The sequence below is a fragment of the Hydrogenophaga sp. genome, from assembly GCF_048549895.1.
GTDB lineage: Bacteria > Pseudomonadota > Gammaproteobacteria > Burkholderiales > Burkholderiaceae_C > Hydrogenophaga.
The window spans coordinates 1-44837 of sequence record NZ_JBLYYB010000152.1 but is presented as its reverse complement, the minus strand read 5'-3'; the positions used below and the strand labels follow the sequence as shown (position 1 = coordinate 44837).

The window sequence follows — 44837 nt, the reverse complement described above, 5'->3', positions numbered from 1 at the left end:
CGCGCTGGCGCTGGCGGCGTTGCAGCAGCATCAGGCCGGCGGCCAGCACGCTGCTGAGCACCACCCCGGCCAGGACCGTGCGGGCCGGTGAGGCCAGCCCGGCTGCGGCGCCCATGGCGGGCAGGGCCTGGGCGCGCATCACCCACTGGCGGCCCTGCACATCCAGCGATCGGGTGATCACGGTGTCCGATTGCAGGCCTGGCTGCGATTCAAAAAACGGTTGCGGATCGGTGCCGTCGTTGAGCGACACCCCCACTTCGCGCAGCCGGGGGCCGAGATCGGCCAGCACCTCGTTGGCCAGCAGCGGCATGTAGGTCCATCCCAGCGCGGCGGCCTCGCGCACCGGGGGCGACGGGTGCAGGCGGTTGTCGGGGTACACCGGCAGCAGCAACAGAAAGCCCCGGCTGGCCGGTTGGCTGGCCTGCACCAGATTGACCGGGGCGCTCAGGTGGGCCCGGCCCTCGCGGGCCGCTGACAGTGCCGCGTCCCGGCGGCGGGCCTCGGAGGCGATGTCCAGGCCGACCGCGCCATCGTTGGGGTCTTCCGGGTAGACGTGCTGGATGACGAGGCGGTCTTGCGTGTGCGGTGCGATTTCGCGGATGTTGAACCCGGCCGGGTCCTGCGCGCGCGCCTCGGCCAGAAAGCGGGCCTCGTCGCTGCGGGCCACGCGGCGTATGAAACCCAGGCCGCGTGCACCGGCGAATTCCTGCATCGCGTCGCGGCTGCTCACATAGGCCATGAACTGCGCGCGGGTGACCGCCGAGCCCCCGCTGACGGCCACCGCGCCGCGCGCCCCCCGCAGGGCGTGTTCGTAGAGCTTGAAGCGCTCCTCGATGTGGCGGATCAGCTCGTCGGCAGCCGCCTGGGTGCGCTCCTGCAGCAGGCGCTGGTTGGTCTGCTGCACCTGCCAGCCGGCCAGCGCGCTCAGGAGCACGCCAGCGCACCACAGCGCCAGCGCCAGCCGGCCGCTGCGCCGGACGGCAGTCATGGTGAACGGACCAGCCGTGTCAACCCTGCTGCGGTGTCTTTGTCCAGCGGCTTGCTCACGAAACCCAGCACGCTGGGGTGGCGGGCGGCGCGGCTGCGGTCCAGCGGATCGGAAGACGAGGACAGCATCACCACCACCGCGTGGCCGCGCTGCGCGGCCGGCAGCGCCTCGAACGCCTGCAGGAACGCGAACCCGTCCATGACGGGCATGTTGATGTCGAGCAGGATCAGGTCGGTGCCGTGCGTGGGGTCGTTGGCCAGCATGGCGAGCGCTTCGCGCGCCCGCTCGAAAGCGCGGATCTCGCAGTCGACGCCACAGCGCTGCAAGGCGATGCGGGTGAACAGCAGGTCGTTTTCGTTGTCATCGATCGTCAGCACGCGGCAGCTCATCGGGGCTCCAGAAAGCACGTTTTTTTGTTCAACCCTGACGTTGCTGCCCGGATGGCCAGACACCCGTTGTTCGCAGCAGGCATGTGAGCCCGGGCGACACAACTGTGCGCATGCCAGCGGCAACAGGCACTATTGGATCGCAGCCGCCCGACGCTGTCACTCCCCCGGTGCAGGGCAACAACGGGGTTCGGGTAAATATCGGCACAAACCGCGCATTTCTTGATGCGGCAGCCCGGCTGGTGAGCTCAGGCGGCTGGTTGCGACAGTGCGTCGGCGGCGCGCAACGCCTCGGCTTCGGTGCGGTAGAGGTGCAGCCGCGGGCCTGCGTCGAGGTGGCCCGCCCGCTGCAGCACCGCCTCCACCGGCAGCTTGATGCCCACCAGGTGCAGGTCGATGCGCAGGTCGTCCAGGTGCTCGCGCAGGCGCCCGAAGGCCTCGGCACCGGTGGCGTCGATCCAGTTGATCGGGTGCGCGATCCACATCACATGGCGCGTGCCGGGATGGGCGGCGATGTGCTCGGCGATGGCGCGCTCGAAGCCGTTGGCGGTGGCGAAGTCGAGCGCGGCGTCCATGCGCAGCGCGTACAGATCGGGCGCCAGCGGTGGCAGCAGCCAGAGGTGGCGGTCGCGCAGGCTGCCGTCGGGGTGCAGGCCCACCTCGATGATGCGCGGGTGCAGCCGCAGGTAAAGAAAGTGCGAGAGCGCCATCAAGACACCCGCCAGCACGCCCCAGTACAGCCGGGGCGCGGCCAGCAGCGTGATCGCGAAGGTCATGCCGGCAATGCCCGCTTCCACCCGCGACACCGACCACAGGTGCACGAAGGCGCGCGGCTTGATCAGGCCCAGGATGGCCACCATCACGATGGACGCCAGCACCGCCATGGGCACATGGCGCAGCAGCGGCGTGAGCACCAGCAACGCCACCAGCACCACCCCCACCGAGAACACCGTGGCCCAGCCGGTGCGCGCGCCGGCGTAGAGGTTGAGCGCGGAGCGCGAGAACGACGAGCTGGTGGGAAAGGCACCGCAAAAACCCGAGGCCAGTTTGGCCAGGCCCTGGCCGATCAGGTCCTGGTCCTGGTCCCAGCGCTGGCCGCGCTGCCCGCTCTCCACCTTGGCACTGGACGCCGTCTCCAGAAAACTCACCAGCGTGATCACCAGCGTGGGCAGCAGCAACTGGCCCAGCATGTTCCAGCCCGGCCAGGTGGGCAGGTAGGCCGAGGGCAGGCCCTGCGGCAAGTCGCCGACCACCTCGCCACCCACCGCTTCAAAGCCCACCGCGCGGCTGATGACCGCACTGGCCACCACCACCGCCAGCACCGTGGGAAAACCCGGGCGCCAGCGGCGCGCGAGCACCAGCGCGGCCAGGCTGCCCAGGCCGAAGCCCAGCGAGGGCAGGTGCGCCTGGGCCGGCCAGGCCAGGCCGTCCCAGCCGCCCAGACCGAGCAGGGCGGGCAGCTGCGACGCGATGATGAGCACCGCAGCGGCCTGGGTGAAGGCCATGAGCACCGGCGAGTTCACCAAATTGAGCAACCAGCCAAAGCGCGCAAAACCCAGCACGATCTGCAACAGCCCGCTGAGCAGCGCGAGCCACACGGCCAGCGCGATCCACTGCGCGCTGCCGGGCGCGGCCAGGCCGCTGAGCGAGGCGCTGATCAGCAGGCAGGTGAGCGCGGTGGGCCCCACCGACAGGCGCACCGACGAACTGAACAGCACCGCGATCAGCGCGGGCAGGAGCGAGGCGTAGATGCCGGTGATCAGCGGCATGCCGGCCAGCGCAGCGTAGGCCACGCCTTGCGGCACCACCATCAGCCCCACCGTGAGACCGGCCAGGGCCTCGCCGCGCAGCAGGGCCGCATCGGGGCGCGGCCAGGTCAGGAAAGGCAGCAGGCGTTTCAGGCGGGACATGCACCGATCGTAGCGGGCCGCCCCGTGCGCCCGTTCACGCCGCCTGCGCGAACTTGAAGGTCGACACCGTCTGCACCAGTTCACCGGCCTGGCTCTTGAGGCCGCTGGCGGCCGAGGCGATCTGCTCGACCATGGCGGCGTTCTGCTGTGTGCTCTGGTCCATTTGTGTCACGGCCTCGCCCACCTGGGCCACCGCGCTGCTCTGCTCGGAGCTGGCCGAGCTGATCTCGCCCACGATGTCGGTCACGCGGCGGATGCTCTGCACCACCTCGTTCATGGTGTTGCGCGCCTGGTCCACCAGGGCCGAGCCCTGCTCGACGCGGTCCACGCTGTCGGAGATCAGACCCTTGATTTCCTTGGCGGCCTCGGCGCTGCGCCCGGCCAGCAGACGCACTTCGCCCGCCACCACGGCAAAGCCGCGACCTTGTTCGCCCGCGCGTGCTGCCTCCACCGCGGCGTTGAGCGCCAGGATGTTGGTCTGGAACGCGATGCTGTCGATCACGGCAATGATGTCGGCTATTCTGCGGCTGGACTCGTTGATGGCCTTCATCTTGTCGACCATCTGCCCCACCACCTCACCGCCCTGCACGGCCACCGACGAGGCGCTTTGCGCCAGCGTGTTGGCCTGGCGGGCGTTGTCGGCGTTCTGGCGCACGGTCGAGCCGAGTTCCTCCATGCTGGCGGCGGTTTGTTCGAGTGCGCTGGCCTGGCTTTCGGTGCGCGCGCTCAGGTCGTGGTTGCCCTGGGCAATTTCGGTGCTGGCCAGCGCCACCGATTCGCTGCCCTGGCGCACGCGGCTCACGATGCCGGCCATGTTGTCGCGCATGGCGCGCAGGCTGTGCAGCAGGCTGTTGTGGTCGCCGGGTTTGAGGTCGATCGTCACGCCCAGGTTGCCCTGCGCCATGGCTTCGGTGATCGAGGTGGCCTGGGCGGGTTCACCGCCGAGCTGTTGGAGGATGCTGCGTGCGATTGCCCAGCCCACGCCCAGCAACACCACAGCCAGCGCCAGCGCGCACAGGCTCATCATGATCGTGCGTTCCCAGATGGTGGCGCTCACGTTGTCCACGTACACGCCGGAGCCGATCACCCAGCCCCAGGGTGCGAAGCCCTGCACGTAAGACACCTTCTGCACCGGCGCTTCGCTGCCGGGCTTGGGCCACATGTAGGACACATAACCCGCACCCGATGCCTTGACCGTGTTGACGAACTCGACGAACAGGTGTTTGCCGGTGGGGTCCTTGTTTTGTGAGAGGTCCTTGCCTTCCAGGTCCGGCTTGATCGGGTGCATCACCATCGTTGGCTGCATGTCGTTGATCCAGAAATACTCGGAGCCGCTGTAGCGCAGCGACCGGATGGCGGCCAGCGCAGCGGCTTTGGCCTGTTCTTCGCTCAGCTTGCCTTGCGCCACTTGCGCGTGGAAATGCACCGCAAGGCCGTGAGCGGTCTCCACCGTCTGGCGCACGCCGTTCTGGCGCTCGTCGAGCACCAGGGCTTTTTCAGAGGTGAGGAAGATGGCGAGCAGCACGGCCAGGCCAGCCACGGCGCTGGCCACGAGGATCGCCAGCCTTTTCGAGACGCCGAGCGAGGACAGTTGAAACATGGGGACTCCATTGAAAGTATTCGGGGGTTCTGCCTGTATCGGCGCCTTGGCCACCCGGCTGTAATGGAAAAAGCACCGGATTGACCCTGCATTTGCGCAGCGCCTGCGGTTGGGCCCCTCGGGCTCGGCGGCATTGGACCCAGGCTTTGGTGCTGCTTGGGGGACAATGCATGCCCTCATCGACGGCCTGTCCGGTGCACCTGGCTGCGCTGGAGGTGCCGGCCCTTGCTGGCAGCCCCGCAGCGAAGCGACCCCCGTGGTCGCTTCCCGAGTGCCCGTGTTCAACGGGCGCCTGGCGGGCGTCCCTGCCACATCGGGTCACCGCCGCCGTCGCCGCATTCACCGACCCATCCTGGCGCTGCGCCACCGTCCCGGCCCCCGTGCGCCGGGTTCAACCGACCGTTTCCGAAACGGCAACGGTCGCGCGCGCCTTTTCAACTGGAAGCTTGTTCCCATGCAACTCATCGTCTCGGCCGGGCTCATCCTGGCCATCGTCCTGTGGGGTGTCATCGCCCCCGACTCTCTCGGTGGGGTGTTCGACACCCTGCTGGCCGTGATCACACGCGACTTCGGTTGGCTCTACCTGTGGGTGGTGCTGGGCCTGGTGGTGCTGGCGATGGTGCTGGCCTTCAGCCGCTATGGCGACTTGAAGCTCGGCGCCGAGGACGATGAGCCCGAGTTTTCGGTGGGCTCGTGGTTCGCCATGCTGTTTGCCGCCGGCATGGGCATCGGCCTGGTGTTCTGGGGCGTGGCCGAGCCGATCTCGCATTACGGTGCGCCACCGCCCGGCATCGCCCCCAACACGCCCGAGGCGGCCAACGCCGCCATGCGCTACAGCTTCTTCCACTGGGGCCTGCACCCGTGGGCGGTCTACAGCATCGTGGCGCTGGCCATTGCGTTCTTCCAGTTCCGCAAGGGTGGCTCGGCGCTGGTGAGCACGGCGGTCGAATCGCTCCCCTGGGCGCCGCTCAAGAAGCTCGGGCCGGTGGTCAACGTGCTGGCCGTGATTGCCACGGCGTTTGGCGTGGCGGCTTCGCTGGGCATGGGCGCGCTGCAGATCAACAGCGGCCTGAATTCGCTCATGGGCCTGCCGGTGGGTGACGCTTCGCAGGTCGGCATCATTGTGGTGACCACGGTGCTGTTCCTGGCGTCTGCCGTCACGGGTGTCACCAAGGGCATCAAGTGGCTCTCCAACATCAACCTCATGCTGGCCGCGCTGCTCACGCTGGCCATCTTCGTGATGGGGCCCACCGTGGCCATCATCGACACCTTCACCAGCACGCTGGGCAGCTACGTGAGCGAGTTCGTCCGCATGAGCCTGCGCATGACGCCGTTCCGCGACAGCGGCTGGGTCAGCGGCTGGACCATCTTCTACTGGGCCTGGTGGGTGAGTTGGTCGCCGTTTGTGGGCCTGTTCATCGCGCGTGTGTCGCGCGGGCGCACCATCCGCGAATTCATCCTGGGCACGGTGCTGGCGCCCACGCTGGCCGCTTTTGTGTGGTTCTCGGTGTTTGGCGGCACCGCGCTCAACCAAGAAATCATGCAGGGCCTGCCGATGGCCGAGGCGGTGAGCGCCGACGTGTCCACCGCGCTGTTTGCCCTCTTTGAATCCATGCCGCTGGGCGGCCTGCTCAGCGGTGTGGCCACGGTGCTGGTGCTGCTGTTCTTCGTGACCTCGGGCGATTCGGCCACCCTGGTGCTGGGCATGATGAGCACGGGCGGCCAGGCCAACCCGAGCGCGCGTGTGAAGATCGTCTGGGGCCTGCTGGTCTCGGGCATCGCCATCAGCCTGCTGCTGGCCGGCGGGGTGAAGGCGGTGCAGACCGCCACCATCGTGTTTGCCCTGCCGTTCACCCTGGTGATCGTGCTCATGGCCGTGGCCCTGTGGCGCGGCGTGCGCGACGACTGGGACGACGAGCAGCGGCGCGACAAGGCCTTGCGCCGGCGCATGAAGAGCCTGGTTGACCAGCCCTCGTCACCACCACAGCCGCCCGCGGCATGACCTCCGAACTGCTGCTGGCGGTGGGCAAGAGTTTCCTGTTCGTGTTCGCCGCCATCCTGCCCATCTTGAACCCGGCGGCCACCGCGCCGATCTTCCTGGGGCTGACCGAGGGCGCCTCGCCCAGCACCCGCGCGCTGCTGGCGCGGCGCATCGCGCGCAACATGTTTGCGCTCATGGTGGGCTCGATGCTGGTGGGCTCATACGTGCTGGAGTTCTTCGGCATCTCGCTGCCCATCGTGCGGGTGGGGGGCGGGCTCATCGTGGCCGCTGCGGCGTGGCGGCTGCTCAATGCCAACCACGCCAGCGACGACCGCCGCACCGTGCTGGCCGAATCGTTCACGCCCGAGCAGGCGCGCCGCCAGGCGTTCTACCCGCTCACCTTCCCCATCAGTTGCGGTCCCGGCTCGATTGCCGCGGCCATCACCGTGGGGGTGGCGCTGAACGACACGCGCCTGTCGCTATCGCTGGCCCGCATGGGCGGTGGTGTGCTCGCGCTGCTGGCCATCGGCGTGCTGCTCTACCTGGCGTTCCGCTACGCCCAGCAATTGCTCAAGCCGCTGGGCGAGGCCGGCAGCGTGATCTTCCTGCGCCTCTCGGCCTTCATCCTGCTGTGCCTGGGCGTGCAGATCGTGTGGGACGGACTCAGCGAGTTGTTGCGCGGCTTGTTGCACTAGGGCCGGTTCACACCAGAACCGGGAGCGCCGGGCGCGTCCGCCGTGCCGTGCTATCTCCCCGGGGTATATTTTCAAACCATTGGAGCCCGCCAATGGTTTGAGCCACTTCCCATGCCCCTCAGCGTTTTCCGCGCCGTGTCGAACCGCTCAGCGTCCGGGCCAGCAGCGTGAGCACCCGCGCCCGCCTCATGCCTGCCCTGGTGGCGCTGTTCACGGTGTTGGGGGCCGTGTTTCTGTGGTGGCAGTCGGAGCGGTCCCGGGCGCTCCTGCAGGAGCAGGTGTTTCTGCAGGCCGAGAAGCGCAGCATGCACCTGGCCGACGCCATGGGTGGCCAGGTCGGCGGTTTGATCACCACGCTCGATCTGCAGGTGCGCGAACTGCGCCGCGAATGGTTGCGCGATCGGACCGGGTTTGATGCGATCGCGCAGGAGGTGCTGAAGTCCCTGCCAGCCGGTCTCGTGACACACGCCTCGGTGTCCAACGCCGAGGGCTATGTGGTCTTCGACAGCCTGGACACCCCGCTGGCCACCTACACCGGCGACCGGCCGCACTAACAGACCCAGCGGGAGAAGGCCGCTGAAGACAGGCTCCTGATCAGCGAGCCGGTGGAGTCGCGTCTCAACGAAGGATGGGCGATCGTGATCAATCGCCCGATCGTGCGCGAAGGGCGGTTTGACGGCACGGTGCAACTGGTGGTGTCCACCGCCTTCATCGCGCGCCAGCTCGGGGCCTTGCAGCTTTCCGGGCGGGATGTGGTGGCCTTGATCGCACCCAGCGGGCGCTTCCTCGCACGCAGCCTGGACCACCAGGATGCCATGGGCACCGCCGTGCCGGCGGACCGGCCTTATCTGACCCATCGAACAGCGCGCGGCGGCAGTTTTCGCACCCCGGGTGTGGACGGCATGCCCCGGACATACGGCTGGCGCCGACTGCAGGCATCGGGTCTGGTGGTGGTCATCGGTATCGCCGACCAGGACGTGCTGGCGCCGCTGAAACCCGCCCTGCAAAGCAGCCGCCAGGTGGCTGCTGCGCTCACCGCGCTGCTGCTGGCGAGTGGCGGTCTGATCATCGCGCTGCTGCTGCACCTGCAGCGCAAGGCATCGGCGCTGGATGCCAGCGAGGTGCTGCGCCTGCGGCAGTTCGAGAGCTCGCCGCTGGCCATGCTGGTGATGGACCTCAGCACCTTTCGCTTCATCGACTGCAACGCAGCCGCCCTGCGCGTCTATGGCTACCCCACGCGCGAGGCCTTGCTGGACGCAACGCCGATGGACCTGTCGGTCAAGACCCAGGAGGATGGCGAGTCGTCGGTGAAGAAGGGCTATGCGTACGTCGAGCAGGCGCGGCGCTCCGGCGCCCTGGTGTTCGAGTGGCGCCACAAGCGCCCCGATGGCACGCTGTGGGACGGCGAAGGCCACCTGATGGCGTTCGAGCTGGACGGGCGTTCGCTGATGCAGTTCACCATGCAGGACATCACCCAGCGCAAACGCTCGGAGGCCGTGTTGCAGCAGAGCGAGGCCCGGCTGAAAGAAGCGCAGCGCCTGGCGCGTCTGGGCAGCTGGAAGCGCGAGATCGCCACCAACGAGCTGGGCTGGTCCGACGAGATTTTCCGCATCTTCGAGGTGGACACTGCGCTCAGCCCCACCTTCAAGATGTTCATCACCCGCGTGCACCCGGACGACCGCACGCTGGTGATCAACGCCTACGAGCGCTCGGTGGATGCGCGCGAGACCTACGATCTGGTGCACCGCCTGCTCATGCCGGATGGGCGCATCAAACACGTGCGGGTGTCGGGCTTCACCGAGTTCGACGGTGATGTGGCGCTGCGCAGTGTGGGCACCGTGCAGGACATCACCGAGATGCACGCCGCCGAAGAAGCGCTCCAGCGTCTGAACGAGGAGCTGGAGCAGCGGGTGGTCGAGCGCACGCGCGAGATGTCGGTGCTCAACCGCGAGCTGGAGGCCTTTGCCTACAGCGTGTCGCACGACCTGCGCACGCCGCTGCGCAGCATCGACGGTTTTGCCAGCCTGCTCGAAGAAGAATTCGGCGCCACCCTGACCGGCGAGGCCCGCACCTACGTCAGCCGCATCCGCACATCGTCGCGGCGCATGGGCCGCCTCATCTCCGATCTGCTGGCGCTGGCCCACCTGAACCGCACCGAGCTGCGCCTGGAGACGGTGGACCTCACGCGCATGGCGCACTCCATCTGCCGGGAACTCGCCGCCACCGACCCGGCGCGCGAGGTGCAATGGCGGATCGACGAGGGCATGCAGGTGTGGGCCGATCGCGGGCTGATGCGGGTGGTGTTGCAGAACCTGCTGGGCAACGCCTGGAAGTACACCGGCCAGACGCCGCGCGCGGCGATTTCATTCACCCACAGCACCAGGGCCGACGGTGTGTCGGAGTTTTGTGTGCGCGACAACGGCGCCGGCTTCGACATGGCCTACGCCGATCAGCTCTTCGAGCCCTTCAAGCGCCTGCACGCCCACCACGAGTTCGAAGGCTCGGGCGTGGGCCTGGCCACGGTGCACCGCGTGCTGGAGCGGCACGGCGGCGGTGTGCGGGGCCAGGGTGCCATCGGGCAGGGCGCGGCGTTCTGTTTTCACCTGCCGGCGCCCTGAGCCGGGGTGCTCCGGATCAGAGCGGGTCGTGCAGTGCCTTGGAGAGCGCTGCGATGTTGGCCGCGCTGGGCACCTGCGGCTTCATCTCGTCTTCGGCGGCGGTGGCGTTCTCGTGCGCCTGGATGGCGTTGACCATGTCGTACTGGGTCTCCCACACCAGGGTCTTGCCCGGGGGGCAGAGGTCGCGCACGGTGCCGAACCAGTAGTAGCCGTCGTTGCCGCCAAAGAGCTTGTCGATGCCGCCCGCGTCGCCCGCTTTGAGGCCATGGGCCGACAGGATCTGGGTGAGCTTGTGGTGGGAGACGGAGTAAGGCATGGCTGGAGCGGTGTTCGTTTGGGTCGGCGAGTGTACCGAAACACCCGCCTGGCTGCATGCGGCTCAACCCAACACGCGCTGGGCCAACGCCCCATACAGCGGAATGCCCACCACGATGTTGAACGGAAAGGTGATGCCCAGCGACATGCCGAAGTACAGCGCAGGCTGGGCTTCGGGAATGGCGTGGCGCAGCACGGCGGGCACGGCGATGTAGGAGGCGCTGGCGGCCAGCACCATCAGCAGCGCGCCGTTGCCGGCCCCCACACCGGCAACCGCGGCCAGACCCAGTGCCAGCCCCGCGTGTGCCAGCGGCGCCAGCACCGCGTAGGCCAGCAGCCACAGCGGTTTGCCCTTGAGTTCGCCCAGGTTGCGCGCGGCCATCAGACCCATGTCGAGCAGAAAAAAAGCGAGCATGCCCTTGAACAGGTCGGTGGAGAACGGCGCCATCACCGCCTGGCCGGCCTCGCCGGTGACCACCCCGATCACCATGGCGCCGAGCAGCAGCAACTGCGCGCCATCGGTGAACGACTCGTGCAGGATTTTGCCCAGCCTCACTGGGCTGCCGGCGTTGGCACGCAGTGCAAGCGCACCGCCGCCGCTTGCGCTGACGGCGGTCTGCTGGCGCAGGCTGTTGGCGAACAGCACCGCCATGATGATGGCGGGGGATTCCATCAGCGCCATGGCCGCCGCCATGTGCCCGCCGAAAGCGGTGCCCTGATTTTCCAGGTACTGCACCGTGGCGATGAAGGTCACTGCACTGACCGAACCATAGGTGGCGGCGATGGCCGCGGCATCAAAACCGCCCAGGCGCCGCTTGAGCAACTGGTAGCTGATGGCCGGAATGACGATGGCGAGCAGCACGGCCAGGCCCAGCGTGGTGGCCACTTCGGGGGTGAGCCCCGATTGCGCCAGCGAAAAGCCGCCCTTGAGGCCCAGGGCCATCAGCAGGTAGAGCGAGAGAAAGCGCGAGATCTGAGGCGGGATTTCCAGGTTGGACTTGACGGTGCCGGCGAGCACGCCGAAGACGAAAAACAGGATGGCGGGGTCGAGCAAGTTGAGCATGGCCGCGATCCTAGGTGGGCGCATCGATAATCAAAAATCAATTCTTTTGATGGTTTTCATCGACCGAAACCTATGAATTTCACCGTCCGACAACTCAGGCTGTTTCTCGCGCTGGCTGAGCACAAGAGCATCACGGCGGCGGCGCGGGCCTGCCATGTGACGCAGCCCACGGTGTCCATGCAGCTCAAGGAGCTGGCCGATGCCGTGGGCCTGCCGCTGTACGAGCAGATCGGCAAGCGCTTGTTTCTCACCGATGCCGGGGAAGCGCTGGTGGACACCGCGCGGCGAATGGAAGACGAGTGGGCTGCGTTCGAGCAGCGTGTGGACGCCCTGAAGGGCCTCACGCGTGGGCGCTTGCGGCTGGCGGTGGTGAGCACCGCCAAGTACTTTGTGCCCAGCCTGCTGGGCAGCTTTTGCGACGCGCACCCCGAGATCGACATCGCGCTGGAGCTGCTCAACCGCGACGCGGTGGTGGAGCGCCTGCGGCACAACCGCGACGACCTCTACATCATGTCGATCCCGCCCCACGACATCGAACTGGAGAAACACGCGTTTCTGCCCAACCCTTTGGTGGTGATCGCGTCGGCCTCGCACCGCTGGGCCGGACGGCGCCGGCTGGCGCTCGCCGATCTGCAGCACGAGCGGTTCATCGTGCGAGAACGCGGCTCGGGCACGCGCCTGGCCTGCGATGCGCACTTTGCCGCGCAGGGTTTCACGCCCCGGGTGCGGCTGGAGCTGGGCAGCAACGAGGCCATCAAGGAAGCGGTGGTGGCCGGCATGGGACTGGCGGTGGTGTCGCGCCACGCGCTGGCCACCCCGGTGCCTGACCACCGCCTGATCGAGCTGCCGGTGGCGGGTTTTCCGGTGCAGTCCAGCTGGTGGACGCTCTATCCGCGCGGCAAGCGCCTGTCACCACTGGCCACGGTGTTTCTGGAGCACATCGAACACACTGCGCGCGCCTGGTACGAGCAGCGGCAGGCTCAGCCTTCCAGCACCCCCGCCAGATCGAAGCTGCTGCGCTCGCCCAGGTGATGTCCGTGCTCGGTCAGCCAGCGGCTGGCCGAGGCGTGGCCCAGGTCGTGCAGCCTGGAGAGAAACGCCCACTGCGTTTCGGTCTTGCTCGCCGCGCCCAGCGGGCTGAGCGATTCGCCGCCGTCGATCAGGTGCACGCGCAGGTCTTGCACCCGCTTGAACAGCGGCTGGCGGTGTCGTTGTCCCGCGCGGCCCTCGCCGTCGATGAGCTGCTTGAGCAGCGCAATGCTGCGCATTTCCTTGAGCAGGCTGGCGTTGAAGGTCACCTCGTTGATGCGGTCCAGGATGTCGCTGGCGCGTTTGGGCACCTCGTCACGTTGCACCGGGTTGATCTGCACCAGCAGCAGGTCGTCGGCCGGGCTGTCGGTGATCAGGGGCATGAGCGAGGGGTTGCCTGCGTAGCCGCCGTCCCAGTAAGCCTCGCCGTCGATCTCCACCGCCTGAAACAACAGCGGCAGGCAGGCCGAGGCCATCACCATGTCGGCGGTGAGCTCGTGCTGGCCGAACACGCGCAGCTTGCCGGTGCGCACCTGCGTGGCGGCGACGAACAGCCGGGTTTTGTGACACGCGCACACGCGTTTGAAGTCCACCGTCTCCACGAGCACGTCGCGCAGCGGGTTGAGGTTGAGCGGGTTGAGCTGGTACGGGGAGAGCTGGCTGCCCAGGGCCGCGTTGAATTGTTTGAACGGCGCCAGCCACGGCGCCATGAGCGCCTGCGCCGGCGCAAACGCGGCGCCCAGCGGGCTGCTCTGCAGGGTGTGGAACGGCGAGATTTCGGCCACGCGGGTCCAGAACTGGCGCAGCACGCGCCGCGCGCCGGCGCGCCCACCGTCCATGAGGCCGGCGGCCAGGGCCACCGCGTTCATGGCGCCCGCGCTGGTGCCGCTGATGGCGGCGATCTCCAGCGATTCTTCTTCGAGCAAACGGTCGAGCACACCCCAGGTGAAGGCACCGTGGGAGCCGCCGCCCTGCAGGGCGAGGTCGATCGGGAGTTTGCCGCTGGCGGTGTGGGGGGCGGGCTTGCGTTGGGTGCGGGGTCGGGTGGTCATGGGCTGTGCGGGAAGTCGGTTTTGTGCATTGCACCATGTTCCCCATGCCCTTGGCGGGCGTCTGGGACAATCGCGCTTTGCCCTCTGGCCCGCCCGCGCTGCATGTCCACCACCACCCTTGAACCCACCGCTGACGAAGCGCCCACGCTGCCCACCGGCCCGCTGGCGCGCGAGGCGCTGGCCCTGGCGGCGTTCGACCACGTGGTGGCGCACGCCAGCGGCTACCGCGCGCGGCCCGGCCAGCGCGAGATGGCGGCGCACATCGCGCACACGCTCTCGGGCGTGACGCCGGGCGATGATTCGGTGGCCAGCGATGCGGCCCTGCCCGCGCGCGGCATCGCGGTGGTGCAGGCCGGCACCGGCGTGGGCAAGTCAGCGGCGTATGCGTCCACCGTGATCCCGCTGGCCCTGGCGCAGCAAAAACGCGTGATCATCTCCACCGCCACCGTGGCGCTGCAGGAGCAGTTGATCGCGAAAGACCTGCCGGCCCTGGCCGCCACGCTGCCGCAGCCGTTCAGCTTTGCGCTGGCCAAGGGCCGCGGGCGCTACGTGTGCCGCTTGAAGCTGGACCAGTTGAGCGGCGGTGACGCGGCCAGCGCCGACCTGTTCGAAAGCGACGACGCCCCCACCGACACCAGCGCCTCGGGCGTGGCCGCGCGCGCCGTGGCCTCGGCCTCGGCGGCCGCGCGCTGGCAGGAGCGCGGCGTGCAGTACACCGCCTGGGCCAACGCGCTGGACGGCGGCAGCTGGGACGGTGACCGCGACCGCCTCGACGAGCCGCCCGACGGCAGCCTGTGGGCTCCGGTGGCGGCCGAGCGCCACACCTGCACCGCGCGCCACTGCCCGAGCTACAACAGCTGCAGCTACTACCAGGCGCGCGCCAAACTCGCGCAGGCGCAGGTGATCGTGGTCAACCACGACCTGCTGCTCTCCACGCTGGGCCTGCACGCGCTGCCTGCGCCGCAAGACTGCTATGTGGTGTTCGACGAAGCGCACCACCTGGGCTCGGTGGCGCAAGGCCAGTTCACCGCGTCCATGGACCTCATGCGCAGCCAGTGGCTGGACAAGCTGCCGCGCGCGGTGGACGAGGTGGCCGGCGCGCTGGACGCCCGACCCACGTCGGACGTGGCGCAACTCGCCAAAGACTTGAAGACCGCGCAGGGTGAATTGGCGCGCCTGGCCATGCAGCGCATCGGTGCGCTGCCGGCGTGGGCTCAGCTGACTGGGCGACCCCACACTCCCGTTCGCCCTGAGCTTATCGAAGGGCTCTCCGGGTCGGCGCGCGCAGGGCTTCGACAGGCTCAGCCCGAACGGAAATCGGCTCAGCCCGAACGGTGGGGTGACGCCCCGCCCATCGTCGACCGCTTCGACGGCGGCGCGTTGCCGCCCGAATGGACCGAGGTGGTGGCGCAGATGCACGCCAACGCCAGCGCACTGCTCAAGGTGTTTGAAGCGCTGGCCACGCAGCTCAAGGCCAACGCGCGCGAGAACCCCGGTGACGCCGCGCGCTGTGCCAAGCTCTACAGCCGCCTGGGCGTGCTCGCGCCGCGCCTGCAGAGCGCGCAGGAAACCGCCACGCTGTGGATGCAGGCGCCCACCGACGGCCAGGCGCCGCTGGCCAAGTGGCTGGAGGCCGGCATCCACCACGGCCTGGTCACGCTCACCGCGCACGCCTGCCCGCTGCAACCGGGCAGCCTGCTGCGCAACCATTTGTGGAACAAGGTGCGCGCCGCGGTGGTCACCTCGGCGTCGCTCGTGACCTGCGGCAACTTCGACCACTTTTTGCACGAGTCGGGTCTGGCCTATGACGACGCCGTGGCCGCGCGCGAGGTGCAGAGCCCGTTCGACCACGCACGCCAGGGCCGCCTGGTGGTGGTGCAGACCGTGGCCGATCCGAAGGACGTGGAGGGCTACACGCGCGAGATGCTCGCCTCGCTCATGCAAGACCTGCGCGATGTGAAGCGCGGCGCGCTGGTGCTGTTCACCTCGCGCGCGCAGATGCGCCAGGCGCAAGGCCTGCTGGAGCGCGGCGAACACGGCGCGCTGCGCGAGCGCGTGCTGGTGCAGGGCGAAGCCTCGCGCACCGTGCTGCTGCGCCGCCACGCCGAGCGTGTGGCGGAGGGCGAGCCTTCCATCCTGTTCGGCCTGCAGTCGTTCGGCGAGGGGCTCGATTTGCCGGGTGAGCTGTGCGAGTGGGTCTTCATCACCAAGCTGCCGTTCGCCTCACCCAGCGACCCGGTGGGCCAGGCGCGCGCCGACTGGCTCAAGAGCCAGGGGCGCGACCCGTTCAGCGAACTCGTGGTGCCCGCCACCGGCGCGCGCCTGCTGCAGTGGACCGGGCGCGCGCTGCGCAGCGAGACCGACGAGGCCGTGGTGGTCTGCTACGACGCGCGCCTGCTGCGCCAGAGCTACGGCCGGCGCATGCTGCAGGGGCTGCCGCCTTACCGGCTGCAGCGCCGGGTTGACGGGGTGGACATCGACGTCAGGGTGTGAGGGGGCGCACGCAGCGCACCAGGCGTTCCGCTATGACCTTGTGGCCACCGGCAAAGGGGTCCTGCAGCACGGTGCTCGATGCGAGCGCCCAGACGTCCGGGTCGCCGGCCCGTTCGTTCGATGACCAGCGAAGGTTTGCATCGAAGTTGCCGACCGGGGGCTGCAGATCGATCAGATTCGAACGGATGTTGTTGGCCAGACGGGGCTGCTGCTGGGTGCCGCAGAAGTTTCCGGGCGCGGTGGTGTTCAGGTTGTAGCCCAGCTCGCACAAGGTCGGCAGATACCAGTCGCTGTGGCCACCTTCCGTGCTGTCGGTGCACAGGGCGGCCGCGTACGTGCCGCTGCCATGCAGGGCCACGATGCGCGCCGTGTTGCACGCGCCGTCGGTGGCGCCGTCGCAGCTGTTCGGCCCGGCGACATCGAGTCCGCCGACGCCCACAACGCCCAGCGCCGGGCTCCAGTTGTGCTGACCGGGCAGGTCGGTCAGCCCGGCCACCTTGCCGCCGATGCTGCCGCCGATCGGCGTGCTGTCGTCAATGGCAAACACGTAACCGCCCTGGTGCACGCTGCCGTGGGTGATCACCGACACCGGCAGAGCCGCCAGTGGAGCGCCCGCGCTGCTCACCCGCACGGTGGCAGGCCGGGCCGCGGTATCGCCGGGGGCGGCCGATGGCTGATCGCCTGGCTGCAGCACGAGCTCGCAAGACGCCCGGGGTTCCAGCCGGTCCGGGCAGCTGTGCAAGAGCGTGGTACCGGCGGGCAGGCCCTCGGCCGTGAGCGTGAGTTGCTCGATCGGCAGTGCACCGGTGTTGCTCAGGATGGTCAGTCGCGGCGATCCTGAGACCGCCAGGCCAATCGTTGGCGGCGTGAAGGTCAGCGAAAGTGCGCCGACCTCGTCGCCACCGCCGCCACAGCCATTCAGGACGGTGGTGGCCAGCAGGGCAAAGGCAATGGGGTGGAATGTTTGGGGCATGGCATGAGGCGAAAGTCAGAGGGGATTCCAATCTATCCATCGCCCGCAGAAGCGCCATCGGCGCGACACCGCAGGCGCGCCCGCGATACCATCCGCCCGGCACCCGATGGCTTGCGCGCCGTTGAACCTTTTTCCTTTCCCCTCCATCCCACATCCCATGATCTACGCCAGCCTCAAACTCGTTCACGTCCTGTCCGTCGTCCTGTGGATCGGCGGCATGTTCTTTGCCCATGCCTTCCTTCGCCCGGCCGTACAAATGCTGGAGCCACCGGTGCGCATCCGCCTCATGCACGACGTGCTCAAACGGTTTTTCACCACCGTGCAGGTGGTGGTGTTGCTGGTGCTGTTCTCGGGCCTGTGGATGATCGGCCGCGTGGCCAAGGAAACGGTGCAGGCCGGCCTGCCGTTCAACATGCCGCTGGGCTGGACCGCGATGGCCACGCTGGGCATCCTGATGATCGTGGTCTTCGGCCACATCCGCTTCGCGCTGTTCAAGCGCCTCTCGCGCGCCGTGAGCGCCAGCGACTGGCCCGCCGGCGGCGCGGCATTGGCCTCGATCCGCACCTGGGTCGGCGTCAACCTGATCCTGGGCGTGGCCACCATCGCCGCGACGCTGTTGCTGGGTTGAACAGCCCGGGTTTTCCCTGTAAGTAGCGAGCTACCACCCGCCCGCAGGCCGGGCGCGCAATACTGCTTTTCACACCCGCAAATCCTGCGGGTGCGAGACCCAAAACAGCAGGAGACAACATGCGCGTCATTGCCATCCAGGGGACCGCCCCCGCCGTTGCCACGGCCAGCGCTTGCAACGAAGACGTGGGCGAAGTGCCCAAGATGAACCTGCCGCTGGCGCGGCGCGAATTCCTCAAGGGATCGGGGGTGCTCATGGGCACCCTGGTCACCGGCAGTCTGCTGGCCAGTCTCGCGCCCTCGCCGGTGTGGGCGGTCGAACTCAAGGTGCTGAGCAAGGCCGAAGGCGAAGCCCTCATGGCCATGGGCCGTGTGCTCTACCCGCACGAGAAGCTGCCCGATGCGGTGTACGCGCTGCTGGCCAAAGACCTCGACGCCAAGGCCGCAGGCGACGCCGGTGCGGCCAAGATGCTCAAGGACGGCATTGCCGCGTTGAACAAGGCCGCCAACGGTGACTTCACCAAGGCCGGCGCGGCGAAGAAGCTGCAGGTCGTCAAGGCCATGGAAGGTCAGCCCTTCTTTGGCGCGGTGCGCGGCCAGTGCATCACTTCGCTCTACGACAACGATATGGCCTACGCCACCTTCGGCTACCCCGGCTCGGCCTGGGAGAAGGGCGGCTACATCACGCGCGGCTTCCAGGACCTCAAGTGGTTGCCGGCGCCCACCGCGCAAGCCAGCCCCGCAGCCGATCTCTGATCCCCGGCTTTTCCCCCACGAGTTCAACAAGTGGCGACCGGGCCAGTGCGCGCACCGGGACGCTCCAGGAGACACACATGACAACGTTTGCACACAGCGACGACTCGGTCGTCGTCATCATCGGTTCGGGCGCGGGCGGCGGCACGCTGGCCAACGAGCTCTGTCAGAAGGGCATCAAGGTCGTGGTGCTGGAGGCCGGTGGCGCGCAGAGCAACGCCAGCTTCATCAACGACGAGTGGAAGTCGTTCAGCCAGCTGGCCTGGCTCGACACCCGCACCACCTCCGGCAGCTGGCGCGTGGCCAAAGACTTCGCGGGTCTTCCGGCCTGGATCTGCAAGACCGTGGGCGGCACCACCACCCACTGGGCGGGCGCCTCGCTGCGCTTCCAGGAACACGAGTTCCGCACGAAGACGGTGTATGGCGAGATCAAGGGCGCGAGCCTGCTCGACTGGCCCATCACCCTCAAGGACCTGGAGCCCTACTACACCAAGGCCGAAGACAAGATGGGCGTGACGCGCACCCACGGCATCCCCGGCCTGCCGGGCAACAACAACTTCAAGGTGATGTACAACGGCGCCTCCAAGCTCGGCTACAAGGACGTGCACACCGGCAACATGGCCATCAACAGCCAGCCGCGCGACGGCCGTGGCCGCTGCCTGCAACTGGGTTTCTGCTTCCAGGGCTGCAAGAGCGGCGCCAAGTGGAGCACGCTCTACACCGAGCTGCCCAAGGCCGACGCCACCGGCAACTTCGAACTGCGCACCGAAGCGCACGTGACCCGCATCGAGCACAACCCCGCGGGCAAGGTGACCGGCGTCGTGTACTTCGACAAGGACAAGAAAGAGCAGCGCCAGAAGGCCCGCATCGTCTGCGTGGCGGGCAACTCCATCGAGACACCGCGCCTGTTGCTGCTCTCGGCCTCCAGCCTGTTCAAGGACGGTCTGGCCAACAGCTCGGGCCAGGTGGGTCGCAACTACATGCGCCACATGACGGGCTCGGTCTACGCCGCCTTCAAGGAGCCGGTGCACATGTACCGCGGCACCACCATGGCCGGCATCGTGCGCGACGAGGCCAGGCACGACACCAAACGCGGCTTTGCCGGCGGTTACGAGCTGGAAACCCTGGCGCTGGGCGTGCCCTTCATGGCCGCCTTCCTGAACCCCGGTGGCTGGGGCGCTGACTTCGCTTGGTGGATGGAGCGTTACACCCAGCTCGCGGGCATGTGGCTGGTGGGCGAAGACATGCCGCGCGAAACCAACCGCGTCACGCTCAACGAGAAGGTCAAAGACCAGTGGGGCAACTACGTGCCCAACGTGCACTTCGACGACCACGACAACGACATCGCCATGCGCAACCACGCGTTCACGCAGGGCGAGCGCATCTACCAGGCGGCGGGTGCCATCAAAACCTTTCGCACGCCGCCGTATCCGAGCACGCACAACATGGGCACCTGCCGTATGAGCGCGCGCAAGCAGGACGGTGTGTGCAACGCCTGGGGCCAGACGCACGACATCCCCAACCTGTTCATCAGCGACGGCAGCCAGTTCACCACCGGCGGCGCGGAAAACCCCACGCTGACCATTGTTACCTTGGCGATCCGCCAGGCGGACTACATTGCTCAGCAGATGACGGCGCGCGCTATATAAAAGGCCCCCACGCTCCCCCGCTGCGCGAGGTCCGCTGCCCCTCGGGGGGGCTGATCCGGCTTGGGGCGGCCCGGCGCCGGCTCTGTGGCCCCCACGCTCCCCCGCTGCGCGAGGTCCGCTGCCCCCCATGGGGGCTGATCCGCCTTGGGGCGGCCCGGCGGCGGATCGGCTTTCTTTTCTGAGACGCTAGGAGATCAACACCATGTGCGAATTTTTCGTCAAGGCCGACCCGATCCAGTACGAGCAGCGCTCGCGCACGGTGCGTGTGCACGGTGTGCTCACCAGCATCCGGCTGGAGAACATGGTGTGGGACCTGCTGGCCGAGATGGCCGAGGACGAGGGCTGCACCACCAACGCGTTGATCGCGCAGTTCCACGACGAGATCCTGGCGCACCGGGGTGAGGTGCCCAACTTCGCGTCGTTCCTGCGTGTGACCTGCATGCGCTACATGCGCCGACGCATGATGGCGCTGGAGAAGCAGCAGAGCGACGCAGGGCTGCGCGCGCAGCCCCTGCAGGTGGCCGCCGCCGAGGCCCTGACCACGCCGCTGCAAGGCACCGGTACCCACGGGCTGGGCACGTTGCGCCCGGTGATCTCGCCGATTCGCGCGCGCTGAGCCGCGCTCTCCAGTTCGGCGCGGGCAGCCTCACGGTCCCGCGCTTCTTTTTTGTGTCCCCGTCTTGCTTTCAGAAAGACCCATCGATGAGCTTCACCACCGAAAACCAACCCGGCGTCTGTGCCCAACCCAGCGATGCCACGCGCGGTTTCGTGTTCAACCACAGCATGCTGCGCGTGAAAGACCCGGCCGTGGCGCTGGACTTCTACACCCGCGTCATGGGCATGCGCCTGCTGCGCAAGCTCGACTTCCCCGAGATGTCGTTCTCGCTGTACTTCCTGGCCCGCCCGGAAGACGGCGCAGCCCCCGACGACGTGGGCGCGCGCACCAGCTGGACCTTCAGCCAGCGCGGCGTGTTGGAGCTCACCCACAACTGGGGCACCGAGACCCAGGCCGACTTCAAGTACCACGACGGCAACGCCCAGCCGCAGGGCTTCGGCCACATCTGTTTTTCGGTGCCTGATCTCGCCGCAGCCGTGGCCTGGTTCGACGAGAACCAGGTGCCTTACGTGAAGCGGCCCGACCAGGGCAAGATGAAAAACGTGGCCTTCATCAAGGACCCCGACGGCTACTGGATCGAGATCGTGCAGCCGGACCTGCTGGCGACGCTGGGGAGCTGAGGCGCGCTGGCCCGTTCCAGACTGTCCGTGCTGGCCCAGGCCAGCGCATGAAAGTCAAAGCCCGTCTCCAGCGTGGGCTTGACCACGGCGAAGTAGGGCGACACGTCGAAGTCGCGCGGTGCATACAGGCTGTGGTGCCGCAGGCGCAGCAACTCCTCGGTGCAGCCCGGGCAATCCGGCGCATCGAGGCTCAAGGTGTGCACCTGCGGCAGGATCGGGTAGTCGATCGTCTCGAAGGCCAGTGCGATCAGCGTTGAGCAGATCGCGCGCGCGGGGTCGCCGCTGCCCAACGACAGCAGGCGTCGACGAAAGCGCTGCGGCACCGGCGGCGTGGGCAGCAGGTAGCGCGCGAGATCGAACACATTGCGCAGGTCGTAGCGGTGGCCCAGCCGCGAAACTGCGTAGGAGCTCAGTGAGCGCAGGTCGTCTGCATCCAGCCCGATCGGGCGGCAGATGCGGGTGTGAAAACCCTCGAAGGCCTCCACGCCCACGGTGCGCACGCCATCGGTGATGTCGGCCTCCACAAAACAGTGGCTCTTGGGCACGCCGGCGCGGTCCAGGGCGGCAGGCCCCACATACAGTGCCGCGTGAGACCAGGTGAGGTACTTCACCGCCGTGCTGATGCGGCTGTGCCCTTCCACCAACAGCACATCGCCGGGTTGCAGGCAGGCCTGCAGGCGGTCGCAGCGGGTGGCGGGGGCGCTGCCGTGTGCGTGCACCGGAGCGGCCAGAAAGCGCGCCAATCGTTCCCCGATCCAACCCGAGGCCGAAGGTGCAGCGCGCGCAGACAGGTCGGGCATGGCGTGTTCCTCGAGACAACTCCCAAGGTAGTCGCTGAACCCGGGGCGACCTTACAGCCCCGGTTGTGGTGTGGGCCGTGGCACCGTGGGTGGAGAAAGGCGCTCGCCGCGCATGCGACGCCACAACCAGTCGAGCGACGCGGCGATGTCGGGCCGCCGGCCTTTGAGCTCGGGTCGGTGTCCACCGTTGGCGCGCGCTGCTTCGGTGCCCAGATCGAAGTGGAAGGTGTACGTGGGCTCCTGGCCCATGCGCAGGTCGGTCACAAACAAACGCCCGCCCGTTTCCGACACGCTGTAGAAGCCGTGCGTGAACGCCGCCATGCGCGCCACCGAGGGCTCACTGGCGTGGCGCTCCAGCAGGCCGGCGCCGCGCTCGTGCCGCGTCCAGGTGATGGGCCGGTCGTCGTCCAGCAGGGAATAGTGCCCTTCTAGGTAGTGCGTGGGCGTCGTGGCTACGAGCCGCCACAAGATGGTGTTGAACGGTGAGGGCGTGACCAGCAGGCCTGAAGTTTGAACGCCGTCTTGTTGAAGCGATGCGCGTGCCACTTGCGTGGCATGCTGCTGCGCACCCACGCTCCAGGCGAGGTACAGCGTGCTGAGCGCCAGGCCCGCGACGTTCCAGTTCAAGCCGCGGGTGTTCTTCAGCCGCAGCGCAGCGACCACGCCCACGATCAGCGGCAGGGTGTAGAGCGGATCGATGATGAAGATGCTGCCCACGCCGAAGGGGTGGTCGGTGAAGGGCTGCAGCAGCTGCGTGCCGTAGACCGTCATGGTGTCGAGCAGCGGGTGTGTGATGAGCACCAGCCACAGCGCCAGCCACCAGCGTTTGAACAACGCCGCTTCACCGTGGATGCGCGAGACGATCCACGCCAGCACCGGTGCAGCCAGCGTGAGGATGAAGAGCGCGTGGCTCTCGGCGCGGTGGCGCGTCATGTTGAGGATGGCGTCGCCGTGGTCGATGAAGGCGTCGAGGTCGGGCAGCGTGCCGCCGATGGCGCCCCAAAGCGCCGCTTTCCACACCGCCGTGCGCCGGCCCATCACGGCCACGCCGACGGCTGAGCCCAAGGCAATTTGAGAAAGTGAATCCATGGCGCGAGCTTAAGGGCGCGGCCAGAACCCCCGGGCGCTGCCGGTCTTTCCAGGCCGCAATTTACGCCTGCACGACGATGGGGAAATTGGCCCTGATGCCGTCGCTGCCTGCCGCGAACGGCACGGTGAGCGCCGCGCGGTTCTCTTCGTTGAGACGGCGCCACAGGAAGTCGCGCTCGTTGCCCGGATCGCCCGCCACGTAGAGTTGTGTCGTGAGCAACTCCATGCGGTCCAGCCGCACCTTCACGTGGATGTGTGGCGTGCGCCCGCCGTACTGCACCGGGCGGATGGTGCGGAAGCGGTAGCGCCCGCCGCGGCCCACGGTGACCTTGCCGAAGCCCTGAAACGCGGGATCGGCGCGGCCACCGTCCCCCGGGTGGTGGTAGTGGCCGGCGTGGTCGCACTGCCAGATTTCGACCACCGCGCCCGACACCGGCACACCGGCCAGATCGACCACCGTGCCCTCGACCCAGGCCGGCTGGCCTTGGCCGTAGTTCACCTGGCCGTTTTTCAGCAGGTCGGCGTCGCTGTCGGCCGGCAGCGCCACCGGGTAGAACGGGCCTTCGGTCTGGCTGGGGGTGGGGCGCAGGTGCTTGGTCTGCGCGAGCGCAGAAGGCAACCATGCCGGCGCGGCCAGGGCGGCTGCGCTAGCCATCAACAGGTGGCGTCGGTTGGGCGAATGGTTCATGGTGGCGACCCGTTGGAGGTTTGCAGTTCCAGCGCGACGTACCGTATCTCCATGTCGCCGGGATCGCTGGGGTTGGTCGACTCTTGGAAGCCCAAGGCCCTTGCAAGTTCCAGCATGCCGCGGTTGATGCGCAGCACGGTCCCAAAGATGCGCTGCGTGCCTCGCGCACGCAGGTGCTCGATGATCTTGCCCATGAGCTTGTGCCCCAGGCCGCTGCCCTTGAGGTCGGAGCGCACGATCACGCCGAACTCGGCGCCGATGTTGTCCGGGTCGATCGCCGCTCGCACCGCGCCCAGCGTTTCCTCTGTGCCGTCGGCGCCGATGCGCGTGGCGATGAACGCCATCTCGCGCGCGTAGTCGATCTGCGTGAGTCGGGCCAGCTCGCTGTGTTCGATGCTGCGGCGGCTGTAGAACACGCGCAGGCGGATGTCTTCCGGGTCCAGCTTTTCCAGAAAGCGGCGGTGCTGGGCTTCGTCTTCCGGGCGGATCGGACGCAGCGTGATGGCCTGACCCTGCCATTCCCAAGCCTCCACCAGTTCTTGCGGGTACGGCTGGATGGCGAAGTTCGCCGCGCCGGCGGGTCGCTTCGATGAAACCCGCACCCGCGCGTCCAGCGCCACCGCGCCTTCGCGGTTGACCAGCAGCGGGTTGATGTCGAGCTCGGCGAGTTCGGGCACGTCGGCCAGCAGCTGCGACACGCTCACCAGCACCTGCGCGATGGCGTCCAGGTCGGCGGCGGGTTCGTCGCGGTAGCCGCGCAGCAACCTGGCCACGCGGGTGCGCGCGATCTGCGCGAGTGCCAGCGTCGTGTTCAGCGGCGGCAGCGCCAGTGCTGTGTCGGCCAGCACCTCCACCGCCACACCGCCCTGGCCAAAGAGGATGGCGGGGCCGAACACCGGGTCAACGCTGGCGCCCACGATGAGTTCGTGCGCGTGTTGCTTGTGCACCATGGTCTGCACGGTGAAGCCTTCCACCTTGGCATCCGGGCGCTGCTCGCGCACACGCGCCAGCATGGTCGCGCAGGCCTCACCCACCTCGGCCGCGCTGCCCAGGTTCAGCCGCACGCCGCCCACGTCGGACTTGTGTGAAATGTCGATGGAGAGGATCTTGAGCGCCACCGGGTAGCCCAGCGCAGCGGCGGCCGTTTGGGCTTCTTGCGCGCTGGGTCCCACGACGCGCGTGGCCACCACGGGCAGGCCGGCGGCTTCCAGCAGGTTCTTGGCCTCGGGCTCGGTGAGCAGTTCGCGACCGCTGCTGAGCACCCCATCCACGATGGCGCGGATACGCGGCAGGTCCACCGCCTGCACCGCGCTGTGGGCGGGTGGTGTTTGCAGCAATTCGGTCTGGTGTTCGCGGTAGGTGCGCAGCAGCGAGAAGGCGCGCACGGCGTCTTCGGGCGTGTTGAAGTCGGGCACGCCGGCCTCACGGAACAAGGCACGGGCCTGCGCCACCGCACCGTCGCCCAGCCAGCAACCCAGCACGCGCTTCGGCGCGGCGCTGGCCAGCGGCAGCAGGGCCTGTGCGATCTCCAGGCTGGGCACGATGGCGGTGGGCGCGTGGATGAACAGCACCGCGCTCTCGGTGTCGTGCGCCAGCGCCTCCAGCGCCTGCACATAGCGCGCGGCCGGTGCGTCGCCAATGATGTCCACCGGGTTGGCATGCGACCAGTTGGCGGGCAACACCGCGTCGAGCCGGGTGGTCAGTTCGTCGCCGAGTGCGCTCAGCGGCACGGCCTCGGAAGCGGCAGCGTCGGCCGCCATCACGCCCGCGCCGCCGCCGTTGGTGAGCACGATCAGCTGGTCGGCGCGGTTGCCGTTGAAGCGCGACAGCGTCTCGGCCGCGAGAAACAGGTCTTGCAAGGTGCACACGCGCAGCATGCCGGCGCGCGCAATGGCCGCGTCGAACACCGCGTCCGACCCCGCGAGCGCACCGGTGTGTGAAGCGGCGGCCTGCTGGCCGGCGGCCGAACGCCCGGCCTTGACCACAATCACTGGTTTGTTGCGCGCCGCGGCGCGCGCGGCCGACATGAATTTGCGTGGCTCCTCGATGCTCTCGATGTAGAGCAGGATGGCGCGCGTTTTCGGGTCGCTGCCCAGAAAGTCGAGCATGTCGCCGAAGTCCACATCGGCGCGTTCACCGAGCGAGACGAAATGCGAGAAGCCGATGCCGCGCGAGCTGGCCCAGTCGAGCATGGCGGTGACCAGCGCGCCCGACTGCGACACAAACGCCAGCTCGCCCGGCAGTGCGCCGGTGTGCGCGAAGCTGGCGTTGAGTCCGAGGTGCGGCACCAGCATGCCGATGCAGTTGGGGCCGAGGATGCGCAGGGTGTGCACGCGCGCCGCATCCAGCATGGCCTGTTTCTGCGCGGCACTCAGCCCGGCGGTGAGCACGATGGCGGCGCGGGTGCCGCGCGCGCCGAGTTCGGTGATCAGCTGCACGACGCTGGCCGCCGGCGTGCACAACACCGCGAGCTCGGGCGCGGCGGGCAACTCCGCCACCGATGCCCAGACCTTCACGCCGCCGAGCTCGACGTGTTTGGGGTTGACCGCGTGGAGCTGGCCCTTGAAGCCCCCGTTGTTCAGGTTGCGCCACACGGTGCCGCCCACGCTGGCGGGCCGCATCGAGGCCCCGATCACCGCCACGGAGGCGGGCGAGAACAGGGCGTCGAGGTGGCGGATGCTCATGGCATGGGGCGGTTGGGTTCTGTGGGTTCCACGGGTTCGGTGGTGGCGCCGCTGGTGCGGTTCGACGCCATCCACGCCAGCAACGAAGAACGCATGGCTTCTTCAACCGACATGTCGATGGGGGTGATCCAGCTGCGCGGCACAAACACCGTGTAGCCGCCGATCATGTAGCCCATGGGCAGGTACACGGCCACCTGGTCCAGCTCGGCCAGCGCGGGCGGCAGACCCTGCATGTTCTGGCGCGTGACCAGGCCGACGATGGACATCTCGTTGCCGGGCATGCGCAGCACCACCACGGCCTGCTGCTGCGTCTCTTTGTGGGGCGAGAAGTAGTCCGCAAAGCTCTTGAGCGACGAATAAATGCTCTTGACCACCGGCAGGTTGGTGAAGGGCAGTTCGATCCACGAGAGCCAGCGCGCCACGTTGGGTTGCGAGATCAGGAAACCCAGCCCGAGGATGAGGCCGGCGCCCAGCACGATGCCCAGGCCGGGCAGGTAGAAATCGCCAATGAAAGGGCGGATCAACCAGATGGCGATCGATTCGATCCAGGCCACGGTGAGGTAGAGCACGTAGACCGTGATGGCAAGCGGCAGGAAAGTGATGAGGCCGCGAAAAAAATACTGGTAAATCGGTTTCATGGGGGTTCAGGGTGGACGTTGCGCGGGCTGTGCGCGCGAGCAAGGATCAGCATAGCAGTCCGTTTCACGGGGCAACGCAACGACCGTCGGTGCGCTGGAAGACCTTGCATCCGGGGACAATGGCCCCATCTGCACCATGATTGGCCCGCAAACCGGTGGGGGCTGGATCGGCGCACGACCTGCCTGCGGAACCAACACCGGCCCTTGGGGCTCAGTCATCCATGAACGGTTTTTTCGACTTCTTCGCTCGCCTGGTGCGTGGCATTCTCAAACTCGTGCTCGGCGTGGCCGCACTGGTGTTCGTGCTCAGCCTGCTGCTGGCCACGCTGGTGGTGGTGCTGGGCATGTCGCTCTGGGCGCTGATCACCGGGCGCAAGCCCGCACCGTTCGTGGTGTTCAACCGCTTTCGCCAGACCTCGCAGCGCTACACGCAGGGCGTGTGGCCGGGCCGTGGCCCAGCCCGGCCCATGGGCGATGTGGTCGATGTGCAGGCGCACGAAGTGCCCGATGTGCCGACCCCGCGCGACGCGGCGCCCCGGTCGGGTGGTGACCCGATGGCGCGCGTGATCCGCTGAGGGCTCAGTCGTCTGATCCGTTGGCGCCCTGGCGGCGCGCCAGCGCGGCATCGTAGAGCGCGTTGCGCGGCTGGCCGGTGATCTCGGCGCACAGCTTCACGGCGGTTTTCAGGGGCAGCTCTTTCAACAGCACGTCCAGCGTGCGTAAGGCCGCTGCGTCCACGCTGCCTTCGGCCTCCACGGTGGCGGACTGGGGATGCACCAGCAACACGAATTCGCCGCGCGTGCGGTTGGCATTGGCCTGCAGCCAGGCGCTGAAATCCTGCGCTTTCAGGTGCGCCACTTCTTCGAACTGTTTGGTGAGTTCACGGCCCACGGTCAGCATGCGTTCGCCCAGCAGGCCGAGGTCTTTGGCCAGGGCTTCGATGCGGTGCGGTGCTTCGAGCATCACGCAGCCGCGTGCGTCGGCACCGATCAGTTGCACCTCGCGCTGGCGCTCGGCCGCTTTGCTGGCCAGAAAACCCGCGAACACAAAGCGCCCGTCCCACCCACCCATGCCCGCCACCGTGCCCGAGACGCTGAGCAAGGCGGTGATGCTGCTGGCGCCAGGAATCGGCACGCAGCGCAGGCCAGCCGCGTTCGCGGCCGCCACCAGGCGCGCGCCCGGGTCGCTCACGCCGGGCGTGCCGGCGTCGCTCACATAGGCCACGCGCTGGCCGGCCTGCAGGCGCTGCACCACGGTCTGCGCGGCCTCGGCTTCGTTGTGCTCGTGCAGGGCCAGCAGCGGCTTGTGCAGGCCGTAGCCCTGCAGCAGCGCGGCGGTGTGGCGCGTGTCCTCGCAGGCCACGGTGTCCACCAGCGAGAGCACCTGCAGTGCGCGCAGGCCGATGTCGGCCAGGTTGCCGATGGGCGTGGCGACCATGTAGAGCGCGCCCTGCGGATAATGCTGGTGCGCCGCCGCGTCGCGCGCGGCCGCCAACAGGGATGGAGAGCTTGCAGACAATGTGGTGTTCCAGAAAGCAGGGGGCGCCGGTGGCGCCTGCACCGACCACCAAGGCCCGCGGTGATGCGGCCGAAGACGTTGCGCTGCTGCACCTGCAGCGCCAGGGCTTGCGGCTCGTCCAGCGCAATTTCAAGACGCCCGGACGCGGCGGCGGCGAGATCGATTTGATTATGCGTGAGCCCGACGGCACGCTGGTCTTCGTCGAGGTGCGCCAGCGCGCCAGCCAGCGCCAGGGCGGCGCGGGCGCGAGCATCACCCCGCTCAAACAGCGCCGCATCGTGTTTGCCGCGCGGCACTTTCTGCTGCGGCTCGGGTTAGAGCCCCCATGCCGCTTCGACGTGGTGCTCATCGACGGCACCAGCGGGCAGATCGACTGGCTGCGCGCGGCCTTCGATGCGTCCTGAGCATTTGGATACAGGCCCCACCGCTATCATCGCCCCATGCTTCTGCAACGCATCCAGCAACAATTCATCGACAGTGCCGACCTGAAATACCAGTGTGCGCAATCACTTGCGCCTGCGGTGGAAGCGGCCACCAACGCGGTGCTGGCCAGTGTCACAGGCGGTGGCAAGGTGCTCTCGTGCGGCAACGGCGCGTCAGCCGCCGCTGCCCAGCACTTCGCCGCCAGCTTCGTCGGCCGTTACGACCGCGAGCGCCCCGAGCTCGCCGCCTTTTCGCTCTCGGCCGACGCGGCGGTGCTCACCGGCATCGCCAACGACTTCGATGTGCGCTCGGTCTACGCCCGCCAGGTGCGCGCGCTCGGCCAGGCCGGCGACGTCTTGCTGGCGCTCACCACCTCGGGCAACTCGTCCAACGTGCTCGCAGCGGTGGAGGCCGCGCACGAACGCGACATGACGGTGGTGGCACTCACCGGCGCACGCGGTGGCCAGCTCGCGCTGCTGCTGCGCGACACCGACGTGCACATTTGTGTGCCGCACGATCTGGCGGCCCGGATTCTGGAGGTGCACCACCTGGTGTTGCACTGCATTTGTGACGGCGTGGACGCCCAGCTGCTGGGTCTGCCCGACGTCTTGACCAACGAACAGGAGAGTTCCTCATGACCTTTGTCCCCCATGTCCTTCGCAGTCGCATGGCCGCCGGCGTGCTCGCCGCCGTCACGTTGACCATCGGCTTGTCCGCCTGTGCACCCCTGATCGTGGGGGGCGCCATGGGCGGTGCCCTGGTGGCGGTGGACCGCCGCACCTCCGGCGCCCAACTGGACGACCAGGGCATCGAATTGCGCGCCACCAACCGCCTGCGCGACCAGATGGGCAACCGCGCCCGCGCGGCCGTGACCAGCTACAACCGCCGCGTGCTGCTCACCGGCGAGGTGGCCAGTGCCGCCGACAAGGAGCTGGCGAGCAAGATCGTGTCCGGGGTGGACAACGTGGCCGAGATCGTCAACGAGCTGTCGGTGACCAACAGCCCCACGCTCACCGAGCGCGCGGCCGACACGCTCATCACTGGCCGCCTGAAGGCCTCGCTGGTGGACGCGAAGGACCTGTCGGCCAATGCCTTCAAGGTCGTGACTGAGCGAGGCACCGTGTATCTGATGGGGCGTGTGACCCAGCGCGAGGCCGACCGCGCCACCGACATCGCGCGCAACACCTCCGGTGTACAGCGGGTCGTGCGCTCGTTCGAGATCCTCACCGAAGAAGAGCTCGCCCGCATGCTGCCCAAGCCGGCGGCCAACGAAGCCAAATGACAGAACAGCAGCGCTTCGGCGCTGCTGTTCATTCAGGCCTTCACTTCAGGCGCTTGATCAGGCTGGAGGTGTCCAGGCGGTTGCCGCCCATGGCCTGTACGTCGGCGTAGAACTGGTCCACCAGGGCGGTGACCGGCAGGCGAGCACCGTTGCGCTTGGCCTCGTCGAGCACCAGACCCAGGTCCTTGCGCATCCAGTCCACGGCAAAACCGAAGTCGAACTTGTCGGCCACCATGGTCTTGCCGCGGTTGTCGAGCTGCCAGCTCTGCGCCGCGCCCTTGCCGATCACGTCCAGCACCTGGTTCATGTCCAACCCGGCCTTCTGGCCAAAGGCAATGGCCTCCGCCAGGCCCTGCACCAAGCCGGCGATGCTGATCTGGTTGACCATCTTGGTGAGCTGACCTGCGCCGCTGCCGCCCATGAGCGTGAAGGCGCGGGAGAACGCCATGCCTGCGGGCTTCACCGCATCAAACGCACCGGCATCACCACCACACATCACGGTGAGCAGCCCGTTGACCGCACCGACCTGACCACCCGATACCGGCGCGTCGACAAACGAGAGCCCCACATTCTTGGCAGCCTGATACAGCTCACGCGCCACGTCGACTGAGGCCGTGGTGTGGTCCACGAACACCGCGCCCGAGCCCATGCCGGCGAACGCACCGTCGGCACCCAGCGTGACGGAACGCAAATCGTCGTCGTTGCCCACGCAGGCGAACACGATCTCGGCACCCACCGCCGCTTCGCGCGGCGTGGGCTGGTGCACACCACCAAACTCAGCCACCCAGGCGGCGGCCTTGGCACTCGACCGGTTGTAAACGGTCACCGAATGCCCCGCACGGGCCAAATGCCCCGCCATGGGGTAGCCCATGACACCCAAGCCAATGAAGGCGACCTTGCGGGCAGGGGTGGAGTCGTAAGTGCGTTCAGCAATATTGCTCATGGAGTGGTCTCGATGGAAGGAAGGGTTCTAAATCAAGAATGCCGCGGAACTGGCTTTGCCAGGCCGCAGGCATTGCCCCCTTGAGGGGATGACGCACCGCAGGTGCGGCGCGGGGGTGATTCACTCCCGGCGCGGGGTGGGTCAAACAATAGTGAGGTGTTCGGTGCCCGCAGCCAAGTCGAGGGTTTTCGCCCGCTGGCTGTTGAGCTTGATCTGCAGGCGCAGGTCGTTGAGCGAGTCGGCGTTGCGCAGCGCATCCTCAAACGTGATCAGGTTGGCCTCAAAGGCGTTGAAGAGCGCCTGGTCAAACGTCTGCATGCCCATCTGGTTGCTCTTTTTCATGATCTCCTTGATCTCGGCGACATCGCCCTTGAAGATCAGATCGGAGATCAGCGGTGAGTTCAGCATGATCTCCACCGCAGCGTGGCGACCCTTGTTGTCCTGACGCGGAATCAGACGTTGCGACACCAGCGCACGCAGGTTGAGCGAGAGGTCCATCAGAAGCTGGGCGCGGCGTTCTTCGGGGAAGAAGTTGATGATGCGGTCCAGCGCCTGGTTGGCGCTGTTGGCGTGCAGCGTGGCCAGGCAGAGGTGGCCGGTTTCGCTGAACTGGATCGCGTGCTCCATGGTTTCGCGGTCCCGGATCTCGCCCATCAGGATCACGTCGGGCGCCTGGCGCAGCGTGTTCTTGAGCGCGGCCTCCCAGCTGTCGGTGTCCAGGCCCACTTCGCGCTGCGTCACCACACAGTTCTTGTGCGGGTGCACGAACTCCACCGGATCTTCGATCGTGATGATGTGACCGTGCGTGTTCTCGTTGCGCCAGTCGACCATGGCCGCCAGCGACGTGGACTTGCCCGAACCCGTGGCGCCCACCAGGATGCACAGGCCTCGCTTGGACAGCGACACATCCTTGAGCACCTGGGGCAGGCCCAGCTTGTCGATGGTGGGCAGCACGGCGGGAATGGTCCGCATCACCATGCCGACCTTGCCTTGCTGGATGAAAGCACTCACGCGGAAGCGGCCGATGGCGGGCGGCGAGATGGCGAAGTTGCACTCCTTGGTGCGCTCGAACTCGGCCGCCTGCTTGTCGTTCATGATGGCGCGCGCCAGCGCCAGCGTGTGGGAAGCGTTCAGGGGTTGCGGCGACACCTTGACCACCGAGCCGTCGACCTTGATGGCCGGCGGAAAGTCGGCGGTGAGGAAGAGGTCGCTGCCGCTGCGGCTGAGCATCAGGCGCAGCAGATCGTTGACGAATTTCGATGCCTGGTCGCGTTCCATGTGTCCTGCCTTCTTGTGCTCAGCCCGGGAAATTCTCGGGAATCTTCGCTTTGCCGCGCGCTTCCGCCGGGCTGATCACGTTGCGCTTGACCAGCTCCGAAAGATTCTGATCCAGCGTCTGCATGCCCACGTTGCTGCCGGTCTGGATGGCCGAGTACATCTGCGCCACCTTGGCCTCGCGGATCAGGTTGCGGATGGCGCTGGTGCCCAGCATGATCTCGTGCGCGGCCACGCGGCCCGAACCATCTTTGGTCTTGCACAAAGTTTGGGAGATCACGGCCACCAGCGATTCGGACAACATGGCGCGAACCATGTCCTTCTCTTCGGCCGGGAACACGTCGATGATGCGGTCGATGGTCTTGGCCGCGCTCGAGGTGTGCAGCGTGCCGAACACCAGGTGACCGGTTTCCGCGGCCGTCATGGCCAGGCGGATGGTTTCCAGGTCGCGCATCTCACCCACCAGGATTGCGTCCGGATCTTCACGCAGCGCCGAGCGCAAAGCGTTTGAAAAGCTCAGGGTGTGCGGTCCCACTTCGCGCTGGTTCACCAGGCATTTCTTGGATTCGTGCACGAATTCCACCGGGTCTTCCACCGTGAGGATGTGGCCGTACTCGGTTTCATTCAGGTGGTTCACCATGCCGGCCAGCGTGGTCGACTTGCCCGAACCGGTCGGTCCGGTCACCAGCACGAGGCCGCGTGGGCGCAGGGCAAGGTCGCCAAAGATCTTGGGAGCGTTCAATTGCTCCAGCGTGAGGATCTTGCTCGGGATGGTGCGGAACACGGCGCCGGCGCCGCGGTTGTGGTTGAAGGCGTTGACGCGGAAGCGGGCCAGGCCTTCGATCTCGAACGAGAAGTCGCACTCCAGGAACTCTTCGTACTGCTTGCGCTGGCTGTCGTTCATGATGTCGTACACCATGCCGTGGACCTGCTTGTGGTCCAGCGGTTCGACGTTGATGCGTCTCACATCACCATGCACCCGTATCATGGGTGGAAGACCGGCCGAGAGGTGAAGATCGGATGCTTTGTTCTTGACACTGAAGGCAAGCAATTGGGTGATATCCATCCCGAGGTCCCGTGCGGTGTTGAGGTATGACGACTGATTATGACGACGATTGAAGGCAATCTCCAACAGGTTCGCGAGCGTTTGAAGCAAGCTTGCACGCTGGCAGGACGCGATGTGAACGCGGTTGCATTGCTCGCGGTTTCCAAGACGTTTGACGCAGACGCCGTCTGTCTGGCACTCGACGCCGGCCAGCATGCATTTGGTGAAAACTATGTGCAGGAAGGCACGGAAAAGATAGAGGCTCTGCGTCGGCTCAAACCCGATGCTGCGCTGCAATGGCATTGCATCGGACCGTTGCAAAGCAACAAAACGCGGGTGGTTGCCGAGCGTTTTGATTGGGTTCAGTCGGTCGATCGGCTCAAGATCGCGCAACGTCTGAGCGAACAGCGCCCGGCCGATTTGCCTGACTTGCAGGTGTGCCTGCAGGTCAATGTGGACGGTGGTGCGAACAAGTCGGGTGTTGCACCCGAGGCGCTGGCCGACCTGGCTCTGGCCGTGGCGCGCTTGCCGCGCTTGCAGTTGCGCGGGCTCATGTGCATTCCCGAGCCCGCGCCGAATTTTGAAGCGCAGCGCGATCTGTTCCTGCGCGCCAAAGTCCTGTTCGATCAGCTCAACGCAGAAGGCCTGGCGCTCGACACCTTGTCCATGGGCATGAGCGACGACCTGGAGGCCGCCGTGGCCGCAGGCTCGACCATGGTGCGCGTGGGCCGGGGCGTGTTCGGCAGCCGGCCCGCCAGAGTCACTTCAGCGGCTTGACGGCACCGCAGCTGGCCGACAGCCATTTCCCCTGTCCATCGAGCGTCGAACTCACCGGCTTGCCCTTGTTCGTGCTCTTCATCAGCATCGTCATGGTGTAGGCGGTGTCGCCGCTGAAGGTGTAGGTGCCTTCGCCCGAAGAGGGCGGGTTCTTGCAGACGAAGTTCATCTTGAGGGTGTTGGCGCTGCGCGAGGTGACGGTGGTCGTGCAATCACCTTCGGTCTGTACCGGCATGTCTTGTTTCGCTGCCATCTCGGGCGTGATGCAGACCTTCATGGCCATGCCGCCGCCTGCTCCCGCTGCCGGCATCGACATGCCCTGCTTGGCCATCATGTCCTGCATCATTTTTTTCTCCGCAGCCGACATGCCCGCCATCTGCTGCTGCATCTGCGCCATGGCCTTGTCCATCTCGGCGTTGCCACCCATCTTCTGGTTGATTTCCCACAGGCCGGGTTTGGTGCTCTGGGCGTGGACGACGCTGGTGCACGAAAGGGCGCTCAGCAACAAGGCGGTCGAGATGCGAGACATGGTGGCTCCAGAAGTGGTGCACCCATTGTGCGAAGGCGGCTCGGGCTGTCAACGCCCATGGCAACGGATCACAGTGGAAGCTGCGAGCTGTTTTTCACCTCTTCCATCACCGCATACGTGCGCGTCTCGCGCACGCCCGGCAATTGCCACAGCACGCTACCGGCGAATTCGCGGTAGGCGGCCATGTCGGCCATGCGGGTCTTGAGCAAATAGTCGAAGCCACCGGCGACCATGTGGCATTCCATGATCTCGTCGCGCACCTGCACCGCGGCCTTGAACTCGTTGAACACGTTGGGCGTGGTGCGGTCCAGCAGCACTTCCACAAACACCATCATCCCGCGCCCGAGCTTCAGGGGATTCAGCCGCGCCTCGTAACCCAGGATGTAGCCGTCGCGTTGCAGGCGCTGGGTGCGCGCGAGCACGGCGGTGGGTGAGAGCGCCACCGCCTCGGCGAGCCTGAGGTTGGTGATGCGGCCGTCGGCCTGCAAGAGCTTGAGGATCTTGAGGTCGAGGCGGTCGGGCTCGGTGGATGAGGCGTTCATGGGTGTGGATTATCCAGTTCAGCCCTGATTTTTGGTGAAAAACTCGGCATTTCTGGCGGGAACATACGCAGATTCACAAACCCGATCTTCCTGGAGCCTTTCATGCCGCGCACCACCGACCGCCTGCCTGTCCCCTACCGTTCCGAGGTCGGCGTGTTGGCCCAACGCCTGGCCGTGCTCCAGGGTGCGCTCGACTGGGCCGCCGCCGCCACGCAGGCCGCTCCGTGGGTGCGCGCGGTGCGCGAGAACCCGCCGCCGTTCTGGGCCATGGAGAGTTTGCTGAAGGAGTACCCGATCTCCAGTGCCGAAGGCCTGGCGCTGATGCGTCTGGCCGAAGCGTTGCTGCGCGTGCCCGATGCCGAGACCGCGATCGCGCTCACCGCCGACCAGCTGGGTCGGGCGGACTTTGATGGCGCCGCCGACTCGACACTGGCGCGTCTGTCCTCCACCGCGATCGCTATGTCCAAACACTTCCTGCCGCAGGCGGGCAGCGAGCCGGGCCTCATGGCCAAGCTCGGCGCCAAGACCGTGGTGGCCGCCACGCTGCGCGCGGTGCAGTTGCTGGGCCGCCAGTTCGTGCTGGGACAGACGATCGAGGAGGGCATGAAGGAAGCGGCCTCGGCGCGCAGGCGCCAGTCCAACCTGAGTTTCAGCTTCGACATGCTGGGCGAGGGTGCCCGCACCGACGCCGACGCGCTGCGGTACCTGGCGAGTTACGAGAACGCGATCGCGGCCATAGCCCGCACGGCCGACCCGAAGCGGGCACCGAGCCAGAACGACGGCATCTCGATCAAACTCAGCGCGCTGCACCCGCGATATGAAGATGCACAACACGAGCGCGTGATGCGCGAACTTGTTCCCCGCGTGTGGCAGCTGTGCGAGGGCGCGGCCGCCGCCAACTTGAACCTGACCATCGACGCGGAAGAGGTCGACCGGCTCGAGCTGTCTCTTGAGGTGTTCGAAGCGCTGGCCAAGCTCGTGGCGCAACATTGCCCGCAGTGGCAGGGTTTTGGTCTCGCAATGCAGGCCTACCAGACGCGCGCGGTTGAGTTGATCGAGCACGTGGCGGCACTGGGGCGGCAATACCAACTCAAGTTCATGTGCCGCCTGGTCAAGGGCGCGTACTGGGACGCCGAGATCAAGCGTGCGCAAGAGTTGGGCCTGCCGGCCTACCCGGTGTTCACGCAGAAGCCGCACACCGATGTGAGTTACCTGGCGTGTGCGCAGGCCTTGTTCAACGCATCCGATGCCATCTACCCGCAGTTCGCCACGCACAACGCAGGCACCATCGCCGCCATCCTGAACATGGCCACGAGGCAGGGTGCTCCGTTCGAGCTGCAGCGCCTGCACGGCATGGGCGAGGGCATCTACCGCGAGGTGCTCAAGAACCCGGCGGTGTCGTGCCGGGTTTACGCCCCCGTGGGCGCCCACCGCGACCTGCTGGCCTACCTGGTTCGCCGCCTGCTGGAGAACGGCGCCAACTCGTCGTTTGTGCACCAGCTCGCCGACGAGTCGGTGGGCATGGACGAGCTGCTGCTCTCGCCGCTGGAGCAGTCAAAACCCGGCGCCTTGACGGCATCGCTGCCGCTGCCGCCCGAGCTGTATGGCAAGGCCCGTCCGAACAGCCTGGGGCTGGATCTGGCCGTGATCGCGCACCGCGATCCGCTGCTGGCCGCGCACGCAGCGCTGGTGGTGCCTACCGTGCCCGAGGCCACTGCGGCCGATGCGCAGGCGGCGGTGAACAAGGCCGTGCAGGCCTTCGCTGCCTGGAACTACACGCCCGTGGCCGAGCGCGCCGCCACGCTGCGCCGCGCGGCCGACGCCATGCAGCAGCAGCTGCCCCGCCTGTGTGCCCTGCTGGTGAAGGAAGCGCACAAGGGTTGGGGCGATGCGGTGTCCGAGGTGCGCGAAGCCATCGACTTCCTGCGCTACTACGCCAACGATGCGGAGCGTGTGATGGCGCCGCAGACGCTGCCCGGCCCCACCGGCGAGAGCAACACGCTGCGCATGGAAGGCCGCGGCGCCTGGGTCTGCATCAGCCCGTGGAATTTTCCGCTGGCCATCTTCGCGGGCCAGGTGGCCGCGGCGCTGGCCACCGGCAACACCGTGCTGGCCAAGCCGGCCGAGCAGACGCCCGTCATCGCACTCGAAGCGGTGAAGCTGCTGCACGCCGCCGGCGTGCCGGCGGGCGCCTTGCAACTGCTGCACGGCCCGGGCGAGACGGTGGGCGCTTCGCTGGTGGCGCAACCCGGCATCGCCGGTGTGGTGTTCACCGGCTCCACCCAGGTGGCCAAGATCATCCAGCGCGCGCTGGCCGCCAAAGACGGCCCCATCATCCCGCTGATCGCCGAGACCGGTGGCATCAACGCCATGCTGGTGGACAGCACGGCCCTGCCCGAGCAGGTGGCCGACGCGGTGGTGCAGAGCGCGTTCCGCAGCGCGGGCCAGCGCTGCTCGGCGCTGCGCCTCCTGTGCGTGCACGAGGCCATTGCGGACGGTGTGATCGAGATGATCGAAGGTGCGGCGAAAGAACTGGTCGCGGGCGATCCAGCCGAACTGGCCACCGACCTCGGCCCGGTGATCGACGCCGAGGCGTTCGAGGGCATCACGCGCCACGTTCAGCGCCTGCACACCGATGCCAAAACGCGGCTGGACAGCCGCCGCGCCGCGCCCGCCATGGCGCACGTGATCGCGCCACAGATGTTCGAGGTGGCGTCGATCGGCGCGGTGACGCAGGAGATCTTCGGTCCGGTGCTGCAGGTGGTGCGCTGGGGTGGCGACCCGATGGCCGTCATGCAGCAGATCAACGCGCTGGGTTACGGCCTCACGCTGGGCATCCAGACCCGCATCGACAGCCGCGCCCTTGCTTTGGCGGGTGCAGCTCGCGTCGGCAACGTCTATGTGAACCGCAACATGATCGGCGCCGTGGTGGGCGTGCAGCCTTTCGGCGGTGAAGGCCTGAGCGGCACCGGCCCCAAAGCCGGCGGGCCCCACTACCTGCTGCGCTTCTGCGCCGAGCAGACCCTGACCATCAACACCACCGCTGCCGGCGGCAACGTGGCGCTGTTCACAGGCTGAGGCATCAGCCCATCACCACCATGCCGGAGGTCGGGTTCTCCAGCATCGCATCCAGCTCTTCGATGGGCAGCGGCTTGGAAAACAGGTGACCCTGGAACTGGTCGCAGCCCTGGTAGGCCAGGAAGTCGCGCTGCTCCTGCGTCTCCACGCCCTCGGCCACCACCTGCAGGCTCAGGCTTTGCGCCAGCGCGATGATGGCGCGCGAGATCGCGGCGTCGTTGGGGTCGGTCAGCACGTCGGCCACAAAACCTTTGTCGATCTTGAGCTGGTCCAGCGGCAGGCGCTTGAGCACCGAGAGCGACGAGTAGCCCACGCCGAAGTCATCCAGCGAGAGCGTGACACCCAGCGCCTTGAGCATGCCCATCTTGTCGATGGTAATCTCCATGCGGTCGGCCAGCAGGCTCTCGGTGAGTTCGAGCTTGAGGCGGTGCGGGCGGATACCGGTTCGCTTGATCGCGGCCATCACCATGTCCACAAAGTCGGGGTGGCGGAACTGGCGCACGCTCACGTTCACCGCGATGCTCAGGCTGGCGGTCTGCGGGCGGTGCGCCCAGATCGCGAGCTGCTCGCAGGCGGTCTCCAGCACCCACTGCCCCAGCGGCAGGATCAGGCCCGTGTCTTCGGCCACCGGGATGAACTCTGCAGGCCACCTCATGCCGCGAACCGGGTGGTTCCAGCGCACCAGCGCTTCCACGCCGGTGACCACACCGACCCGGTCCACCTGCGGCTGGTAATGCAGGAGGAACTGCTGCTCGCGCAGCCCGATGCGCAGATCGGAGCTCACCGCTGCGTTGATGCTGACCGTGGCCTGCATGTCGGGATCGAAGAAGCACAGCGTGTTGCGCCCCATCGACTTGGCCTGGTACATGGCGAGATCCGCCTGTTTGAGCAGTTCGCCGACGTCGTTGTGATCCCCATTGAACGAGGCCACGCCGATGCTGGGCGTGGCGAAATGCTGATGCCCGTTGAGCTGGAAAGGCTCACGCAATGTCTTGAGGACCTTTTCACCGAGCGCACGCGCCTTGTAGGCTGCGGCTTCAGCGTCGGTGCTCAGGTCGTCCACCATCACCACGAATTCGTCGCCACCCAGGCGCGCCACCATGTCGCTCTTGCGCACGCTTTGCGTCAGGCGCGAGGCCACCTTCTGCAGCAGCTGGTCGCCCATGTGGTGGCCCAGCGTGTCGTTCAGGATCTTGAAGTTGTCCAGGTCGATGAACATCAGCGCGCCAAACTGCCCGGTGCGCGCACTGGCCGCCAGCGCCTGCTGCAGCCGGTCCAGCAGCAGCTGGCGGTTGGGCAGGTCGGTCAGTGCGTCGTAGAAGGCCAAGTGTCGGATCATGTCCTCGGCGGTCTTGCGTTGCGTGATGTCCCGGCCCACGGCCACCCAGTGCGTCACCTCTTCGGCCGTGGCCTGCACCGTCACCACCTCCAGCTCCACCCAGAAGAGCGCGCCGTTCTTGCGCCGCACCATGAGTTCGGTGCGGGCCTGCTGGTTGTGCTGCAGGTTGGCCACCAGGGCATTCAGGTGGGTCATGGCCGGGTCCAGCTCCAGCAGGATGCGCGGCGTCTGCCCGATCACCTCGGCGCGCGTGTAGCCGGTCTGCTGCTGGAACGCGTCGTTGACGAAAACGATGCGTGGCTCCTGGCTGCCCGCGCCGGTCTCAGCGATGGCGACGATGTCGTTGAGCCGCGAGACGCTGGTCTCCAGCAGCATCAGCTGCTCCTGTGAGCGACGCCGCTCGGTCACATCGCGGAAGTACACCGCCAGACCCTCGGCAAATGGGTAGGCACGCACCTCCATCCACTTGCCCAGCGTGGGGAAAAAATCTTCGAGTTCAACCCGGCGGTTGGTGTTGAGCGATCGGGTGAGCTTGTCCTTGAGCCGTTCGGCCAGACCGCCGCTGAAGTCGTGCCAGACCTCCTGGCCCAGCAGGTCGGCGGTGGTTTTTTGCAGCAGGCGTTCGCTCTCCTGGTTGAGGTAGGTGAAGCAGCACTGGCGGTCCAGCGTCACGAACGCCTCGGTGATGCTGGCCAGTGTGGTGGTCAGGCGCATGGCCAGCCGCAGGGTGTCTTGCTGGGCCTGTTTCTGCGCGGAGATGTCCTGGATCGCGCCCTGGATGCGAACGATCTCGCCGTCGATGCCGCGCACGGCAGAACTCACCGTGCGCACCCACTTGGGAGCGCCACCCTCCACCATGATCTGCAGCTCTTCGTCAAAGCCTTCGCCGCTGAGCGCACAACGCTCCAGCCGTTGGCGGATGCCGCTGCGCCACTCCGGGTTGTAGCGCTGCACCATGCTGTCGAGTGAGGTGACCTGGCGGTGGTCGGTGAGGCCCAGGATGGTGGCGAACTCATCGGAGTGCACCAGCTCGCCGCTGCCCACCTGCATCGACCAGCTGCCCGCACCCGCCGTGTGTTCGGTGAGGTTCAGGCGGCTCTCGCTCTCGCGCAGGATCTGCGTGTTGCGCAGTTCGATCTGCTCGCACCGCTGCATCAGCGCCACGGTGTCCAGCGCATGGGCAGCCAGGGCCTGCAGGGCCGGGTCGCTGGTGTCGCAGGGTCGCTGCGGATCGGTATTCACCAGCAGCAAGGCGGTGGTGGTCCGCCCATTTGCTGCGGGCAGCGGCCACCAATGCAGGTTGTGCAGGGCCATCGGGGCTGCCCACGCCTCGAGATGGGGCCACGCCTGGGGGCTGGCTGGCTCGCTCACGCGACATTCCTGGGCACCGTCTGTGAGCAACGTGGCAACCGCCTGCGAGGCACCTGCGCTGGTCGAGGGCGCAAGGCCATGAGACCCCAGCATCCGAGGCGGCCACTGCAGGGTGTCGAAAACCACTGCGGCCGCCACCCCTGCATGGAGGGCCGCCCAGCCCGCCAGCCGATCAAATCCACCGCGCTGCGCGAACTCGCCCGGATCGTTTGCCGCCGCTGTGTCAGCTGTGTTGTCGGGGGTGGCGGTGGGTGCTGGGGAAGCGGATCGCATGGGGGACTTCCGATGGTGGTGTGGTCGGAGAATACCGAAGTGCTGTCATCGCGGTGGCACAGTTCTGTGCTGACATCACAGGTGGGATGTGATCTAGCGCACAAGACATGAGGCTGCCGGGCCAAGTTGTAACAAAACTGTTAGTTTCGGCAGCAACTGGGCTACCATTCACGCCTGCCGCCGCCCGGGGTGTCGGCCCGAACTACAAACGCAACGACAAAAACATCGGGAGTCGATTGTGAGCACACTTGCAGAACTCAGACAGCACAGCGATGTGCCGAGCTTGAAATCCGCGCTGCACCAGCTGTGCAGTGAGTTCGGGCGCATCACCCGCCTGGACATCCTGACCGCCATGCACGAAGGAACGAAGCAGGCCATCTGCTTCCTGCGCATGGAGCGCCCTGAGCAGGAGCAGCAGCTCATGAAAAGCCTGGGTGTGGGTCGTTTTGGTGGTGAGGTGGTGTTTGTGCTCAACCTCAACACGCCGGCCACTGCCAACGATTTCGGCCCGTCTTCCCAGTGGGCCGACTCCGACATCTACTGACGTCCGCTTTGCTTCCCTGTCACAGGCCCTTTTCAGGGCCTGTTTGCATGGAGGGTGGCGTGTTGCGTCAAGGACGCCGGATGGTCTGTTTCAGATGAGGTCACCGAATCCGGTGTTGCGCACCGTGGCGTTGACCGTTTGCGGCGCGGTCTGGTTGATATTGATCCAGAACTCGCACACGTGCTTCATGGCACTGAGGAACTGCGAAAACTCCGTGGGCTTGGCGATGTAGGCGTTGGTGCCGGCGTCGTAGGCCCGCAGCAAGTCGCTGGGTTCAGTGGATGAGGTGAGCACCACCACCGGAATGTTGTGCAACAGCTCGCTGCCCTTGATCTCCTTGAGCACACCGATGCCGTCGAGCAGCGGCATTTTCAGGTCCAGCAAAACCAGCACCGGGTTGCTGCCGGCGCGGTTGGAAAAACCGTTGCGCCGGTGCAAGTAATCCAGTGCCTGCATGCCGTCGGAGACGTGGGTGACCCGCCCGTCGAGCCCGTGGCGCGAGAGCGCCAGCTTGGTCAACTCGGCGTCGTCGGGGTTGTCTTCGACGAGAAGGATGGCGTCGGCGTTTTTGCTCATGATTCCAGTGGTGCGGGCATCGAATCCAGAACGGCGTCTGAAAAATCCGGGCCCTCAAAAGGTAGGGAGAAGTAAAAAACGCTGCCGATACCGAGCTCGCTTTCGGCCCAGATGCTGCCGCTGTGCCGCTCGACGATGCGCCTGGTGAGCGCCAGTCCGATGCCCGTGCCTTCAAACTCCGAGGCTCGGTGCAAGCGCTGGAACACACCAAACAGCTTCTGAGCGTATTTTGTGTCGAAACCCACACCGTTGTCACGGACAAAGAAGGTGTAGCCCACCACCGGGTCGACGGTCCAGCCCACCTCGATGCGCGATCGTTCGCGCGGTCGGCTGTATTTGTAGGCGTTGCCCAGCAGGTTGGCCCACACCTCGCGCAGCAACAAGGCGTCACCTTGCACCACCGGCAGGTCGGGTGCGACCACCCAGTCGACGATGCGGCCTTCGGTGTCGTGCCCGATCTGGGCCACCACCGCTTCGACCAACAACTGGAAGTCCACCGGCGTCACGTTGACCGCCGCACGGCCCAGGCGCGAGAACGCCAGCAGGCCGTCGATGAGCTGGCTCATGTGACGAGCCGAGTTGCCGATGGTGTTGAGGTAACGGGCGCTGACCTCGTCGCACTGCCCGCCCATGTGTTCTTCGAGCAGGCTCACAAAGCTGGAGATGTGGCGCAGTGGCGAACGCAGGTCGTGCGACACCGAGTACGAGAAGGACTCCAGGTCCTTGTTGGCAGCGAGCAACTGTTCGGTGCGCTCGACCACGCGGTTTTCCAGCTCGTCGTTGATGTTGCGCATCAGGTCGTCGAGCCGTTTGGCGTCGGTCATGTCGCGGTTGATCTTGGCGAAGCCGCGCAGCTCGCCAATGTCGTCGCGCAGGGCGATCAGCACCGAGTGCGACCAGTACTGCGTGCCGTCCTTGCGGGTGTGCCAGTTGTGCAGCTCGTGCTGGCCTCGCGAGGCCGCCAGGCGCAACATCTGATCGGCGCGCACCCGCCCGTGTTCGGGGTTGGCCGGATCGAACAACACGCCGTAGTGCCGCCCCAGCATCTGGGTGGGCGAGTAGCCGTCCATGCGTTGGGCGCTGTCGGTCCAGTCGGTGATGCGGCCCTCGGCGTCCATGAAGAAGATGCAGTAGTCGCGCAGGTTGTCCACCATCAGGCGGAAACGCTGCTCGGCCTCCAGCAGTTCGGCCGACCGCTCGCGGATACGCTGCTCCAGTTCTTCGTTGAGGTTGCTCACGCGCTCTTCGATGAGCTTGCTGGCCGTGATGTCGATGATCTGGACGAACAGACCACGGACCTTGCCGTCCTGCACATCGGGCAAGTAGCGCGCACTGACAAAGATGTGCTTGCCATCAATGGTGGGTCGCCAGGCGGTGAAGTTTTGCTCTTGCCCGGCCAGCGCGGCTTCCATGCGGGGCTTCGTATCGGCCCAGATATCGGGGGCAAGGCAGTCCGCGATGTGCTGGCCGAGGATGCGGGTAGGGTCCATGCCATAGACGCGCAGGTGTTCGGCGTTGGCAAAGCGAAAGCGCAGGCCGGCGTCGACGTACGCGATCAGGCCGGGCACGTGGTCGGTGATGGTCTGCAGAAAGCGCTGGTTGTCGCGCAGCGAGATCTCGGCGGCCTTGCGGCGGGTGATGTCCACCACGGTGGTGTTGCTGCGCAGGAAATGCCCGTCCTTGTCGCGCACCGCCGACGAGGACAGCAGCGCATGAAAGGTGGTGCCGTCGCGTCGGCGCATCTGGTACTCCGCCCCTTCCAGCGCGTCGTCCTGCAGGATCTTGCGCATGCGGGCTTCAAGCAGTGGCGCGTCCGAGGCCGGGATCACGTCGCGAAAGCCCATCTTGCCCACCACCTCGTCGCGGCTGTAGCCCAGCCAGCCCAGCTCGGTGTCGTTGATCGACACAAAGGTGCCCGAGGTGTCGAGCGAGTGGTAGCCGCACGGTGCATGGTTGTAGAGGGCCTGTGCCTGGCTCAGCGCCTGGCTGACCCGGTCTTCCGAGGCCTTGCGCTTGGTGATGTCGAGCATCTGGATGAACAGGCCCGCCACTTCG

40 protein-coding genes are annotated in these 44837 nt (G+C 67.0%); 18 read left to right on the top strand and 22 right to left on the bottom strand.

Going from position 1 to position 44837, the window contains the following annotated elements:
- From ACN4F8_RS15265 to ACN4F8_RS15250, 4 genes are all read right to left on the bottom strand, one after another.
- Positions 1 to 988 (bottom strand): CHASE domain-containing protein (locus ACN4F8_RS15265; RefSeq protein WP_419474346.1); only part of this gene is annotated, 988 nt, incomplete at its 3' end.
- A complete protein-coding gene (locus ACN4F8_RS15260; protein ID WP_419474345.1) occupies positions 985 to 1365 on the bottom strand; it encodes a response regulator in 381 nt (126 codons plus the stop codon). The genes ACN4F8_RS15265 and ACN4F8_RS15260, both read right to left, overlap by 4 nt.
- A gap of 257 nt (positions 1366 to 1622) precedes the next feature.
- Entirely contained in the window at positions 1623 to 3284 is a 1662-nt protein-coding gene (locus ACN4F8_RS15255; RefSeq protein WP_419474344.1) for a SulP family inorganic anion transporter, read from the bottom strand.
- 34 nt (positions 3285 to 3318) lie between these two features.
- Positions 3319 to 4884, bottom strand: a complete 1566-nt coding sequence (locus ACN4F8_RS15250; protein WP_419474343.1) for a methyl-accepting chemotaxis protein — start codon at positions 4882 to 4884, stop codon at positions 3319 to 3321.
- A 454-nt stretch (positions 4885 to 5338) separates the two neighbouring features.
- On the opposite strand from ACN4F8_RS15250, the gene ACN4F8_RS15245 reads away from it, so the two are divergent.
- The 4 genes from ACN4F8_RS15245 (at position 5339) to ACN4F8_RS15230 (ending at position 10178) form a co-directional block, all read left to right on the top strand.
- Positions 5339 to 6886 carry a BCCT family transporter gene (locus ACN4F8_RS15245; RefSeq protein WP_419474342.1) on the top strand — a complete coding sequence of 516 codons (1548 nt, stop codon included), beginning with the start codon at positions 5339 to 5341 and terminating at the stop codon, positions 6884 to 6886.
- On the top strand, positions 6883 to 7560 hold the full coding sequence (locus tag ACN4F8_RS15240; RefSeq protein WP_419474341.1) for a MarC family protein: 678 nt from the start codon (positions 6883 to 6885) through the stop codon (positions 7558 to 7560). Before ACN4F8_RS15245 ends, ACN4F8_RS15240 begins: the two co-directional genes overlap by 4 nt.
- A gap of 167 nt (positions 7561 to 7727) precedes the next feature.
- Entirely contained in the window at positions 7728 to 8114 is a 387-nt protein-coding gene (locus ACN4F8_RS15235) for a hypothetical protein (RefSeq protein ID WP_419474340.1), read from the top strand.
- A gap of 84 nt (positions 8115 to 8198) precedes the next feature.
- Positions 8199 to 10178 carry an ATP-binding protein gene (locus ACN4F8_RS15230; RefSeq protein ID WP_419474339.1) on the top strand — a complete coding sequence of 660 codons (1980 nt, stop codon included), beginning with the start codon at positions 8199 to 8201 and terminating at the stop codon, positions 10176 to 10178.
- A 16-nt stretch (positions 10179 to 10194) separates the two neighbouring features.
- On the opposite strand, the gene ACN4F8_RS15225 is transcribed toward ACN4F8_RS15230, so the two are convergent.
- Together ACN4F8_RS15225 and ACN4F8_RS15220 are read right to left on the bottom strand one after the other, a co-directional pair.
- Entirely contained in the window at positions 10195 to 10494 is a 300-nt protein-coding gene (locus ACN4F8_RS15225; protein ID WP_322275714.1) for a hypothetical protein, read from the bottom strand.
- Positions 10495 to 10557: 63 nt separating this feature from the next.
- The gene (locus ACN4F8_RS15220) at positions 10558 to 11556 is read right to left on the bottom strand and encodes a sodium-dependent bicarbonate transport family permease (protein WP_419474338.1); all 999 of its coding nucleotides are present in this window, start codon (positions 11554 to 11556) and stop codon (positions 10558 to 10560) included.
- Between the two features lie 72 nt (positions 11557 to 11628).
- Here ACN4F8_RS15220 and ACN4F8_RS15215 point away from each other — a divergent pair, with 72 nt between their 5' ends.
- Positions 11629 to 12588 (top strand): LysR family transcriptional regulator, encoded by a 960-nt coding sequence (locus ACN4F8_RS15215; RefSeq protein WP_419474337.1) that lies wholly within the window; start codon positions 11629 to 11631, stop codon positions 12586 to 12588.
- Here the strand turns inward: ACN4F8_RS15215 and ACN4F8_RS15210 are convergent.
- Entirely contained in the window at positions 12537 to 13637 is a 1101-nt protein-coding gene (locus ACN4F8_RS15210; protein ID WP_419474336.1) for a patatin-like phospholipase family protein, read from the bottom strand. The two genes, ACN4F8_RS15215 and ACN4F8_RS15210, sit on opposite strands and share 52 nt — an antisense overlap.
- A gap of 102 nt (positions 13638 to 13739) precedes the next feature.
- Between ACN4F8_RS15210 and dinG the strand changes: the two genes are divergently transcribed.
- On the top strand, positions 13740 to 16130 hold the full coding sequence (dinG, locus tag ACN4F8_RS15205; RefSeq protein ID WP_419474335.1) for an ATP-dependent DNA helicase DinG: 2391 nt from the start codon (positions 13740 to 13742) through the stop codon (positions 16128 to 16130).
- Here dinG and ACN4F8_RS15200 read toward each other — a convergent pair.
- Positions 16120 to 17103 carry a hypothetical protein gene (locus tag ACN4F8_RS15200; protein WP_419474334.1) on the bottom strand — a complete coding sequence of 328 codons (984 nt, stop codon included), beginning with the start codon at positions 17101 to 17103 and terminating at the stop codon, positions 16120 to 16122. The genes dinG and ACN4F8_RS15200 overlap by 11 nt on opposite strands.
- Before the next feature lie 157 nt (positions 17104 to 17260).
- Here ACN4F8_RS15200 and ACN4F8_RS15195 point away from each other — a divergent pair, with 157 nt between their 5' ends.
- From ACN4F8_RS15195 to gloA, 5 genes are all read left to right on the top strand, one after another.
- Positions 17261 to 17731, top strand: a complete 471-nt coding sequence (locus ACN4F8_RS15195; RefSeq protein WP_419474333.1) for a CopD family protein — start codon at positions 17261 to 17263, stop codon at positions 17729 to 17731.
- Between the two features lie 119 nt (positions 17732 to 17850).
- The gene (locus ACN4F8_RS15190; protein ID WP_419474332.1) at positions 17851 to 18486 is read left to right on the top strand and encodes a twin-arginine translocation signal domain-containing protein; all 636 of its coding nucleotides are present in this window, start codon (positions 17851 to 17853) and stop codon (positions 18484 to 18486) included.
- A 77-nt stretch (positions 18487 to 18563) separates the two neighbouring features.
- Positions 18564 to 20132, top strand: coding sequence for a GMC family oxidoreductase (locus ACN4F8_RS15185; RefSeq protein ID WP_419474331.1), 1569 nt, complete (start codon positions 18564 to 18566; stop codon positions 20130 to 20132).
- Between the two features lie 202 nt (positions 20133 to 20334).
- On the top strand, positions 20335 to 20748 hold the full coding sequence (locus ACN4F8_RS15180) for a ribbon-helix-helix domain-containing protein (protein ID WP_419474330.1): 414 nt from the start codon (positions 20335 to 20337) through the stop codon (positions 20746 to 20748).
- A gap of 86 nt (positions 20749 to 20834) precedes the next feature.
- Positions 20835 to 21368: a lactoylglutathione lyase gene (gene gloA, locus ACN4F8_RS15175; RefSeq protein ID WP_419474329.1), complete on the top strand. Its 534-nt coding sequence runs from the start codon at positions 20835 to 20837 to the stop codon at positions 21366 to 21368.
- On the opposite strand, the gene ACN4F8_RS15170 is transcribed toward gloA, so the two are convergent.
- The 5 genes from ACN4F8_RS15170 to ACN4F8_RS15150 all read right to left on the bottom strand — a co-directional run bounded on the left by ACN4F8_RS15170 (position 21317) and on the right by ACN4F8_RS15150 (position 27267).
- A complete protein-coding gene (locus tag ACN4F8_RS15170) occupies positions 21317 to 22168 on the bottom strand; it encodes a lipo-like protein (RefSeq protein ID WP_419474328.1) in 852 nt (283 codons plus the stop codon). The genes gloA and ACN4F8_RS15170 overlap by 52 nt on opposite strands.
- Before the next feature lie 51 nt (positions 22169 to 22219).
- Positions 22220 to 23257 carry a metal-dependent hydrolase gene (locus tag ACN4F8_RS15165; RefSeq protein ID WP_419474327.1) on the bottom strand — a complete coding sequence of 346 codons (1038 nt, stop codon included), beginning with the start codon at positions 23255 to 23257 and terminating at the stop codon, positions 22220 to 22222.
- Between the two features lie 61 nt (positions 23258 to 23318).
- Entirely contained in the window at positions 23319 to 23945 is a 627-nt protein-coding gene (locus ACN4F8_RS15160) for an intradiol ring-cleavage dioxygenase (protein WP_419474326.1), read from the bottom strand.
- Positions 23942 to 26629 (bottom strand): GNAT family N-acetyltransferase, encoded by a 2688-nt coding sequence (locus tag ACN4F8_RS15155; protein WP_419474325.1) that lies wholly within the window; start codon positions 26627 to 26629, stop codon positions 23942 to 23944. Before ACN4F8_RS15155 ends, ACN4F8_RS15160 begins: the two co-directional genes overlap by 4 nt.
- Positions 26626 to 27267: a DUF502 domain-containing protein gene (locus tag ACN4F8_RS15150; protein WP_419474324.1), complete on the bottom strand. Its 642-nt coding sequence runs from the start codon at positions 27265 to 27267 to the stop codon at positions 26626 to 26628. The genes ACN4F8_RS15155 and ACN4F8_RS15150 overlap by 4 nt, the downstream gene beginning before the upstream one ends.
- A 221-nt stretch (positions 27268 to 27488) precedes the next feature.
- Between ACN4F8_RS15150 and ACN4F8_RS15145 the strand changes: the two genes are divergently transcribed.
- The gene (locus ACN4F8_RS15145; RefSeq protein ID WP_419474323.1) at positions 27489 to 27842 is read left to right on the top strand and encodes a hypothetical protein; all 354 of its coding nucleotides are present in this window, start codon (positions 27489 to 27491) and stop codon (positions 27840 to 27842) included.
- A gap of 4 nt (positions 27843 to 27846) precedes the next feature.
- Here the strand turns inward: ACN4F8_RS15145 and rsmI are convergent, their stop codons facing one another.
- Complete coding sequence (gene rsmI / locus ACN4F8_RS15140) at positions 27847 to 28785, bottom strand: 16S rRNA (cytidine(1402)-2'-O)-methyltransferase (protein ID WP_419474322.1); 939 nt, start codon at positions 28783 to 28785, stop codon at positions 27847 to 27849.
- Here rsmI and ACN4F8_RS15135 point away from each other — a divergent pair.
- From ACN4F8_RS15135 to ACN4F8_RS15125, 3 genes are read left to right on the top strand one after another with little or no spacing between them, the layout of a single operon-like run.
- The gene (locus ACN4F8_RS15135; RefSeq protein WP_419474321.1) at positions 28785 to 29189 is read left to right on the top strand and encodes a YraN family protein; all 405 of its coding nucleotides are present in this window, start codon (positions 28785 to 28787) and stop codon (positions 29187 to 29189) included. The genes rsmI and ACN4F8_RS15135 overlap by 1 nt on opposite strands.
- 36 nt (positions 29190 to 29225) lie before the next feature.
- Positions 29226 to 29846 carry an SIS domain-containing protein gene (locus tag ACN4F8_RS15130; protein WP_419474320.1) on the top strand — a complete coding sequence of 207 codons (621 nt, stop codon included), beginning with the start codon at positions 29226 to 29228 and terminating at the stop codon, positions 29844 to 29846.
- Entirely contained in the window at positions 29843 to 30490 is a 648-nt protein-coding gene (locus tag ACN4F8_RS15125; RefSeq protein ID WP_419474319.1) for a BON domain-containing protein, read from the top strand. Before ACN4F8_RS15130 ends, ACN4F8_RS15125 begins: the two co-directional genes overlap by 4 nt.
- Positions 30491 to 30530: 40 nt before the next feature.
- Here the strand turns inward: ACN4F8_RS15125 and ACN4F8_RS15120 are convergent, their stop codons facing one another.
- The 3 genes from ACN4F8_RS15120 to ACN4F8_RS15110 form a co-directional block, all read right to left on the bottom strand.
- A complete protein-coding gene (locus ACN4F8_RS15120; RefSeq protein WP_419474318.1) occupies positions 30531 to 31433 on the bottom strand; it encodes an NAD(P)-dependent oxidoreductase in 903 nt (300 codons plus the stop codon).
- A gap of 141 nt (positions 31434 to 31574) precedes the next feature.
- On the bottom strand, positions 31575 to 32711 hold the full coding sequence (locus tag ACN4F8_RS15115) for a PilT/PilU family type 4a pilus ATPase (RefSeq protein ID WP_300658151.1): 1137 nt from the start codon (positions 32709 to 32711) through the stop codon (positions 31575 to 31577).
- A 19-nt stretch (positions 32712 to 32730) separates the two neighbouring features.
- Positions 32731 to 33774, bottom strand: coding sequence for a type IV pilus twitching motility protein PilT (locus ACN4F8_RS15110; RefSeq protein ID WP_291216638.1), 1044 nt, complete (start codon positions 33772 to 33774; stop codon positions 32731 to 32733).
- A 39-nt stretch (positions 33775 to 33813) separates the two neighbouring features.
- Here ACN4F8_RS15110 and ACN4F8_RS15105 point away from each other — a divergent pair, with 39 nt between their 5' ends.
- Positions 33814 to 34530, top strand: a complete 717-nt coding sequence (locus tag ACN4F8_RS15105) for a YggS family pyridoxal phosphate-dependent enzyme (protein ID WP_419474317.1) — start codon at positions 33814 to 33816, stop codon at positions 34528 to 34530.
- On the opposite strand, the gene ACN4F8_RS15100 is transcribed toward ACN4F8_RS15105, so the two are convergent.
- Both ACN4F8_RS15100 and ACN4F8_RS15095 read right to left on the bottom strand, forming a co-directional pair.
- Positions 34514 to 35059, bottom strand: coding sequence for a DUF3617 domain-containing protein (locus tag ACN4F8_RS15100; protein ID WP_419474316.1), 546 nt, complete (start codon positions 35057 to 35059; stop codon positions 34514 to 34516). The genes ACN4F8_RS15105 and ACN4F8_RS15100 overlap by 17 nt on opposite strands.
- 68 nt (positions 35060 to 35127) lie before the next feature.
- Entirely contained in the window at positions 35128 to 35601 is a 474-nt protein-coding gene (locus tag ACN4F8_RS15095; protein ID WP_419474315.1) for an Lrp/AsnC ligand binding domain-containing protein, read from the bottom strand.
- A 102-nt stretch (positions 35602 to 35703) separates the two neighbouring features.
- Here ACN4F8_RS15095 and ACN4F8_RS15090 point away from each other — a divergent pair, with 102 nt between their 5' ends.
- A complete protein-coding gene (locus tag ACN4F8_RS15090; protein ID WP_419474314.1) occupies positions 35704 to 38679 on the top strand; it encodes an L-glutamate gamma-semialdehyde dehydrogenase in 2976 nt (991 codons plus the stop codon).
- Between the two features lie 4 nt (positions 38680 to 38683).
- On the opposite strand, the gene ACN4F8_RS15085 is transcribed toward ACN4F8_RS15090, so the two are convergent.
- Complete coding sequence (locus ACN4F8_RS15085) at positions 38684 to 41662, bottom strand: EAL and GGDEF domain-containing protein (RefSeq protein ID WP_419474313.1); 2979 nt, start codon at positions 41660 to 41662, stop codon at positions 38684 to 38686.
- A 238-nt stretch (positions 41663 to 41900) separates the two neighbouring features.
- Here ACN4F8_RS15085 and ACN4F8_RS15080 point away from each other — a divergent pair, with 238 nt between their 5' ends.
- Positions 41901 to 42206: an RNA recognition motif domain-containing protein gene (locus ACN4F8_RS15080; RefSeq protein WP_300651379.1), complete on the top strand. Its 306-nt coding sequence runs from the start codon at positions 41901 to 41903 to the stop codon at positions 42204 to 42206.
- Between the two features lie 90 nt (positions 42207 to 42296).
- On the opposite strand, the gene ACN4F8_RS15075 is transcribed toward ACN4F8_RS15080, so the two are convergent.
- Both ACN4F8_RS15075 and ACN4F8_RS15070 read right to left on the bottom strand, forming a co-directional pair.
- On the bottom strand, positions 42297 to 42782 hold the full coding sequence (locus ACN4F8_RS15075; protein WP_322275661.1) for a response regulator: 486 nt from the start codon (positions 42780 to 42782) through the stop codon (positions 42297 to 42299).
- Positions 42779 to 44837, bottom strand: a 2059-nt coding sequence (locus ACN4F8_RS15070) for a PAS domain-containing sensor histidine kinase (RefSeq protein WP_419474312.1), incomplete at its 5' end; no start/stop codon positions are given. The genes ACN4F8_RS15070 and ACN4F8_RS15075, both read right to left, overlap by 4 nt.

What these genes read in the sequence shown, in the direction of transcription:
- ACN4F8_RS15135 (WP_419474321.1), top strand. Translation starts at nt 28,785, where the DNA reads ATGTGGTGTTCCAGAAAGCAGGGGGCGCCGGTGGCGCCTGCACCGACC.
- ACN4F8_RS15200 (WP_419474334.1), bottom strand. Translation starts at nt 17,103, where the DNA reads ATGCCCCAAACATTCCACCCCATTGCCTTTGCCCTGCTGGCCACCACC.
- ACN4F8_RS15170 (WP_419474328.1), bottom strand. Translation starts at nt 22,168, where the DNA reads ATGCCCGACCTGTCTGCGCGCGCTGCACCTTCGGCCTCGGGTTGGATC.
- ACN4F8_RS15160 (WP_419474326.1), bottom strand. Translation starts at nt 23,945, where the DNA reads ATGAACCATTCGCCCAACCGACGCCACCTGTTGATGGCTAGCGCAGCC.
- ACN4F8_RS15120 (WP_419474318.1), bottom strand. Translation starts at nt 31,433, where the DNA reads ATGAGCAATATTGCTGAACGCACTTACGACTCCACCCCTGCCCGCAAG.
- ACN4F8_RS15090 (WP_419474314.1), top strand. Translation starts at nt 35,704, where the DNA reads ATGCCGCGCACCACCGACCGCCTGCCTGTCCCCTACCGTTCCGAGGTC.
- ACN4F8_RS15250 (WP_419474343.1), bottom strand. Translation starts at nt 4,884, where the DNA reads ATGTTTCAACTGTCCTCGCTCGGCGTCTCGAAAAGGCTGGCGATCCTC.
- ACN4F8_RS15105 (WP_419474317.1), top strand. Translation starts at nt 33,814, where the DNA reads ATGACGACGATTGAAGGCAATCTCCAACAGGTTCGCGAGCGTTTGAAG.
- gloA (WP_419474329.1), top strand. Translation starts at nt 20,835, where the DNA reads ATGAGCTTCACCACCGAAAACCAACCCGGCGTCTGTGCCCAACCCAGC.
- ACN4F8_RS15155 (WP_419474325.1), bottom strand. Translation starts at nt 26,629, where the DNA reads ATGAGCATCCGCCACCTCGACGCCCTGTTCTCGCCCGCCTCCGTGGCG.
- ACN4F8_RS15115 (WP_300658151.1), bottom strand. Translation starts at nt 32,711, where the DNA reads ATGGAACGCGACCAGGCATCGAAATTCGTCAACGATCTGCTGCGCCTG.
- ACN4F8_RS15220 (WP_419474338.1), bottom strand. Translation starts at nt 11,556, where the DNA reads ATGCTCAACTTGCTCGACCCCGCCATCCTGTTTTTCGTCTTCGGCGTG.
- ACN4F8_RS15215 (WP_419474337.1), top strand. Translation starts at nt 11,629, where the DNA reads ATGAATTTCACCGTCCGACAACTCAGGCTGTTTCTCGCGCTGGCTGAG.
- ACN4F8_RS15075 (WP_322275661.1), bottom strand. Translation starts at nt 42,782, where the DNA reads ATGAGCAAAAACGCCGACGCCATCCTTCTCGTCGAAGACAACCCCGAC.
- ACN4F8_RS15255 (WP_419474344.1), bottom strand. Translation starts at nt 3,284, where the DNA reads ATGTCCCGCCTGAAACGCCTGCTGCCTTTCCTGACCTGGCCGCGCCCC.
- ACN4F8_RS15225 (WP_322275714.1), bottom strand. Translation starts at nt 10,494, where the DNA reads ATGCCTTACTCCGTCTCCCACCACAAGCTCACCCAGATCCTGTCGGCC.
- ACN4F8_RS15180 (WP_419474330.1), top strand. Translation starts at nt 20,335, where the DNA reads ATGTGCGAATTTTTCGTCAAGGCCGACCCGATCCAGTACGAGCAGCGC.
- dinG (WP_419474335.1), top strand. Translation starts at nt 13,740, where the DNA reads ATGTCCACCACCACCCTTGAACCCACCGCTGACGAAGCGCCCACGCTG.
- ACN4F8_RS15195 (WP_419474333.1), top strand. Translation starts at nt 17,261, where the DNA reads ATGATCTACGCCAGCCTCAAACTCGTTCACGTCCTGTCCGTCGTCCTG.
- ACN4F8_RS15100 (WP_419474316.1), bottom strand. Translation starts at nt 35,059, where the DNA reads ATGTCTCGCATCTCGACCGCCTTGTTGCTGAGCGCCCTTTCGTGCACC.
- ACN4F8_RS15150 (WP_419474324.1), bottom strand. Translation starts at nt 27,267, where the DNA reads ATGAAACCGATTTACCAGTATTTTTTTCGCGGCCTCATCACTTTCCTG.
- ACN4F8_RS15245 (WP_419474342.1), top strand. Translation starts at nt 5,339, where the DNA reads ATGCAACTCATCGTCTCGGCCGGGCTCATCCTGGCCATCGTCCTGTGG.
- ACN4F8_RS15110 (WP_291216638.1), bottom strand. Translation starts at nt 33,774, where the DNA reads ATGGATATCACCCAATTGCTTGCCTTCAGTGTCAAGAACAAAGCATCC.
- ACN4F8_RS15145 (WP_419474323.1), top strand. Translation starts at nt 27,489, where the DNA reads ATGAACGGTTTTTTCGACTTCTTCGCTCGCCTGGTGCGTGGCATTCTC.
- ACN4F8_RS15085 (WP_419474313.1), bottom strand. Translation starts at nt 41,662, where the DNA reads ATGCGATCCGCTTCCCCAGCACCCACCGCCACCCCCGACAACACAGCT.
- ACN4F8_RS15190 (WP_419474332.1), top strand. Translation starts at nt 17,851, where the DNA reads ATGCGCGTCATTGCCATCCAGGGGACCGCCCCCGCCGTTGCCACGGCC.
- ACN4F8_RS15185 (WP_419474331.1), top strand. Translation starts at nt 18,564, where the DNA reads ATGACAACGTTTGCACACAGCGACGACTCGGTCGTCGTCATCATCGGT.
- ACN4F8_RS15125 (WP_419474319.1), top strand. Translation starts at nt 29,843, where the DNA reads ATGACCTTTGTCCCCCATGTCCTTCGCAGTCGCATGGCCGCCGGCGTG.
- ACN4F8_RS15095 (WP_419474315.1), bottom strand. Translation starts at nt 35,601, where the DNA reads ATGAACGCCTCATCCACCGAGCCCGACCGCCTCGACCTCAAGATCCTC.
- ACN4F8_RS15165 (WP_419474327.1), bottom strand. Translation starts at nt 23,257, where the DNA reads ATGGATTCACTTTCTCAAATTGCCTTGGGCTCAGCCGTCGGCGTGGCC.
- ACN4F8_RS15130 (WP_419474320.1), top strand. Translation starts at nt 29,226, where the DNA reads ATGCTTCTGCAACGCATCCAGCAACAATTCATCGACAGTGCCGACCTG.
- ACN4F8_RS15210 (WP_419474336.1), bottom strand. Translation starts at nt 13,637, where the DNA reads ATGACCACCCGACCCCGCACCCAACGCAAGCCCGCCCCCCACACCGCC.
- ACN4F8_RS15240 (WP_419474341.1), top strand. Translation starts at nt 6,883, where the DNA reads ATGACCTCCGAACTGCTGCTGGCGGTGGGCAAGAGTTTCCTGTTCGTG.